Source organism: Aquabacterium olei, assembly GCF_003100395.1.
Classification (GTDB): Bacteria; Pseudomonadota; Gammaproteobacteria; order Burkholderiales; family Burkholderiaceae_C; genus Aquabacterium; species Aquabacterium olei.
Window position 1 is genome coordinate 1 of record NZ_CP029211.1, and the last position, 55,135, is coordinate 55,135.

Annotated in this window: 54 protein-coding genes, 1 pseudogene and 2 other annotated features; of the genes and pseudogenes, 33 read left to right on the forward strand and 22 right to left on the reverse strand. The window is 65.3% G+C overall.

Translation table 11 applies throughout. The annotated features are described in order from the left end of the window. The 6 genes from DEH84_RS17390 to DEH84_RS17410 are packed head-to-tail and all read left to right on the forward strand — an operon-like array spanning nucleotide 1 to nucleotide 5,767. Entirely contained in the window at nucleotides 1-1,119 is a 1,119-nt protein-coding gene (locus DEH84_RS17390; protein WP_109038486.1) for an aminomethyl transferase family protein, read from the forward strand. Nucleotides 1,120-1,151: 32 nt separating this feature from the next. Beyond that, on the forward strand, nucleotides 1,152-1,718 hold the full coding sequence (locus DEH84_RS17395) for a dimethylamine monooxygenase subunit DmmA family protein (RefSeq protein WP_109038487.1): 567 nt from the start codon (nucleotides 1,152-1,154) through the stop codon (nucleotides 1,716-1,718). After that, nucleotides 1,715-2,320 carry a ferredoxin reductase gene (locus DEH84_RS19715; RefSeq protein WP_342755642.1) on the forward strand — a complete coding sequence of 202 codons (606 nt, stop codon included), beginning with the start codon at nucleotides 1,715-1,717 and terminating at the stop codon, nucleotides 2,318-2,320. Before DEH84_RS17395 ends, DEH84_RS19715 begins: the two co-directional genes overlap by 4 nt. After that, nucleotides 2,314-2,676, forward strand: coding sequence for a 2Fe-2S iron-sulfur cluster-binding protein (locus DEH84_RS19720; protein ID WP_342755643.1), 363 nt, complete (start codon nucleotides 2,314-2,316; stop codon nucleotides 2,674-2,676). The genes DEH84_RS19715 and DEH84_RS19720 overlap by 7 nt, the downstream gene beginning before the upstream one ends. 19 nt (nucleotides 2,677-2,695) lie before the next feature. Further along, on the forward strand, nucleotides 2,696-3,736 hold the full coding sequence (locus DEH84_RS17405; RefSeq protein ID WP_109038488.1) for a heme-dependent oxidative N-demethylase family protein: 1,041 nt from the start codon (nucleotides 2,696-2,698) through the stop codon (nucleotides 3,734-3,736). 3 nt (nucleotides 3,737-3,739) lie between these two features. Continuing rightward, a complete protein-coding gene (locus DEH84_RS17410; RefSeq protein WP_109038489.1) occupies nucleotides 3,740-5,767 on the forward strand; it encodes a sigma-54-dependent Fis family transcriptional regulator in 2,028 nt (675 codons plus the stop codon). Between the two features lie 170 nt (nucleotides 5,768-5,937). On the opposite strand, the gene DEH84_RS17415 is transcribed toward DEH84_RS17410, so the two are convergent. The 6 genes from DEH84_RS17415 to DEH84_RS17440 form a co-directional block, all read right to left on the reverse strand. Then, nucleotides 5,938-7,263 carry an ammonium transporter gene (locus DEH84_RS17415; protein ID WP_109038490.1) on the reverse strand — a complete coding sequence of 442 codons (1,326 nt, stop codon included), beginning with the start codon at nucleotides 7,261-7,263 and terminating at the stop codon, nucleotides 5,938-5,940. Nucleotides 7,264-7,432: 169 nt separating this feature from the next. Next, a complete protein-coding gene (locus DEH84_RS17420; protein WP_109038775.1) occupies nucleotides 7,433-8,191 on the reverse strand; it encodes a TorF family putative porin in 759 nt (252 codons plus the stop codon). A 77-nt stretch (nucleotides 8,192-8,268) separates the two neighbouring features. Further along, complete coding sequence (purU, locus tag DEH84_RS17425; protein WP_109038491.1) at nucleotides 8,269-9,129, reverse strand: formyltetrahydrofolate deformylase; 861 nt, start codon at nucleotides 9,127-9,129, stop codon at nucleotides 8,269-8,271. 51 nt (nucleotides 9,130-9,180) lie between these two features. Next, complete coding sequence (locus DEH84_RS17430) at nucleotides 9,181-11,538, reverse strand: trimethylamine N-oxide demethylase (protein WP_109038492.1); 2,358 nt, start codon at nucleotides 11,536-11,538, stop codon at nucleotides 9,181-9,183. Beyond that, on the reverse strand, nucleotides 11,531-12,898 hold the full coding sequence (locus DEH84_RS17435) for a trimethylamine monooxygenase (RefSeq protein ID WP_109038493.1): 1,368 nt from the start codon (nucleotides 12,896-12,898) through the stop codon (nucleotides 11,531-11,533). Before DEH84_RS17435 ends, DEH84_RS17430 begins: the two co-directional genes overlap by 8 nt. A gap of 152 nt (nucleotides 12,899-13,050) precedes the next feature. Further along, on the reverse strand, nucleotides 13,051-14,682 hold the full coding sequence (locus DEH84_RS17440; protein ID WP_159099041.1) for a sensor domain-containing diguanylate cyclase: 1,632 nt from the start codon (nucleotides 14,680-14,682) through the stop codon (nucleotides 13,051-13,053). Between the two features lie 16 nt (nucleotides 14,683-14,698). Between DEH84_RS17440 and DEH84_RS17445 the strand changes: the two genes are divergently transcribed. Together DEH84_RS17445 and narL are read left to right on the forward strand one after the other, a co-directional pair. Beyond that, nucleotides 14,699-16,063 carry an ATP-binding protein gene (locus tag DEH84_RS17445; RefSeq protein ID WP_159099042.1) on the forward strand — a complete coding sequence of 455 codons (1,365 nt, stop codon included), beginning with the start codon at nucleotides 14,699-14,701 and terminating at the stop codon, nucleotides 16,061-16,063. Then, nucleotides 16,060-16,710, forward strand: a complete 651-nt coding sequence (gene narL / locus DEH84_RS17450) for a two-component system response regulator NarL (protein ID WP_109038496.1) — start codon at nucleotides 16,060-16,062, stop codon at nucleotides 16,708-16,710. The genes DEH84_RS17445 and narL overlap by 4 nt, the downstream gene beginning before the upstream one ends. Here narL and DEH84_RS17455 read toward each other — a convergent pair whose 3' ends face one another. Beyond that, a complete protein-coding gene (locus tag DEH84_RS17455) occupies nucleotides 16,711-17,040 on the reverse strand; it encodes a DMT family transporter (protein ID WP_109038497.1) in 330 nt (109 codons plus the stop codon). 193 nt (nucleotides 17,041-17,233) lie between these two features. On the opposite strand from DEH84_RS17455, the gene DEH84_RS17460 reads away from it, so the two are divergent. The 4 genes from DEH84_RS17460 to gmhB are packed head-to-tail and all read left to right on the forward strand — an operon-like array spanning nucleotide 17,234 to nucleotide 20,172. Continuing rightward, nucleotides 17,234-18,265 carry a GHMP family kinase ATP-binding protein gene (locus DEH84_RS17460; protein ID WP_109038498.1) on the forward strand — a complete coding sequence of 344 codons (1,032 nt, stop codon included), beginning with the start codon at nucleotides 17,234-17,236 and terminating at the stop codon, nucleotides 18,263-18,265. Between the two features lie 20 nt (nucleotides 18,266-18,285). Continuing rightward, nucleotides 18,286-18,843: a D-sedoheptulose 7-phosphate isomerase gene (locus tag DEH84_RS17465; protein ID WP_245932814.1), complete on the forward strand. Its 558-nt coding sequence runs from the start codon at nucleotides 18,286-18,288 to the stop codon at nucleotides 18,841-18,843. Nucleotides 18,844-18,845: 2 nt separating this feature from the next. Further along, nucleotides 18,846-19,553, forward strand: coding sequence for a nucleotidyltransferase family protein (locus DEH84_RS17470; protein ID WP_159099043.1), 708 nt, complete (start codon nucleotides 18,846-18,848; stop codon nucleotides 19,551-19,553). A gap of 1 nt (nucleotide 19,554) precedes the next feature. Then, a complete protein-coding gene (gene gmhB, locus DEH84_RS17475) occupies nucleotides 19,555-20,172 on the forward strand; it encodes a D-glycero-beta-D-manno-heptose 1,7-bisphosphate 7-phosphatase (RefSeq protein ID WP_159099044.1) in 618 nt (205 codons plus the stop codon). Here gmhB and DEH84_RS17480 read toward each other — a convergent pair. Beyond that, on the reverse strand, nucleotides 20,138-20,929 hold the full coding sequence (locus DEH84_RS17480; protein ID WP_159099045.1) for a MipA/OmpV family protein: 792 nt from the start codon (nucleotides 20,927-20,929) through the stop codon (nucleotides 20,138-20,140). The genes gmhB and DEH84_RS17480 overlap by 35 nt on opposite strands. Nucleotides 20,930-21,150: 221 nt before the next feature. Here DEH84_RS17480 and DEH84_RS17485 point away from each other — a divergent pair, with 221 nt between their 5' ends. The 3 genes from DEH84_RS17485 (at nucleotide 21,151) to DEH84_RS17495 (ending at nucleotide 23,067) form a co-directional block, all read left to right on the forward strand. Next, complete coding sequence (locus DEH84_RS17485; protein ID WP_109038776.1) at nucleotides 21,151-21,609, forward strand: bacteriohemerythrin; 459 nt, start codon at nucleotides 21,151-21,153, stop codon at nucleotides 21,607-21,609. A gap of 122 nt (nucleotides 21,610-21,731) precedes the next feature. After that, nucleotides 21,732-22,190: a MarR family winged helix-turn-helix transcriptional regulator gene (locus tag DEH84_RS17490; protein WP_245932815.1), complete on the forward strand. Its 459-nt coding sequence runs from the start codon at nucleotides 21,732-21,734 to the stop codon at nucleotides 22,188-22,190. Nucleotide 22,191: 1 nt separating this feature from the next. Beyond that, complete coding sequence (locus tag DEH84_RS17495; RefSeq protein WP_109038504.1) at nucleotides 22,192-23,067, forward strand: alpha/beta hydrolase family protein; 876 nt, start codon at nucleotides 22,192-22,194, stop codon at nucleotides 23,065-23,067. A gap of 4 nt (nucleotides 23,068-23,071) precedes the next feature. On the opposite strand, the gene DEH84_RS17500 is transcribed toward DEH84_RS17495, so the two are convergent. Next, entirely contained in the window at nucleotides 23,072-25,228 is a 2,157-nt protein-coding gene (locus DEH84_RS17500) for a VIT and vWA domain-containing protein (protein WP_109038505.1), read from the reverse strand. Continuing rightward, nucleotides 25,218-25,631 carry a helix-turn-helix domain-containing protein gene (locus DEH84_RS17505; RefSeq protein ID WP_245932816.1) on the reverse strand — a complete coding sequence of 138 codons (414 nt, stop codon included), beginning with the start codon at nucleotides 25,629-25,631 and terminating at the stop codon, nucleotides 25,218-25,220. The genes DEH84_RS17500 and DEH84_RS17505 overlap by 11 nt, the downstream gene beginning before the upstream one ends. Nucleotides 25,632-25,827: 196 nt before the next feature. Between DEH84_RS17505 and DEH84_RS17510 the strand changes: the two genes are divergently transcribed. The 4 genes from DEH84_RS17510 to DEH84_RS17525 all read left to right on the forward strand — a co-directional run bounded on the left by DEH84_RS17510 (nucleotide 25,828) and on the right by DEH84_RS17525 (nucleotide 29,351). Continuing rightward, nucleotides 25,828-26,202: a hypothetical protein gene (locus tag DEH84_RS17510; RefSeq protein ID WP_159099046.1), complete on the forward strand. Its 375-nt coding sequence runs from the start codon at nucleotides 25,828-25,830 to the stop codon at nucleotides 26,200-26,202. 91 nt (nucleotides 26,203-26,293) lie between these two features. After that, nucleotides 26,294-28,039 (forward strand): type I restriction-modification system subunit M, encoded by a 1,746-nt coding sequence (locus DEH84_RS17515; protein WP_109038508.1) that lies wholly within the window; start codon nucleotides 26,294-26,296, stop codon nucleotides 28,037-28,039. 60 nt (nucleotides 28,040-28,099) lie between these two features. Then, on the forward strand, nucleotides 28,100-28,639 hold the full coding sequence (locus DEH84_RS17520; protein ID WP_109038509.1) for a hypothetical protein: 540 nt from the start codon (nucleotides 28,100-28,102) through the stop codon (nucleotides 28,637-28,639). After that, nucleotides 28,620-29,351 (forward strand): nucleotidyl transferase AbiEii/AbiGii toxin family protein, encoded by a 732-nt coding sequence (locus DEH84_RS17525; RefSeq protein WP_245932817.1) that lies wholly within the window; start codon nucleotides 28,620-28,622, stop codon nucleotides 29,349-29,351. The genes DEH84_RS17520 and DEH84_RS17525 overlap by 20 nt, the downstream gene beginning before the upstream one ends. Nucleotides 29,352-29,475: 124 nt before the next feature. Here DEH84_RS17525 and DEH84_RS17530 read toward each other — a convergent pair. Then, nucleotides 29,476-30,701, reverse strand: a protein-coding gene (locus DEH84_RS17530; RefSeq protein WP_109034349.1) for an IS3 family transposase whose coding sequence is annotated in 2 segments (ribosomal slippage) — nucleotides 29,476-30,416 and nucleotides 30,416-30,701 — 1,227 coding nt in all. Because the reading frame shifts where the segments join, the coding sequence is not laid out codon by codon here. Next, nucleotides 30,310-30,426, reverse strand: a sequence feature (AL1L pseudoknot). (Overlaps the previous gene by 117 nt.) A gap of 224 nt (nucleotides 30,702-30,925) precedes the next feature. On the opposite strand from DEH84_RS17530, the gene DEH84_RS17535 reads away from it, so the two are divergent. Next, a complete protein-coding gene (locus DEH84_RS17535; RefSeq protein ID WP_109038511.1) occupies nucleotides 30,926-31,918 on the forward strand; it encodes an integron integrase in 993 nt (330 codons plus the stop codon). A 42-nt stretch (nucleotides 31,919-31,960) separates the two neighbouring features. On the opposite strand, the gene DEH84_RS17540 is transcribed toward DEH84_RS17535, so the two are convergent. Then, nucleotides 31,961-32,440, reverse strand: a complete 480-nt coding sequence (locus tag DEH84_RS17540) for a DUF1697 domain-containing protein (RefSeq protein WP_245932818.1) — start codon at nucleotides 32,438-32,440, stop codon at nucleotides 31,961-31,963. Between the two features lie 7 nt (nucleotides 32,441-32,447). Beyond that, a complete protein-coding gene (gene nhaA / locus DEH84_RS17545) occupies nucleotides 32,448-33,812 on the reverse strand; it encodes a Na+/H+ antiporter NhaA (protein ID WP_109038512.1) in 1,365 nt (454 codons plus the stop codon). Nucleotides 33,813-33,992: 180 nt separating this feature from the next. Here nhaA and DEH84_RS17550 point away from each other — a divergent pair, with 180 nt between their 5' ends. Continuing rightward, nucleotides 33,993-34,562, forward strand: a complete 570-nt coding sequence (locus DEH84_RS17550) for a TetR/AcrR family transcriptional regulator (RefSeq protein ID WP_109038777.1) — start codon at nucleotides 33,993-33,995, stop codon at nucleotides 34,560-34,562. After that, a complete protein-coding gene (locus DEH84_RS17555; protein WP_109038513.1) occupies nucleotides 34,559-34,876 on the forward strand; it encodes a DMT family transporter in 318 nt (105 codons plus the stop codon). Before DEH84_RS17550 ends, DEH84_RS17555 begins: the two co-directional genes overlap by 4 nt. Nucleotides 34,877-34,945: 69 nt before the next feature. Here the strand turns inward: DEH84_RS17555 and DEH84_RS17560 are convergent, their stop codons facing one another. From DEH84_RS17560 to DEH84_RS17570, 3 genes are all read right to left on the reverse strand, one after another. Further along, nucleotides 34,946-35,551, reverse strand: a complete 606-nt coding sequence (locus DEH84_RS17560; RefSeq protein ID WP_109038514.1) for a DUF4142 domain-containing protein — start codon at nucleotides 35,549-35,551, stop codon at nucleotides 34,946-34,948. Between the two features lie 98 nt (nucleotides 35,552-35,649). Beyond that, entirely contained in the window at nucleotides 35,650-36,261 is a 612-nt protein-coding gene (locus tag DEH84_RS17565; protein WP_109038515.1) for a PEP-CTERM sorting domain-containing protein, read from the reverse strand. A 147-nt stretch (nucleotides 36,262-36,408) separates the two neighbouring features. After that, nucleotides 36,409-36,777 (reverse strand): hypothetical protein, encoded by a 369-nt coding sequence (locus DEH84_RS17570; protein ID WP_245932819.1) that lies wholly within the window; start codon nucleotides 36,775-36,777, stop codon nucleotides 36,409-36,411. Between the two features lie 256 nt (nucleotides 36,778-37,033). Here DEH84_RS17570 and DEH84_RS17575 point away from each other — a divergent pair, with 256 nt between their 5' ends. From DEH84_RS17575 to DEH84_RS17590, 4 genes are read left to right on the forward strand one after another with little or no spacing between them, the layout of a single operon-like run. Beyond that, nucleotides 37,034-37,804, forward strand: coding sequence for a DUF3348 family protein (locus DEH84_RS17575; protein WP_159099047.1), 771 nt, complete (start codon nucleotides 37,034-37,036; stop codon nucleotides 37,802-37,804). After that, nucleotides 37,801-39,960, forward strand: coding sequence for a DUF802 domain-containing protein (locus tag DEH84_RS17580; RefSeq protein ID WP_109038518.1), 2,160 nt, complete (start codon nucleotides 37,801-37,803; stop codon nucleotides 39,958-39,960). Before DEH84_RS17575 ends, DEH84_RS17580 begins: the two co-directional genes overlap by 4 nt. Next, nucleotides 39,960-40,610 carry an OmpA family protein gene (locus DEH84_RS17585; RefSeq protein WP_109038519.1) on the forward strand — a complete coding sequence of 217 codons (651 nt, stop codon included), beginning with the start codon at nucleotides 39,960-39,962 and terminating at the stop codon, nucleotides 40,608-40,610. The genes DEH84_RS17580 and DEH84_RS17585 overlap by 1 nt, the downstream gene beginning before the upstream one ends. Continuing rightward, nucleotides 40,603-41,193, forward strand: a complete 591-nt coding sequence (locus tag DEH84_RS17590; RefSeq protein ID WP_109038520.1) for a DUF2894 domain-containing protein — start codon at nucleotides 40,603-40,605, stop codon at nucleotides 41,191-41,193. The genes DEH84_RS17585 and DEH84_RS17590 overlap by 8 nt, the downstream gene beginning before the upstream one ends. A gap of 18 nt (nucleotides 41,194-41,211) precedes the next feature. On the opposite strand, the gene DEH84_RS17595 is transcribed toward DEH84_RS17590, so the two are convergent. The 4 genes from DEH84_RS17595 to DEH84_RS17610 are packed head-to-tail and all read right to left on the reverse strand — an operon-like array spanning nucleotide 41,212 to nucleotide 45,482. Beyond that, a complete protein-coding gene (locus DEH84_RS17595; RefSeq protein WP_109038521.1) occupies nucleotides 41,212-41,790 on the reverse strand; it encodes a nucleotidyltransferase family protein in 579 nt (192 codons plus the stop codon). Between the two features lie 4 nt (nucleotides 41,791-41,794). After that, on the reverse strand, nucleotides 41,795-42,799 hold the full coding sequence (locus DEH84_RS17600; protein WP_109038522.1) for an XdhC family protein: 1,005 nt from the start codon (nucleotides 42,797-42,799) through the stop codon (nucleotides 41,795-41,797). Continuing rightward, the gene (locus tag DEH84_RS17605) at nucleotides 42,799-45,027 is read right to left on the reverse strand and encodes a xanthine dehydrogenase family protein molybdopterin-binding subunit (RefSeq protein WP_245932820.1); all 2,229 of its coding nucleotides are present in this window, start codon (nucleotides 45,025-45,027) and stop codon (nucleotides 42,799-42,801) included. The genes DEH84_RS17600 and DEH84_RS17605 overlap by 1 nt, the downstream gene beginning before the upstream one ends. Continuing rightward, nucleotides 45,024-45,482: a (2Fe-2S)-binding protein gene (locus DEH84_RS17610; protein WP_109038524.1), complete on the reverse strand. Its 459-nt coding sequence runs from the start codon at nucleotides 45,480-45,482 to the stop codon at nucleotides 45,024-45,026. The genes DEH84_RS17605 and DEH84_RS17610 overlap by 4 nt, the downstream gene beginning before the upstream one ends. Nucleotides 45,483-45,651: 169 nt before the next feature. Between DEH84_RS17610 and DEH84_RS17615 the strand changes: the two genes are divergently transcribed. Then, nucleotides 45,652-46,635 carry an AraC family transcriptional regulator gene (locus DEH84_RS17615; protein ID WP_109038525.1) on the forward strand — a complete coding sequence of 328 codons (984 nt, stop codon included), beginning with the start codon at nucleotides 45,652-45,654 and terminating at the stop codon, nucleotides 46,633-46,635. Here DEH84_RS17615 and gdhA read toward each other — a convergent pair. Beyond that, entirely contained in the window at nucleotides 46,628-47,971 is a 1,344-nt protein-coding gene (gdhA, locus tag DEH84_RS17620) for an NADP-specific glutamate dehydrogenase (RefSeq protein WP_109038526.1), read from the reverse strand. The two genes, DEH84_RS17615 and gdhA, sit on opposite strands and share 8 nt — an antisense overlap. Before the next feature lie 382 nt (nucleotides 47,972-48,353). Here gdhA and DEH84_RS17625 point away from each other — a divergent pair, with 382 nt between their 5' ends. Beyond that, entirely contained in the window at nucleotides 48,354-48,563 is a 210-nt protein-coding gene (locus tag DEH84_RS17625; RefSeq protein ID WP_109038527.1) for a hypothetical protein, read from the forward strand. Nucleotides 48,564-48,613: 50 nt separating this feature from the next. Next, nucleotides 48,614-49,837, forward strand: a pseudogene (locus tag DEH84_RS17630) (IS3 family transposase); the annotation flags it as partial. Continuing rightward, nucleotides 48,889-49,005, forward strand: a sequence feature (AL1L pseudoknot). (Overlaps the previous pseudogene by 117 nt.) A gap of 340 nt (nucleotides 49,838-50,177) precedes the next feature. Here the strand turns inward: DEH84_RS17630 and DEH84_RS17635 are convergent. After that, nucleotides 50,178-51,194, reverse strand: a complete 1,017-nt coding sequence (locus tag DEH84_RS17635; RefSeq protein ID WP_109038528.1) for an IS110 family RNA-guided transposase — start codon at nucleotides 51,192-51,194, stop codon at nucleotides 50,178-50,180. 125 nt (nucleotides 51,195-51,319) lie between these two features. Here DEH84_RS17635 and DEH84_RS17640 point away from each other — a divergent pair, with 125 nt between their 5' ends. The 4 genes from DEH84_RS17640 to DEH84_RS19210 all read left to right on the forward strand — a co-directional run bounded on the left by DEH84_RS17640 (nucleotide 51,320) and on the right by DEH84_RS19210 (nucleotide 55,011). Further along, nucleotides 51,320-51,910 (forward strand): hypothetical protein, encoded by a 591-nt coding sequence (locus DEH84_RS17640; protein ID WP_109038529.1) that lies wholly within the window; start codon nucleotides 51,320-51,322, stop codon nucleotides 51,908-51,910. 134 nt (nucleotides 51,911-52,044) lie between these two features. Beyond that, complete coding sequence (locus DEH84_RS19200) at nucleotides 52,045-53,028, forward strand: hypothetical protein (protein WP_159099048.1); 984 nt, start codon at nucleotides 52,045-52,047, stop codon at nucleotides 53,026-53,028. A 681-nt stretch (nucleotides 53,029-53,709) separates the two neighbouring features. Then, complete coding sequence (locus tag DEH84_RS19205) at nucleotides 53,710-54,384, forward strand: 4-fold beta flower protein (protein WP_159099049.1); 675 nt, start codon at nucleotides 53,710-53,712, stop codon at nucleotides 54,382-54,384. Between the two features lie 306 nt (nucleotides 54,385-54,690). Continuing rightward, nucleotides 54,691-55,011: a hypothetical protein gene (locus tag DEH84_RS19210; RefSeq protein WP_159099050.1), complete on the forward strand. Its 321-nt coding sequence runs from the start codon at nucleotides 54,691-54,693 to the stop codon at nucleotides 55,009-55,011. Nucleotides 55,012-55,135: the final 124 nt, after the last annotated feature.

Below are 55,135 nucleotides of genomic sequence, written 5' to 3' on the forward strand. Positions count from 1 at the left end.
ATGCAACGGAACTCCGTGCTCAATGAGCGCCATCGTCAACTTGGCTCGAAGCTGGACGGCGACACCTGGAACAACATGCCGATCCCATGGAGCTACAACCGCGACGCCCATGAGGAAGTGATCGCCACCCGCACGCGCGCTGCGCTGTACGACGTGTCCGCCCTGAACATCGTTCAGGTCAGCGGCCCGGATGCCGAAGCGGTGCTGGACCAGATGCTGGCCATCGACATCACCCGCCTGAAGCCGGGCACGGCGCGTCTGTCGGCCGAGGTCAATGAAAGCGGCGCGCTGGTCGACGACATCATGGTGATGCGCGATGCTGCCGATCGCTTCCGCGTGTCGCATGGCAGCGGCGCCACACCGCAGACCCTGGCTCGCCTGGCCGAAGGCAAGCAGGTGGAGATCGTGTCCGATCAGGACGTTCACATCCTGTCGCTGCAAGGCCCGCTGTCGCGTGATGTGCTGGCCCCCCATGTGGCCGGCGACCTGGCCGGGCTGCCCTACTTCAACCACTTCCCCACGACCATCTTCGGCAAGCAGGTGATCATCGGCCGCGGCGGCTACTCGGGCGAGCTGGGCTACGAGGTGTACTGCAGCCGCGCCGACGCCGTCTTCCTGTGGGACAGCATCCTGGAAGCAGGCAAGCCCTTCGGCGTGATCCCGGCGTCGTGGAACGCCCTGGAGCTGACCCGCGTGGAAGGCGGCCTGCTGTTCTTCCCGTTCGAGATGCCGGAAGGCGACACCACGCCGTGGGAAGTCAACATGGACTGGGCCGTCGACCTCGACAAGAAGGCCGACTTCATCGGCAAGCAGGCCCTGGCTCACCTCAAGGGCCGTGAGCGTGTGAAGCAGGCCGGTCTGCATGTGGACCACCACGCCGCTGTGGAAGCGGGCGCGCCCATCTTCGACGGGTCGCAGCAGGTCGGTGTCGTGACCACCGCCAGCTACAGCCGCCTGCTGATGCAGTCGCTGGCCATGGTGCACCTCAAGCCCACCCACCTGAAGCTGGGCACCAGCCTGACCGTGCGCAGCCAGTCGGGCGACTTCAAGGCCACCGTGGTCCGCACGCCGTTCTACGACCCCCGTCGCCTGCGCACCCATCCCGAAAAGCTGGCCTGATCTCCAACCTTCTGCCCTTACCGGGTCACAGCATGTACAGCACCCCCGTCTACAAGCCCTTGCAGTGGGACCCATCCGGTCTCCGGCACATCCTGCTGGTCGAAGCCGCGCACGCGGGCCAGATCTCCCGGCTGCTGGACGATCTGCCTTCGGCCCTGTCGGTGATCGTCGTCGGACGTTCGCCGGAAGGCGCAGAGCTCGACCTTCGTGTCAGCGTGCCCTGCGCCGTGGCCTCGGACCTGGAGGCGGGCCTGGACGTGCTGTCGGCCGAGCTGGAGCGCGCCAGCATGGGTTGTCGCCTGTACCTGCTGGGCAACGAACACCTGGTCTGGGAGGCCTCGCGCCGTGCCGCCAAGGCCGGACTGGGCGAGGCCGAGATCCAGCGTGAGCGTGCGGGGGCGCCGGCTCGGCCCATGTTCTGCGTGCACTGCCGCACTACCACGCCGGACGTCACGGCGACCGTTGCCCCTTGCAGCGGATGCGGCCGCACGCTGTTCGTGCGTGATCACTTCTCCCGTCAGCTGGGCGCCTACATGGCCTTCCAGATCGATGCCGAGGAACCCGGGCTCATCCCCGAAGCGGAGCCATTTCAGTCATGAACGAGTCGTCCTTTCACGTGGTCATCGATGCCGTCCGGGATGTGGCATCGGGCATTCGCGAGTTCACCTTCCGCCGTGCGGACGGGCAGCCATTCCCGCTGTACTCGGCTGGCAGCCATGTGGTCGTCAGCGTGCCGGCAGGCGAGCGTCCGCGCCGCAATCCCTACTCCCTGCTGGGCGACCCCAACGAGCGCATGAGCTGGCGCATCGCCGTGCGCCGGCAGGAGCCCTCGCGGGGTGGGTCGGCCTGGCTGCATGAACAGGCTCGCGTGGGGGATCGCCTCGACATCACCGCGCCGATGAACCTGTTCCCGCTGATCAGCACGGCCCGCAGCCACCTGCTCGTGGCCGGTGGCATCGGGGTCACACCGATCCTGTCCCAGGCCCGCGAGCTGGCCCGACGCGGGGCCGATTTCGAGGTGCATTACGCCTGGCGCTCGCCGGCGCACGCGGCTTACGTCGCCGAGCTGGAGGCCCTGGCACCGGGGCCAAGGTGCATCACTACGATGAAAGCCAGGGCGTGCGCATCGATTTCAAGACGCTGTTTGCCGGTCGCCGCCTGGGCACGCATTTCTACATCTGTGGCCCGACCCCCATGGTGAGCGCCGCGATGGAGGGCGGGGCCGCCATGGGTTGGCCCGCCACCCACCTCCACAGCGAACGTTTCGCATCGGCCGAGCCGGGCGAGCCCTTCGATGTGCTGCTGGCCCGCAGCGGCCAGCGCATCACCGTGCCGGCCGACCTGTCCCTGCTCGAGGCGCTCGAGCAATGCGGTGCACCGGTCAACGCCTTGTGCCGCGGCGGTGCTTGCGGGCAGTGCGAGACCCCGGTGCTCTCGGCCGATGGCGAGCTGCTGCACCACGACGTTTACCTGAGCGATGCCGACAAACAGGCCGGCAAGCTCGTCATGCCCTGTGTGTCGCGCTTCAAGGGCGCCTGCCTGACCCTGGACCTCTGAACTCAACCAAGGCCTCATCATGACCCTCGCCTTCGCCCAGGAATCGTTTCGGGACGACTACACGTTCAAGAACTCACCGGAGGCCATCCGGCGCTTCCCGCTGCCCTTCCCGCAGGACAGCTACATGTACTCGGTCAACATGGAGCCCCATGTGCCGGGCCCGGTGGGATCGGTGTACGAGCACGCGTTCGACATCGACGAGCACTATGTGGCCGAATGCCGGGACCGGGCGATCACCCTGGCGCGGGATCCGGGCCGCTGTGCCAGCCTGCCGCACATGATCGAGGCTGAGTGGGACACGCTGGAGCTGCTGATGACCTCGCTGGCGGCCGACTACCCGGAGCACTTCGCCCTGCTGCGCGACGGCAACCGCTGGGTGTGGACCAACCGGCCGCTCGGGCTGCGCCAGGACTTCATCTTCGGTGATGCCAGCACGCTGCCCCAGGGGCCGCTGGAGTACATCACCCGCCAGGTTCAGGGCGACTTCGTGGTGCTGGATCAGCGCGAAGGCACCCTCTTCGCCGATGCCGCGATGGTGACGTCCCAGGCCGACTGGTCGCTGACCTTCGACGTCGGCATGAGCTTCCACCAATGGCATGCGCCCGTACCGCTGGCGCACGACATGGGCGTGTTCGACCGCGCGCTGAAGTACCTGATGATGCTGCAACAGGGACGTCCGGTACGGCGTCTGAACTGGACGATGACGGTCAACCCGCGGCTGGACACCTCGCCCGAGACCTATCCGGAATGGGGGACCGACCGGGCCTCCGTCACACCGGACAACGTCGGCAAGAAGGTGCACCTGCGCGTGGAGCTGCAGACCATGTTCCGCCTGCCCCGCAGCAACGGCATGCTGTTCAGCATCCGCTGCTACCTGGCCAGCCTGGAAGAGCTGTGCACCCAGCCGCGCTGGGGCGCCCGCCTGCACCGGGTGCTGGGCTCGCTGCCTGCACCCCTGGCCGAGTACAAGGGGCTCACCCGCTACCTGCCCACGGCGGTGACGTGGCTCTCGCAGTTCGATGACGGACGGGATCTGGGTCCGGGCACCCAACCGGAGTGAGCCATGAGCGCCGTCCTCTCGCCCCGGGCTGACACGGTGATGGCCCGAGGCGCGCAGGCCTTGAGCATGAGCGATGTGGCGAGCCAGTCCTGGGCGCGCTGCATCGAAGCACACGGCCTGCGCCCGGACGGACGGCCGCGCCCGCTGTGCTATGACGGGGCCTTGCTGGCCGAGCGTCAGGCGCGACTGTCCGACCTCGTCGCCTGCGCACGCCATGAGATGACCACGCTGTTCCAGCAGCTGGCCGACCCGTTTTCCACCGTGGTGCTGACCGACACCGACGGAATGATCGTGCACATGGTGGCCTCGCCCGAGTTCGGGCGGGACCTCGACGACATGGGCTTTCGCGTGGGAGCCGTCTGGAGCGAGGCGCAGGCCGGTACCAACGGCATGGGCACCTGCCTGGCGGCCAACCGGGCCGTGACCATCCACCGCGAAGAGCACTTCTTTCCCCCTTTCCGATCGCTGACCTGCGCCGCCGTGCCCCTGGTCAATGCCGAGGGCCGACCCGCCGGCGTGCTGGATGTGACGAGCCGTTCGCTCATGCCCCAGCAGCATGTGCTGGTCCTGCTGGACATGACGGCCCGCATGATCGAGAACCGCCTGCTGGACCGGTCCTTTCCGCACGCCTGCCCGGTTCACTTCCATACCCGGCCGGAGTTCATCCACACCCTGCATGAAGGCCGGCTGGCCGTGGCGCCGGACGGCCAGATCCTGGCGGTCAACCGCAGCGCGCTCTTCCAGCTCGGACGAACGGCCGCCATGGACCTGATCGGCATGCGGTTGGACGAGGTGTTCGAGACGTCGCTGGACGACCTCATCGAGCGCAGCGCCCAGGCGTCCTTCCATCCGGTCGTCACCTTCAAGGTGAGCGGCTCGAACCGGTACTTCGCCCTGGCCCGGCGGCCGGCGGGTGTGGAGCCGTCGTCGGCGACATCCCGGCGAGCCCTGGCTCCACGCGACGACTCCTCCGCTGCGTCGGCGTCGCACCCGCACGCCACCGTGGGGCAGAAGCTGGGCGATCCCCGGCTGATGGGCCATTGGCAGACCGCCTGCAAGGTGATCAAGAAGGGCATTCCCGTGCTGCTGCACGGCGAAACCGGATCCGGCAAGGAGGTGTTTGCCCGGTTGGTGCACGAGCACAGCCCGCATGCGTCCGGCGAGTTCGTGGCCGTGAACTGCGCCAGCATCCCCGAGAGCCTCATCGAGGCCGAGCTGTTCGGCTACCGCGCCGGGGCCTTCACGGGTGCGCAGCGCAGTGGCCGGCGTGGCAAGGTGCTGCAGGCCGACAAGGGCACCTTGTTCCTGGATGAGATTGGCGACATGCCGTTGGACTTGCAGGCACGCCTGCTTCGGGTGCTGGATGAGCGGCGGGTCACGCCCCTGGGATCGGAGGAGGCTCAGGACGTGAGCTTTCAGCTTCTGAGTGCCAGTCACCGGGATCTTGCCGAGCTGGTGGCCCAAGGCCGCTTCCGGGAAGACCTCTACTATCGCCTCAACGGCATCGAGCTGAGCCTGCCCGCACTGCGGGAGCGCAGCGACCGGCGCGCCCTGATCCTGGGCATCCTGGCCGAAGAGGCCGGGGCCGAGGTGCGCCTGAGCGCCGAAGCGGATGCCCTGCTGATGGGCTACGCCTGGCCCGGCAACGTGCGGCAGTTGCGGCACGTGCTTCGCACGGCGGTCGCCCTGATGGACGGTGTGACGGTGTTGCCCGAGCACCTGCCGTCCCTGCAGCGCCAGATGCCGGCCACATGCCAGCCTGGTGGCCTGGTGTGGGCCGCTCCCGCAGAGGCCATGCCGGCTGGCGGGGCGACGCAGGAAGACGCAGCAGGTGCCATGGACGTGGATGCCGATGCCGACGAGGACATCATGGCGACACTCAATCCCGTTCAGCTGGGCGAGCGAGAGGCGCTGCTCAAGCTCATCGAGCAGCACCGCTGGAACGTCAGCCGCGTGGCCAAGGTGCTGGGAATCAGCCGCAACACGCTGTACCGCAAGCTGCACCGCCTCGGCATCCCGGTCGCTTCCTGAGCAGCGTTCTCTTTTCTCCGATCTGAACCCGGCCTCGCAACCGATGTTGCGGGGCCTTTGTCTTTGGCGCGTTCCCCTTGGGCCCGCTCCGGCGATGCGCTGGCAAAGAAAAAGGCCGATGCCGCAGTGTGCGGCATCGGCCCGGTTGAACGAGACTGGGCGGTGCTGGCTCAGTTGCTCAGCTTGTAGCCCACCTCGCCGTGCGAGGAGACGTCCAGGCCGTCCACCTCCTGCTCTTCGTCGATGCGCAGGCCACCGCACACCACCTTGGCCACCATGAAGGCGACCAGGCTGGTGACGGCCGAGTACAGGATGCTGAAGCCCAGCGCACCCGTTTGGTAGGCCAGTTGCGTGCCCAGGTCGCGCCCTTCGGCGAAGCCCACACCACCCAGGGCCGGCAAGGCAAAGATCGGGGTCAGCAGGCCGCCGACGATGCCACCGACGCCGTGCACGCCGAACACGTCCAGCGAGTCATCGAGCTTCATCAGCGGCTTGAGCACGTCGACCGCCCACACGCAGATCGGAGAGACGATGATGCCCAGCACGATGGCACCCATTGGGCCCACGAAGCCGCAGGCCGGGGTGATGGCCACCAGGCCAGCGATCGAGCCGGACAGCAGACCGAGCAGGCTGGGCCTGCCACGGTGCACCCATTCCACGGCCATCCAGGAGAGGGCGCCGGCGCACGATGCGAGGAAAGTGTTCACCACGACCAACATGGCAAAGCCGTTGGCCGCCAGGGCGCAACCGCCACAGAAGCCCAGCCAGCCCACCCACAGCAGCGACGCACCGGTCATGGTCATCGTCATGTTGTGCGGTGCCATGCTGGTGCTGCCCCAGCCGAGGCGAGGGCCGACCATCCAGGCCGCGACCAGCGAGGCGATGCCCACGTTCACGTGAACCACGTTGCCGCCTGCAAAGTCCTGCGGGATCAGGCCGGCAACCCAGCCGCCGCCCCAGGCCATGTGCGCCATAGGAACGTAGTTGATGGTGAGCCACACCACCATGAACACCATCACCGCCGAGAACTTCACGCGTTCTGCGAAGGCCCCGCAGATGATGGCCGGCGTGATGGCGGCAAACAGCGTGAGGAACAGGAAGTACAGCAGCTCGGGCACGGTGCCTTGCAGCGAGTCCACGGTGATGCCGTTCATGAAGAACTTGCTGGTGCCGCCGATGAAGGCCTGCAGACTGCCTCCGTCGACGAACGTCAGGCTGTAGCCATAGATCGCGTACAGCAGCGCCATCAGGCTGGAGACGGCAAAGACCTGCATCAGCATGGACAGCACGTTCTTGACGCGGGTGAGGCCTGCGTAAAAGAGCGCCAGGCCCGGTAGCGTCATGAGCAGAACGACCAGGCTGCACACGAAGACAAAGGCCGTGTCGCCGGTGTTGAGCGTGGGTGTGGGTGCCGGAGCCTGGGCCAGGACGGCCGTGCTGCAGGCAGCAAGCGCGACGGCGGTGATGCCGCGCCGGACGAGAGAGGGTGTGGACATCGGATGCTCCATATTGGGCAACTTGAGGGGAGCGAGGGGCAAGCCGGTGCACCGGTCATGCCCCACGGGTGTCGAATGCGGACCCCGCTGGTGCGTTCTGCGGGAGCGCCAGTCGGTCTGTCGCAAGAAGCGCGCCGAGCGGCGCACCGCAAGGATCCGGAGCGGCGCCTCAGAAGGTGCGCTTGATCGAAGCCACCCACTTGGCTGCAGCCACGTTCACGCCAGAAGGGTAGGTGTAGAGGACGGTGTCGCCCGTCGTGTCGATCCAGGCGAGCGAGGCGAGCCAGCCCGCACCCAGGTCGCGCGACACGCCCACCTTGTAGTCGGAGAAGTTGTACTCGCTGCTGCCCTTCACCGATTGCCGGCCCGCATGCAGATTGGCCGTCCAGCCTGGCAGGAACTCGTAGTTGATGTTGGCTTCGATGTAGTCCGAGCCCTTCGAGTCGGCGCGGTAGCCGGACTTCTCGTTCACGCCGAAGTAGTCACCGATCGTGCGAGAGTACTTCAGGTTCAGCATCTTCCAGGTGATGCTGCCATACGCCTCCAGCGTGTTGAGGCTGACGTTGTTGGTCAGCTTGCCGCGGGGAAAGGTGAACTGAAGCAGGCCGACGTCGTAGGTGAAGTCGCCCGCCGACGCGGTGTAGCCACCGTAGTAGTCCACTTCGGACACGGCGCCCCCCAGCGGCTCGCTGCTGACGCTGCTGGCCCAGACCCCGAGATACAGGCCGCTCTGGTGCGCAAAGTCAGCGCCGCCCTGTACGGCTGCGCGACCTTGCGAGTACGTCATGCCGCGGAACACGTATTCGCTCACCAGGGCCACATTGGTGGTCAAGGTGTAGGGTGCGGTTTCGGCACCGGCCAGGAGGGGCAGTGCCAGTGCACAGGCGGCGGCAACTCGCGTCAAGCGAGGGGTAGAGGACAAGGCCATGAACATCTCCAAACTCAAGCCAGAACAGAGGGAAGGGACTCAGCGGGGCGTGGCGCGACCGTGCGCGGTGCACGGTTTCAGCGGAACACGATGGTCTTGTTCTTGTGAACGATCACGCGGTCTTCCAGATGGAAGCGCAGGCCCCGTGCGAGCACGGCCTTTTCGATGTCCTTGCCATAGCGGACCAGATCGCTGATCAGGTCGCTGTGGTCGATGCGGATGACGTCCTGCTCGATGATGGGACCCTGGTCCAGGTCGGCCGTGACGTAGTGGCAGGTTGCGCCGATCAGTTTCACGCCGCGGTCGTGCGCCTGGTGGTACGGCTTGGCGCCCACAAAGCTCGGCAGGAAGGAGTGGTGGATGTTGATGATGCGACCGGCATAGCGCTCGCACATCTCGGGCGACAGCACCTGCATGTAGCGCGCGAGCACCATGAGGTCGGCCTGCGCGGTGTCGAAGATGTCCATCACCTGGCGGTAGGCCTGCGGCTTGTTCTCCGGCGTGACGGGCACGTGGTGGAATGGGATCCCGTGCCACTCGACGAGACCGCGGAAGGTCTCGTGGTTCGAGATCACGCACGGGATGTCGACCGGCAGCTCGCCGGCATGCCAGCGGCCGAGCAGGTCATAGATGCAGTGCTCCTGCTTGGAGACCATGACCACCATGCGCTTCTTCACGGCGGAGTCCGAGATGGACCACGTCATGCCGAAGGACTTGGCCAGCGGCTCGAAGGCAGCCCGCAACTGCGCCACGCTGCAGTTGAGCGAATCGGCCAGGATCACCTGTCGCATGAAGAAGACGTTGTCTTCCTGCTCGGCGTGGTGATTGGCTTCGATGATCCAGCCTCCGCGCGCCGTGACGAACTGGCTCACGGCGGCGACGATGCCCAGGCGATCCGGGCAGGATAGGGTGAGGGTATAGGTACGGGGATCAGACATGGTTCGGTTGGCCGGATGCACCGGTCTGCAAGGGGAGGGATAGGTCGGGCTTCAGGACTTCACGCGCAGCTTGTCCGGGTCGTAATGCGGGAAGCGCACGACCTGGGCAGGCAGGCGCTTCTGCTGTCCATCGAGCTTGCCGACTTCCAGTGCGGTGCCGAGCTCGGCGTAGTGCGCATCGACCCGCGCCAGCGCGATCGAGCGCTGCAGAGTCGGGGAGTACATGCCGCTGGTGACGACACCGACCTGAGCGCGACCGACGTAGACGCCATCACCGTGGGCGGCCACTTCGTTGGCCTCGAGAGCCAGGCCCACCAGCACACCACGGGGCGCGGCCTTGCGGCGCACCAGGGCGTCGCGACCGACGAAATCGCAGGCCTTGGTCTTGAGCGGCACGGTGAAGCCGATGCCGGCTTCGAAGGGATCGGTCTGGTCGCAGAACTCGTAGCCCGCGAACACCAGGCCGGCTTCGATGCGCAGCATGTCCAGCGCGTCCAGGCCCAGGGGCTTCAGTCCCAGCGGTTGGCCCGCTTGCCAGATGGCGTCGAACACGCGCTGCGAGTGCCGCGGGTGGCAGAAGACCTCGAAGCCGAGCTCGCCGGTGTAGCCGGTTCGGGAGACCACAACCGGCTCACCCTCGAAACCGCCGATGCGGGCCGGCGCAAAGCGGAACCATTGCAGTTGCTCGATCGTGGGTTGGGCCGGTGCGGTCCACAGGATCTGGCTGAGCAGCTCGCGCGACTTGGGGCCCTGAACGGCCAGGTTGCACAGCTGGTCCGTGGACGAGCGAACCCAGGCCCGGTAGCCCATTTTCTGAGCCTGTTCCCGCAGCCAGATGCCGGTCACGTCTTCGCCGCAGACCAGGCGGAAGCTGTCGGGTCCCATGCGGAACACCGTGCCGTCGTCCATCATCCCGCCGTGGGGATGGCAGATGGCGGTGTAGACGATCTGGCCGACGGACAGCTTGCCGATGTCCCGCGTCATGCACCACTGCAGCAGGGGCTCGGCGTCAGGGCCGGTGATCTCGAACTTGCGCAGCGCGCTCAGGTCCATGACGGCCACGCCTTCGCGGCACGCCCAGTACTCGGCGACCGGCCCCTCGTTGAGGAAGCGCGTGGGCAGCCACTGGCCCCGGTAGTCCGTGTAGTGCGTCGTGAGGGCCGACGTGGCGGGATGGAAGGGGGTTTCTCGGGTCATGCGAGGCTCGGCATCGGGTGTCATGCGGTGCGCTATGGCGCGAGGGAACTGCAACGCGGCGTCGTAGGTCCGGATGTGGATGTCGGTCGGCTCCCAGCCGTTGGCGGGATCGATGTCATCCGGGCAGGACGAGCTCACGCACAGCAGGTCGGTGAGCGCGCGCATCAGCACGTAGTCGCCAGGGCGTGACCAGGGCTCGTCCAGGTGCAGCTGCTCGTGCTCGTCCAGCGCCGTGTTGTAGAAGAAGTTCATCGCCTCCCACGCAGGGCGCGGGGCGACACCGTATGGGGCCAGGGCCAGGTTGAAGTTCTCGCTGCAGTTGACATGGCCGGGGTAGCCCATGTCGTCGTAGTAGCGGGGCCCGCAGGCCGTGGCAAAGGCATCGTGGCGACCCACGGTGTCCTGCACGAATTCGATCAACGGTGTGCAGTCGCGGTCGAAGGCCTTGGAGGGCAGGCCTGGCGTGGGGTAGCTGCGCCCCAGCAAGGTGCGGGTCACGGTGGCATCCAGGCCCCGGTCCAGCCCACGTTGCACCTTGTCGAGTGCAAAGGCCTGAAAGTCGGAACACTGCCGGCCTTCCACGTCGATGACCTGGATGTACTGCCCCGCCTTGACCACATAGGCCTGGGCTGTGCCCGCGGCAATGCGGATGTCCTGCAGCGGGACTGCGAGGGGCTCGGGCAGCGGGGTTGGCCCGGCGTCTGCAGCGGCGCGTGTGATGCGAACGTCGATCGGCGTGGCCGTGTCGGTCAGGTCCACCGCCATGTCCGGAGCCGGCGCGCCAACCAGAAGCAGTCCGTCGTGCTGAACGGTGAACTCGATCTGTTCACCCGCCGGCGAGGTTGGCGAAAAGCAGGCGTGGCCTTCGATGGATGCGAGCGCCACGCCGCGGCGTGTCAGTGCATCCCGCACGCGGCGCACATCGGCATGCGCGGCATCGGTGAGCATGCCGAGCACGCAGCGCGCTGCTTCAGTCGAGAGCCCCGGGCCGGCGGGGGCGAACCGCCCCTGCAGGTCGACCAGGGTCACCTCGCATCGCTGCCCACCTTCGCGGTTGGTCAGCACCACGGTGTCGCCGGCCTGAACCGGCGCCATCGTGACGCCCTGACCCGCCACCACGAGGCGCCGGCTGCCAGGAGCGTCAGCCGGCAGGCCGGGTTGCCGCAGGATGCTGGCCCGCGGCGGGGCCAGAGGGATGGCCGCGTCAGCCATGGGTGCCCGTGCTGGCTTCGCCGTTGGCCAGGTAGGCCTCCAGCGAGTCATCGAGCGCATCCTTCCACGGTGTATGGTGCAGCGGCGACTGCTTGCCCGTCATCAGCGAGCGGTAAGAGTGGTCGCGGAAGGTCATGATGCTTTCCTTCTTGTGCTGTTCCCACACCAGGAAGGTCTGGATCACGCCTTCGATGTTGAAGCTCGGGTAGTCCGTCGCATTGATCAGCTGCTGCACGTAGTCGGCCTGGAACCGGATCATCGATTCGTCGGTCGTCAGGGCCTCTTCACGCTTGCGCCATGCCTGGCTGTCGGCGGTCATCTCGGCGGTGGTGGCCGGCAGGGACAGGCGGCCCAGGATCAGGTCGCGCACATACCAGGCCTGCGCGTCGAACATGTTGAAGGTGAAGAACTGATCCTGCATGCCCAGGTAGAACAGCTTGGGGTTCTTTTCCCAGGCCACGCCCTTGTACAGACCCAGTGGCCACAGGCGGTTGTCGGTCTTCAGGCGCAGGTCGTCCGGCAGGAAGGGCAGGTAGTGGAGGTAGCCGGTGCACAGGATGATGGCGTCGATCTCCTTGGACGTACCGTCCTTGAAGTAGGCCGTCTTGTTCTCGACGTGGGTCAGCAGCGGCTTCTGTTCCCAGTTCTCCGGGAAGTTGAAGGGCATGGGCTTGCTGCGGTACGAGGTGGTGATGGTCTTGGCGCCGTACTTCCAGCACTGCGAGCCGATGTCTTCCGCCGAATAACTGCGGCCGATCAGCAGCACGTTCTTGTCCTTGAACTCCAGCGCGTCGCGGAAGTCGTGGGCATGCAGCACGCGGCCGTTGAAGGTGTCCAAACCGGGGAAGAAGGGCACGTGGGGGGTCGAGAAGTGGCCGGATGCCACCACCACGTAGTCGAACAGCTCCGACGTCATGGTGTCGGTCTTCAGGTCATGCGCGGTGACCGTGAACTTCTCGGTCTTCGCGTCGAAGGTCACCATGCGCACGGGCGTTTCGAAGCGCACCCAGGGGCGGACGTTGGCCTTCTCGACGCGGCCCTTGATGTAGTCCCACAGCACGGCCCGCGGAGGGTAGGAGCCGATGCCCTTGCCGAAGTGCTCGTCGAAGGTGTAGTCGGCGAACTCCAGGCATTCCTTCGGGCCGTTCGACCACAGGTAGCGATACATGCTGCAGTGAACGGGCTCGCCGTTCTCGTCCAGACCAGTGCGCCAGGTGTAGTTCCACAGGCCGCCCCACTCCGAGGCCTTCTCGAAACAGACGATCTCGGGGATCTCGGTGCCTTTGCTCGCGGCCGACTGAAAGGCGCGCATCTGGGCCATGCCGGACGGGCCGGCACCAATCACTGCAACTCGTGTCATCTCTCTTCCTTTCCACATGATTCCAGTTGGATTCGAGGCTGCACTGGGTCGGTGTGCAGGCCTCTCAAACTGGGTTCATGGTCGCAAGGAGAGGGGGCGCGTCGCAATTCCCTCGTGGTGCTACGCCAAAGGTGGTAAGGGTGGCCCGGCGCTCATTCCTCGGCGAATTCGCAGTGGCCGTTGCCCAGTTTTGCGGCGGCCCTGGCCGCCTTCTGTGCAGATGCAAGCAGGGCATCCGGATCGTTGTAGCGAGGCGATGTGAGGGTGATGCCCACCACCACATCGATGCGCTCGTTCTGCCCGTCCAGCCTCACGGGCTCCATCAGGGCGTCGAGCAGGCCTTGCGCCATGCGCGACACGAGGGGCAGCAGCTCCCTCGCATCCGCGGCCGCGCGAGCCTGTCCCAGATGACGGAAGTCGCTGGTGAGCACCGCGAACTGGTGATGCCCCAGGTAGGCACACACAGCGCCGGGCCCGGCCGCCGGCACCAGGCGACGGGCCTGGAGTGTCAGGGCCTGTTCGAACCGTTCCAGGCCCAGGCGCTCGATCTCGGCGGTCGCCTGCGGAAGCTCGACGAGCAGCACGGCGGCCACGGGCCCGCCCATGCGCGTGAGATGCAGGCTCCAGCTCAGCAGGGCATCGAAGATGGCCTTGCTGGTCAGCCCCGTGCGGGCCTCGAACCACATCTTTCGCTTTGCCCGCTCTTCGGCCCCCTTGCGCTCCGAGACGTCGGTGATGAAGCCTTCGACGGCGAGCAACTCACCATGCGAAGAGTAAACACCCCGGCCCTGCTCCCACACCCATCGCACGCGCCCGGTGGCGTCGGTGATGCGGTAGGAGACCTGGTAGGCCGCCCGCTTCTCGACATGCACCTGCACCTGCGTCCAGACGAAGGCGCGGTCCTCCGGGTGGATCAGGCTGGCGTAGGCGAGTCGACGGTTCTCGATCAGGTCGTCCGGCTCGTAGCCGGTCAACTCCATGCATCCGTCGCTGATGAACTCCATCGTGTAGGACGGGTCGTATCGGCAGCGGTACACCATGCCTGGCACATTGGACAGCAGCGTGTTGACGTAGTGGCGTGTCGAGCGCAGCTGCTCGTCGAGTCGCTTGCGGCGGGTGATCTCTTCGAGTGTCACGGCGAGCTTGCCGGATTCCGGCGTCACGAGCGCGCAAGGGCGTGCCCGAAGCATCACCCACACCGGCCTGCGTCGCGCGTCAAGCACGCGCACCTCCTGACAGAACTCCGGCACTTCGCCCTGTGCGACCCGGCGGCAGTCCCAGCTCACGCCCACGGCGTCCTCGGGGTGCAGAAAGGTCCACAGCGACTGCCCGACCGTCTCGGTGCGTGCGCGACCCGTGAGCGTCTCCCAACTCTCGTTGGTGTACTCGATGTGGCCGCCTGCGTCCGCGATCAACAGGCTCAGGCGCAGTTGGTCCAGGACGGTGCCCGACCACGATTCACCCGGCTGCATGCAGCGCTGGCAATGTGCCTGGTTCTGGCCCGCACCTTGCTTGTCCTGCTCGGGCGCCGTGCTGGTGGGCTGCATAGCGGGTTGCCGTGCTCCGGCCCATGCCAGTCCGGCCAAGGCCAGCCCCGCCGTCAGCCATGAGGCCATCGGATGCCACGAAGTCAGCCAACCCGTTGAGATGAAGGTCAGCAGTCCTGCCAGCCCGACGTAGAGCATGATGATGATGCGAACCTTCACTGAGAGGTGGTCCTCCCCGGGCGAGCGGCCCCGCGTGCCGGTGGCCGTCGTGTCCGCGTGCGCGGTGTGCGTGCTCATCCTGTGGATGCTTGGCATGGCGATGTGGTGGGATCACGCCCGCACGTCGCAGGCGCTGGAGGCTGTTTGCAAGAAGCAGGCCGCGCCCGTTGTGGACGCGTGTGAACTTGCGCCCACGCTGCATGCGCCTTCTGCGCTGCCTGCCTGGCTGCTCAGTGCGGCATTGGCGCTGGTCGGCGCCGGCCTGTGGGCGATGTGGCGGGGTCAGGCGTCGCAGGGTCGCGGGCAGCGCGCTGGTGCCGGGCCGTCGAACCCGCCAGGCACGCCGGGCGATGTGCTCAAGGCCAGGACCCTGTTGCTGATGCAGGAGTCGGGGCGCCTGTTCTGCCGCACGGAGTTGAACGAGTCGACGTTGATCCGGGCAATGCAGTGGCTGCAGGAAGCGCTGGGTGCGGGCACCGTGGCCCTGCGCCTCAGCACGGACGTGCAGCGGCTTCTGGGATGGCGCGCAACGCTCGTCACCCGGCATCTGCCCGAGTGTGCCGGCACGTGGGCGGACGGCGTCTTGCGCAGCGAAGGGCTGGCGCGTGTGCTGCCCGGCCATGACGGTGGCCCGCCCACTGTCGTGGTTGCTGTGCAGGGCGAGCGGGGTGCCGTGGGCGTGCTCGCCGTCGAGTTCGCGGCGGGGTGCGATGTGAGCTCGGCGCACCTCCAGGCAGCAGACAGCTTCGCCAACCTCTGTGCCATGGCGATTGCGGGGGTTTGGCGCAGTCACGAGGACCGGCGCATCGCGCTGATGGAAGAGCGTGGCGCCATTGCGGCCGAGCTCCACGACTCGCTGGCACAGGCCCTCGCGTTCATGAAGATCCAGGTGGCGCAACTGCAGCGGGCCATGCAGTCCGAGGAGACATCGCCTCAGGTGAAAGGTGCCGCCGATGACCTGCGCAAGGGCCTGTCGAATGCTTACCAGACGGTGCGCCAGCTGATTGCCGCGTTTCGTGTGCGCATGGGCCCGGGCGGCCTGCGTGAAGCGGTGCAGGAGACGATCGATGAATTGTCCGAACGCAGCGGCATGGACATCGCTTTCGAAGAAGCGCTCGACCTGTGTCCTCTGGAAGTAAACGAAGAGTTCCACGTGATGCAGGTCATCCGCGAGGCCCTGTCCAACACCGTGCGGCATTCGGGTGCCGGCCGCGCATGGGTGACGATCCGGCCTGACCCCAGTCACCACATCACGGTGACGGTGGAGGACGACGGGCAGGGCTTTGGTTCTCCGTCGACGGATGGGCAGCACCACGGCCTGTCCATCATGAAGGAGCGCGCCCGTTCTCTGGGCGGTGAGGTGGAGTTTGGTGAACGCCCGGGAGGCGGTTCGCGCATCAGGCTGGTCTTTTCGCCCGAGCGCCTGCCGTCCCTCACGCACGCGGGAAATGACCGATGACGTCCAGTGTCCTGTTGATTGACGACCATCCGCTGTTTCGAAGCGGCGTGGCCCAGCTGGTTCAGGGGGACCCTGACCTGACCCTCGCGGGCCAGGCGGGCGATGGCCCCGCGGGCATCGCGCTGGCCCTGAGTCTGAAGCCCGATCTGGTGCTCATCGACCTCAACATGAAACAGATGAATGGCATTGAGGTGTTGCGTGCCCTGAAGGCGGCGGGCTGCGCGGCGCGGTGTGTGATGCTCACCGTTTCCGACGATGGCAAGGACGTGCTGGAGGCGATGCGGGCCGGTGCTGACGGCTACCTTCTCAAGGACCTCGAGCCGGAGGAGCTGTGCCTCAACATCAAGCGCGCCGTCCTAGGCAGCACGGTGATCGAGAGCTGCCTTGCCGGCCTGCTGGTGGATGCCTTGAAGGCCCCGCCACAGGTCGATGTGGGAAGCCTGACGGAGCGCGAGCGCGAGATCCTGGGGCTTCTGGTTGACGGCATGAGCAACAAGCAGATCGCCAGGGTGCTGGGCATCGCCGACACCACCGTGAAGGTGCACATCAAGCATCTGCTGCGCAAGCTGAATGTGCGCAGCCGGCTCGAAGCGGCGGTCTGGGGCTTTCAGAACCCGCAGTTCCGACTCGCGCAGGCCCCGGGGTGATCAGGCGGGCGATGTCTGCGCCTTGAGGCCCATCACGCCGATCAGAATGAGGGCAATGAACGCCCCCCTGCTCCATGAAAAGGGTTGGCCGAGCACCACGATGTCGAGCAGGGCCGTTCCCGCCACGCCGATGCCTGCCCACACGGCATAGGCGGTTCCCGCGGGCAGGGTGCGCATGGCCAGCCCGAGCAGTCCCACGCTGGCGATGATCGCCGCTGCCGTCCACACCGAGGGCCAGAGTCGTGAGAAGCCCTGCGATCGTTGAAGACCGACCGGCCAGGCGGTCTCCAGCAAACCGGCGAGGACGAGCAGGATCCAGTCAGTGGACATGAGGGGGCGCAAATGATGTGAGGGAAGCGTCTCGCCGCAAGATGCAGGCCAGCGCAATGTGCGTGTTTCAGAGGGCTACAGGCGGCCTTCAGGCCGCAACAACCGCAAAAGACTCCCAGGATGGCCAGAGTGCGGGGGCCGACTGGTGACACTGTGTCCCATCGCACCTTTGCGAGGACACCGCCCGCCCATCATGAAAGTCATCCGGTCACGCGCGCCCCTTCGGCTCGGCCTCGCAGGAGGCGGCACCGATGTGAGCCCGTTCAGCGATCTTCACGGGGGTCACGTCCTCAACGCCACCATCGATCTCTATGCCCACACCATCCTGGAGCCGCGGGATGACGGCAAGCTGGTCCTCATCGCCTGTGATCGGGAGGAACAGGTGGTGCTGGATGCCCACGCTCCCATCGTGGACGACGACCCGCTGCGCCTGCATCGGGGCATTCACCGGCGGGTGGTACAGGACTTCAACGACGGCAAGCCCCTGGCCTGCACGGTCACGACGTTTGCGGATGCGCCCGCGGGATCGGGCCTGGGGACGTCCTCGACGATGGTGGTGTCCGTGCTGCAGGCCTATGCGGAATGGCTCAAGCTCGATCTGGGCGAGTACGAGCTCGCCCATCTGGCCTATCAGATCGAACGTGAAGACCTCGCCCTGGCCGGGGGCAAGCAGGATCAGTACGCCGCGGCCTTCGGCGGCTTCAACTTCATCGAGTTCGGGGCAGACGGCCGGGTGCTCGTCAACCCCTTGCGCGTGAAGGCCTGGATCATCAACGAACTGGAAGCAAGCACACTGCTTTACTACACAGGGCAGTCGCGCGAGTCGGCTCGCATCATCCAGCAGCAGATCGACAACACGCGGGAGGCGAAGTCGGACTCCATCGACGCGATGCTGGCCCTGAAGGAGGACGCTTCCAACATGAAGGAGGTCATTCTTCGCGGCGACCTCGAGCGCTATCCGGGCATCCTGGGCCGTTCCTGGCAGGCAAAGAAGAAGATGGCGGTGGGGATCACCACCCCGCTGATCGAGCAGGTGTACGACAGCGCCATCGAAGCCGGCGCGCACGCCGGCAAGATCTCTGGCGCGGGCGGCGGCGGCTTCATGATGTTCTTCGTCTCGCCAGCCCGGCGTCTGGACGTGGTGCGTGCGCTGTCGCCCCTTCCGGGCGAATTGATGAACTTCCATTTCACCCCTTATGGAGCGCAATCATGGGCGATAGGCTGAGGGAGATGGCCGGTCGATGGATGGCCGAGTCCATTGTGGTCAAGCAGCGGTTGGTGGAAGACCCCCGGATCCTCGATCAGGCACTGGACGTCGCGCAACGCTGTGCGCAGGCCTGTCGCGAGGGCAACAAGGTGCTCTTCATGGGCAATGGCGGCAGTGCGGCCGATGCGCAGCACCTGGCAGGCGAGTTCGTCAGCCGCTTCAATTACGACCGGCCCGGTCTGGCCTCGTTTGCGTTGACGGTCGACACGTCGGTGCTCACGGCCATCGGCAACGACTACGGGTACGACAAGCTCTTTGAGCGACAGGTTCAGGCCTGCGCCAGATCAGGGGATGTGGTGGTCGGCCTGTCAACGTCCGGCAATTCGGTGAACGTCATCAAGGGGCTGGACATGGCCCGTGTCATGGGGGCGTACACGGTCGGTATGACGGGTGAGAGCGGGGGGCAGATGAAGGACAAGGTGGACGCCTGCCTGTGCATGCCCTCGCGCCAGACACCGCGCATCCAGGAATGCCACATCCTGATCGGCCACGTGATCTGCGGGTTGGTCGAGCAGATCATGTTTCCCAAGGACTGAACATGGCTGCCGCGTTCGAAGCCATCGTGCTGGCGGGCGGGTTGGGCACCCGCCTCAGGTCGGCGGTGCCCGATCTGCCCAAGCCGCTCGCACCCGTGGCGGGCCGTCCGTTTCTGGATTACCTGCTCGGGCATCTGGAGCATGTTGGCGCGCGGCACGTCATCCTGTCCGTGGGGTACCTGGGCGAACAGATCGAGGCCCGCTACGGTGGGTGCTTCGGCAGCGTCGAAATCTCGTACAGCCGCGAATCGGCTCCGCTGGGCACAGGTGGGGCGCTGCGGCAGGCGCTCTCCTTCAGCGCCGGCGCGTACACCCTGGCGCTCAATGGGGACACGTTGCTGGAATGCGATCCGTGGCCTTTCATCGTCGCCACGGCGCGCACCCACAAGCAGCTTGGCATTCTGACCCGCGACGTCGAGGACACGGGGCGGTATGGCCGTTGTGAGCTGTCGAACGACGTGGTGGTCGGTTTCGGGCAGAAAGAGGCGACGGGCCCCGGCCTGATCAACGCGGGGGTCTACTGCCTGCGACATGACCTCTTCGAGGGGCATGCGCTGCCCGATCGTTTTTCGTTCGAGCACGACTTCATCGAACCCCAGCTTGCCCGCCTGAAGCCCTATGGCGCGCGCGTCCGTGGCTACTTCATCGACATCGGTGTGCCAGAAGACTTCGAGCGTGCCCAGCGGGAACTGCCGCTGCTTCGCTGGTGACATGGCACGCCCCCTGATCATCCTGGACCGTGATGGCGTGGTGAACCACGACAGCCCGCTGTACGTGCGCAGCGCCGAGGCCTGGACGCCGATCGATGGCGCCATCGAGGCCATCGCGACCATGTGCCGTGCGGGGTACGACGTCGTCATCGCCACCAACCAGGCCGGCGTGGCGAAGGGCCTCATTCCGGTCGCGGAGCTCGACCAGATGCACCGCAAGCTGGAAGCCCTGGTGGATGCGGCCGGAGGACAGATCGCCCGCATCTACGACTGCCGCCACCATCCGGATCATGGATGCGGATGTCGAAAGCCCCAGCCTGGCATGTTGCTGAAGGCCTGCCTCGACTTTGATCAGCGCCCCGAGGCGGTCTGTTTCGTGGGCGATGCGCTCACCGACATGGTGGCGGCCGCGCGTGCGGGTTGCCAGCCTGTGCTGGTTCTGACCGGGAAAGGACAGGCGACACAGGCGCTGGCCGAGTTCGACCCGACGATACCGGTTCTCGGCTCGTTGGCAGAGGTACCGGGATGGCTGGCGAGGCGTGGTGACGCAACGCAGCGCTGTCCTGACATCCGAACGGACGGCCTCAGAAGCTGTACCCCACCGCCAGCACCCCAGTGACCGTGCCCTTTTCGCGAACAATGGGGCTGTGTCGCGCGTCGCCGACCAGTTCGGAGTGCGACACTGCCCCGGTGAGGCTCCACTCGGGTGTCAGCCGGTAGAAGAGGGAAACGCCCAGGCGAACGTCCTTCAACCCGCCGCTCGGTGAATAGGCGGCCAGACCGCTGCGAGTCGACTGGGCGGCGGTGATGCCGAAGTACTCCTGCAGATGTTCGCCATTGGCCCACGTCGTGGCCAGCGTGGTCGCAACGCGCAGGGCCGGCGTCACAGTGGTGCTCCAGCTCGCGCCGACATCCACCAGCAGCCCCTTGTGGCTGTTGCCGCTGCCGTACCGCAGCGACGAACTGAAGGTCACCTGGCGCGCGGGGCTGAAGTTGTAGAAGGCGCCGATCTCCGGGCGAGGGTCGATGTCACCGAGCCCCTCCAGCACGGCGCTGCGCCGCTCCTTGCGGCCGAAGTCCGGCGTGATGCGCACCCCATATGCCTTGTCAGGGCTGGACGACGCGTTGTAGCCCACGCCATTGAGCCCGCCCGCAAAGAAACCGTTTGCCCACTGGTACTCGATGCTCGGCAACAGGCGCACGCGCACCTCGTCGGAACCCTGGTACTCGCGGCCCACCAGCACCGCCGCGCCCGCGATGCCGCCCTCCGCTGCACCGGGTGGGGTGACACGCCGATAAAACTCCGACTGCGCATGCGCCAGGTTGCCCAGGCCAACGAGGAGAAGGGCGGAAAGGAGGTGGCCAGTGACTTTCATGATCTTGTCTTTCCGGGTGGCAGACGGCCAGTGGCCCAGCATGCGGGCGTGAATGAATGGTCGCATCGCGACCGACGGGTCATATTAACCTGATTGCCGTGAGAAGGAGGGATTCGACACAGCCCGGCATTCTCCGCAAGGGCCGCCCCGGTTTCGTGAGCGACCCCTTCGCCGTATGATCAAAAACGCCGGCCCTTCCCGCCCTCGCCATCCCGATGCCCATGACGCCACCTGAATCGACCGACGCCCCGGAAGCCCTTGCCTGGAGCGACGCCTTCGTCCTGGGCTTCGACCCGATGGACCACCTCCACGAGGAGTTTGTCGACATCGCGGGACGACTGCAAGCTGCCGAGGACGAGGCCTTGCCCGCACTGCTGGACGAGATGGCCCGCCACCTCGAGCAGCACTTCCAGATGGAAGACAAGTGGATGGAGGAGACCGACTTTCCGCCCCGAGGCTGCCACATGGACGAGCACGCCGCCGTGCTGAAGTCCGTGCGCGAAGTGCAGGCCGAGTTGGCCGAGGGGAATGTCGAACTCTGCCGTGATCTGGTCGATCACCTGGCCGCGTGGTTCCCCGGTCACGCCGATCACCTGGACTCGGCCCTGGCGCACTGGATGTCCAAGCGCCGCTTCGGCGGCAAGCCTGTGGTGCTGCGTCGCGGCCTGACCTTGCGCTGACACCTCGCGCCAACGGGCGCAGCGCGCACATTTTTCATCCCGCGACAGTGCTTCCTGGCGACATCGAACCGGCATATACTTCGCATGCGAAATAAATGCGAGACCTGTCCGGAGTGCACCTCGTGGCCCAGAAGCCCCGTCTGATCTTCCTGCTCAACACCGCCCAGCGCCACCTGCAACAGTGGATGGCAGGGCGTCAGGCGCAACTCGCCGAGCAACTGGGCGCGACCGTGCCGACGCCCGCGCAGGCGGGCGCGCTGTTCATGCTGGCGATAAGCGACGGTGCCACCATGGGCGAACTGGCGCAGGCGCTCGACCTCGAGCCGCCCGCCGTGTCCGGTCTGGTGCAGCGCATCGAGGCGATGGGGTGGGCCGAGCGCCGTCCCTGCCCGGACGACCGCCGCACGCAGCGCGTCTGGCTGCGCCCGTTGGGGCAGGCCCTGTTGCCCGCGCTGCGCGAAGGCACGGCACGCACCAACCAGGCACTGGCCACCGGCTTCACCGACGACGAACTCGCCACCGTGGCGCGCTGGCTGGAGCACGTCCGGCGGTTGCCCGCCCCTCACGAACAGGAACCCTGAGATGTCCACCCCTCTTCAAGCCCCTGAACGGGTCAAGATCATCTGTGCGGACGCCACTGTGCTGGCCGGCCACTTCGTGACGGCAGCGCCCACCGCGGACACCCGCCGCGCGCCGGTGCTGGTCTGCCCGGCCACCGGTGTGCGCCAGCAGTTCTACCTGCGCTTTGCTGCCTGGCTGGCCGAGCACGGTCACGACGTGCTCGTGTTCGACTACCGCGGCGTCGGTCTGTCGCTGCAAGGGCCGCTGAAGGCCTGCCAGGCCACGCTGGCGGAATGGGGGCAGCAGGACCAGGTGGCCGCCCTCGACTGGCTGCTGGCGCGCACCGGTCAGCCCAAGGTGCTGTTGGTGGGGCACAGTGCGGGAGGCCAGATGATCGGGCTGCTGCCCAACCACGACCGCATCGCACGGGCGGTGGGCGTGGCGGCCTCGACAGGCTGGTTCAAGGGGATGCGACCGGGCTTCCGATTGCAGGCCAATCTTGCCTTCAAGGCGCTCATCCCGCTCGGCATCCGGCTCAAGGGCTATGCGCCCTGTTCGCGGCTGGGCCTGGGTGAAGACCTGCCGGCTGCGGTAGCCACGCAGTGGGGACAGTGGTGTGCGGCAGGCGGCTATGCCACCAATGCGGTCAAGCGCCACCCCGATCGGGACTTCCATGCGGCGGTTCGCGCGCCTGTGACGGTGTTCCACGCCACCGACGACGACATTGCCACACCGGCCACGGTGGCCGACCTGATGCGCACCTGGCCCCAGGCCGACAAGCGGGTCGTGCGTGTCTCCCCGCGCGAGCATGGGCTGAAGGCCATCGGCCACATCAACTGGTTCCGCTCGTCGCACCAGGCGCTGTGGCCGCTGATCGGGCAGGCGCTGCGGGGCTGAGCCCTCACGTCACGATCGCCACCGTGCTGGCGAACACCGGCTCGAGTGCAGCCCGCGCTGCCACATCGAAGCCCAGGGCTTGGCCTTGCACCATGGCCAGCGCCTCCGCCGACAGACGCAGCGATGGCGAGCCCGTCTCGTGCAGCCAGAGCAGGTAGCTCGCCCAGGCCTTGATGGTGCTGCCCAGCCGCACGGTGGCCTCGTCCAGGGCGCGCTGCACGTCGTCGCTCAGGTCGAGGGCCGTCAGGGCACGAAGCGTCTGGCGCAGGCCTTGTCCGTGCACGGCGGCGGCGTTGAAGCCGGACACCAGTTCCTCGGGGGTAGGGGTGTGCGGCACGAAGGATGCAACGTCCAGGCAGTCGTACATCACCTGCGACGCAACCCGCACCGGCGCCCGGGAGGCACAGAAGCGAAGATCTGGCGCCGCGTCGGCATACACCATGCCTGTTCCGCCCCATCCGGCCGCCACCATGGGCCGCACGGTGTGCAGGGCCGGCATGCCGTCGGTCTTGTCTGCCTCGGCGCGCTCGATCACCAGCAGCAGGTTGGTCTCGTCCGTCACCAGTTGGTAGCGCTCGGCCAGGCCGCGGGCGGCGTCGCGGTCGGGCGTCAGGCCGATCTCGCGCGCGGCCACCAGGCGCGCCACCAGGTCGTCCTGGCGCACCGACAGCGCGGCGTGCATCGCAGGCAATTCGGTCACCTTCAGCGCGGGGGCCTGGGCGGGTGGCGCGGGCAAGCGCAGGAAAACATGCAGGGTCTCGCCAGCCACCACGCGACTCGGCACCGGGCTGCACCACAGCGGCGTGGCATCGGCCAGGACGCGCGGCTGCACCGGCCAGGCCAGTCGGATGCGGGCAAGCAGGCGCTGCACGGCCGCGGCCATGTCCTCGTGGGGTGTGGCGAACTCGCAGGCGCCGCCGGTGGCTTCGGCCATCTCGCGCAGCAGGCTCTCCGCCGGGGCGCTGCCCACGCCCAGGGCATAGACGCGGTGGCCGCTGCGGCGCGCGTCGTCCACGATGCGCTGCGCATCCCACACCTCGCCATCGGTGATCAACAGCACGTCGGCCTCGGCCGCGCCATGCACGGGCTCCATCGGCAGGGCAAAGGTGTCCTGCAGTGCCTCGGCCAGCTCGGTGCCGCCCAGGTCGGCCTCCAGCGCGTCGATGTGTTTGCGCAGGGTGGCCACATGGCGCGGCGTGCCCGCCACGGGCCGCAGCCCCCGCTCGGTGTGGCTGCCGAAGCGGCTGAACGACACCTGGTCGTCGGGCGTGAGCTGCGCGGCGAGCGGGCGCAGGGCCGCACGCGCCTGGTCCATGCTGTCGCCGGCCATCGAGCCCGAGCAGTCCACCAGCATCTTCAGCCGCAGCGGTGTGGGGGCCTGGGCCGGCAGTGTGGGGCAATAGCTGGCAATCAACGCGGTGTGGCCCGCGCCGCTGCGGGCATCGGGCCCGGCCAGCGCGAACGAGTGGCCCGCCAGCCCCTCCAGCAGCAGCACGAAATCGCGGTCGAGCCAGGCCCGGCCCCGCAGCGACACCGTCACGGCGTGGCCGTCGTGTTGCTGGGTGATTGCGTGCGTGGGGCTGCCGATGCGGGCGCGTGCCACCGCACCGCGCAGCGTGACCGAGAGGCGGAACCCATGCTCGGCCATGAGATCGGAGGAGGGCACCTGATCGGGTTTGAGTCCGCCCTGGCGGACGGCGTCACCGTAGCGGGGCGCGATGGTGGTCGGCACCACCAGGCGGATGCGGTCCTGCTCGAAGGCCAGCATCTGCGCATAGCGCAGCTCGACGACGGCCTCCTCACCTGGCTTCAGGCTGCCCAGCGCCGCGCTGAACAGGTTGCCCTCGACCTTTTCAACCATCACGGGCGCGTCACCGCTTTCCACGGCGTCCTCGTAACGGTCGCGGGCGTCCTGGCGCGCCATGACCTGACCGCTCATGCGCTGGCCACCGAGCGTGGCCTCCAGGCCCGTCAGCACGGCACCCCACGCCAGCGGGAAGGTGTAGACCACCTCCATGTTCTCGGCCGTGGTGTTGCGGAAGGCCTGCCGCAGCGTCATCGTCAGCAGCAGCCCGTCGAGCTCGCCCTGGGCCTGCACCGATTGCAGCACCGGCGCCGCAAACCCGCCGCGGGTGGTCAGGGTGGGGTGTTCAGTCTTCATGGTCTTCCTCCTGAATGTCTTGCCATGCGGCCAGCACGGCCCTGGCCAGCGCGCGCAGTTGCTCGGGGGTGGCCTGCGCGGCGTCGGGCGACACCTGCAGCTCGATGCCCGGCGCGATGCGGATGTGGCTGCGCACCTCGACGGCGCCAAAGGCCTGCGGGCGCGGGGGCACCGCAGGCGGCTCGCCCGACAGCACCTCGCGGATCCGCTCCAGCGAGATGCCCGCCTCGGTGAGCTGGCGGATGCGCAGCAGCGTGTCGAGGTGCGAGGGCAGGTAGTGCGCGCCGCGCTTTTCCCCCTCCGGGCGGGCCAGCAGGCCCTTCTGGATGTAGTAGCGCACCGTGCGCCGGGGGCAGCCGGACAGGGTGCTGAGCTCGTCGAGGGTGAAGGTTTGTGTCGTCACGTCACCAATATATGACACCATGACTGACATTTGCAAGTGTCTTAAAACGCAGGTGAGCGCAGCGCATATCCACCGTATGGACGATGAGTCACGCATCCGGAGGCTCATCGCATGAGCCTATCGGCCGGCATGATCGCGCTTCGGCAAGCCGGCCATGAACGGCGGCTGTCTCACGTCACTGCCCTCGTTCCACTCCATGAAGAACTCGATCGACAACCACGTCCTGCGCGAAGAACTGATCCGCCACGGTTTTCAAGACATCACGAGCGTGAACCGCAGCACCAAGTCGTGGCGGCTGAAGCATCCGGCGATGACGCACTGGGTTTCCGTCAAGCTCGCGGCAGACCCGTCTCGTGCGATGACGTCCGATCCGCTCGTCCTTCACCCGGATGATGCGGATCGACTCAAGTCGGCCATGCCGTTGCCCGGTGTGTCCGTAGGGGACAAGCCCTACAAAGGCAGCAGCACCAAGTACGACGGTGTGCCGGGCTGGGCATTTTCCGTTGAGAGCGTCGACGCCCTGGGCCGTGCCTTGGGCGTGCTGATGCCAGGCGGCAGCGCCTCGGCGTGAGCCTCACGGCGCCCATGTCGTCACCAGGATGAGGATCACCTCCACTGGCATACTTGATCGGTTTTGCCTGTGAAAGACGTCCGGTTTCCGTATGAATCAACAAGCCCTGTCCGCCTTCATCTGGTCGGTCGCCGACCTCCTGCGTGGGGACTACAAGCAGTCCGATTACGGCAAGGTGATCCTTCCTTTCACGGTCCTGCGGCGCCTCGACTGCGTGCTCGAAGCCACCAAGCCCGCCGTGCTGGCCGAGCTGGAGGCGAAGTCCCGACTGGGCGTGAACCCCGAGCCGTTTCTGCTGCGCAAATCGGGCCACAGGTTCTACAACCAGTCGCCGCTCGACATGCCCAAGCTGCTGGGTGACCCCGACAACATCGCCTACAACCTGTTCACCTACGTGCAGGGCTTTTCGGCCGATGTTCGGGACATCTTCGACCACTTCGAATTCCAGGCGCAGACCGAGCGCCTGGCCAAGGCCGGCCTGCTCTACCAGGTGGCCGAGAAGTTTGCTCAGATCGACCTGCACCCCGACAAGGTCAGCAACGCCCAGATGGGCCTGGTCTTCGAAGAGCTGATCCGCAAGTTCGCTGAAATCTCCAACGAGACCGCCGGGGAGCACTTCACCCCGCGCGAGGTGATCCGCCTGATGGTGGACCTCATCTTCATCGAAGACAACGACGTGCTGAGCCAGCCCGGCGTGGTGCGCACCCTGTACGACCCGACGGCGGGCACGGGCGGCATGCTGAGCGTGGCCGGCGAATACCTCGCCGCCATGAACCCGAACGCCCGCCTGACGGTGTACGGCCAGGAGCTGAACCCCGAGTCGCACGCCATCTGCAAGGCCGACATGCTCATCAAGGGGCAGGACGTGGCCAACATCGCCTTTGGCAACACGCTGAGCGACGACGGCCACCCGCACATGAAGTTCGACTACATGCTGGCCAACCCGCCCTTTGGTGTGGAGTGGAAGAAGGTCGAAAAAGAAGTCCGCAAGGAACACGAGCAGCGCGGCTTTGACGGCCGCTTTGGCCCCGGCCTGCCGCGCGTGTCGGATGGCTCCATGCTGTTCCTGCTGCACCTGATCAGCAAGATGCGCCCCGCCAAAGACGGCGGCAGCCGTTTCGGCATCGTCCTCAACGGCTCGCCCCTGTTCACGGGCGGGGCCGGGAGTGGTGAAAGTGAGATCCGCCGCTACGTGCTGGAGAACGACCTGGTCGAAGCCATCGTGGGCCTGCCCAACGACATGTTCTACAACACGGGCATCGGCACCTATGTCTGGATCATCAGCAACCGCAAGCCGGCCGCCCGCCAGGGCAAGGTACAGCTGATCGACGCCAGCGGCATGTGGCAGAAGATGCGCAAGAGCCTGGGCAGCAAGCGCAAGGAACTGAGCGACGCCCACATCGAGCGCATCACCCAGCTGTTCGGTCGCTTTGAAGAAGCCAGCGACGAAGACGGCAAGCCCATCAGCCGCATCTTTGCCAACGAGGCCTTTGGCTACCACACCATCACCGTGGAGCGCCCGCTGCGCGATGCCGAGGGCAAGGTGGTTCTGTTCGAGAAGGGCAAGCAAAAAGGCAAGCCCCAGCCCGACTCCAGCCTGCGTGACACCGAGAACGTGCCCCTGACCGAAGACGTGGGCGAGTATTTTCAGCGCGAGGTGCTGCCCCATGCGCCCGACGCCTGGATCGACCCGGACAAGACCAAGGTCGGCTACGAGATCCCGTTCAACCGGCACTTCTATGTGTTCAAGCCACCGCGCCCGCTGGCCGAGATCGATGCCGACCTCAAGCGCACCACCGACCGCATCCTGGACATGATCAAGGGGTTGTCAGCCTGACATCGGCGGCGTACATTCTCCATTCGCGAATAGCGAATATCTGCCGCCGTCCTCCAGCACATGGCCCGATCCAACCCCCAAATTGCGCTGCGCCCCCAAGACCTGGTGGTGCTGCTGCGCCTGTCGCTTGAGGCCGGTGCCGCGCCTTCCTACGCCACCTTGTCGGCCGAGTTGAGCCTGACCGCCTCCGAGATCCACGCGGCGGTTGACCGCGCCGTGACCGCGCAACTGGCTCGCAAAGACGAGCGCGGTAAACCCCGCGTGGTGTTGGAAGCCTTGCGCCTGTTCGTCCAGCACGGTGCGCGCTACTGCTTTCCGGCCACCCGGGGTGAACTCACGCGGGGCATGCCCACCTTGTACGCGGCCCCACCGTTGAAGGACAAGATCGTCCAGCCCAACGAGCCGGTGCCCGTGTGGCCCAGCAAGGTGGGCACCGTGCGTGGCATGGCCTTCACCCCGCTGTACCCCACCGTGCCTGAAGCTGCACAGCGCAACCCGGCGCTGTATGCCTTGCTCGTGCTGGTGGACGCCATTCGGGGCGGCAGCCCACGCGAGCGGGCCCTGGCCATTCAGATGCTCGATGAGCAGTGGGCAGACTGAGGCCATGGCGCTCAACCCGAACGACCCCAACGTGGCCATGCTGGACGTGGTGGCGCAGCGCCTGGGCGATGCGCTGCGTCGCCAACTGGTGTTCACCGGAGGATCGGTGGTGGGCCTGTTGATCACCGACCCGGCCATGCCCAGCATCCGGCCCACCGAAGACGTGGACCTGGTGGCCCAGGTGCTGGCCCGCGCCGACTACCACCAGCTTGAGCAAGCGCTTCGGGCACAAGGCTTCCAACCCGACCTCGCCCCGCAAGCCCCGATCTGCCGCTGGCGCATCGAACACATCAGTGTGGACGTGATGCCCACGCTGGAAGACATCCTGGGCTTCAGCAACCGTTGGTACCCCTTGGCCGTGGCGACGGCCGCCACCTTGAGCTTGCCCAGTGGGGTCGATGTGCTGGTGGTGCAGGCGCCCGTGTTTGTGGCCACCAAGCTCGAGGCCTTCCATGGCCGTGGCCAGGGCGACCACCTCTTCAGCCACGACCTGGCAGACCTGATCAGCGTCATCGACGGGCGCGACAGCTTTTTAGACGAGTGCCGCCGGGCACCTGCTGAGCTACAGCGTTACCTGTCGGCCCAGTTCGGGCAACTGCTGGCTCAACGGGCGTTCAGGGATGCCTTGCCCGGCCACTTGCCCGCAGATGCGGCCAGCCAGGCCCGCTTGCCCGACCTGGAACAGGTGCTGCGCCAACTGGCGAACTTGTGAACGTGGCTGGCGAGAACCCGATATGCAGGAGACTTTTTTGATCAAGTGGGACGTGGCCGATGTGGAGGGCGGGGCATGAGCTTTCTGAACCGCCCCGGCTTCTGCGGAGGCCAGTTGCTTTGAGTCAGACGTTGATCGCGGCCTGACTAGCGCGTTGGGAATGGTATCGGTCTTCGAACTCGGCAGGTGGCCTGTAGCCCAGGGGTGCCATCAGCCGATGGTGGTTGAACCAGGCGACCCATTCCAGCGTCGCCAGCTCGACCGCCTGCTTCGTCTTCCACGGCCCGCGGCGGTGAATCACCTCGGCCTTGTAGAGCCCGTTGATCGTCTCGGCCAGCGCGTTGTCGTAACTGTCACCGCGGCTGCCGACGGAGGGTTCGATGCCAGCCTCGGCCAAGCGCTCGCTGTAGCGAATCGACAGGTATTGCGACCCCCTGTCGGAATGACAGATGAGCCCGTCCTTCTCGGTCGGCCGCCGGGCGTACAACGCTTGTTCCAGAGCGTCGAGGACGAACTCCGTGTGCATCGAGCTGCTCTGGCGCCAACCGACGATCCGACGGCTGAACACGTCGATCACGAAGGCCACGTAGACCCAGCCTTGCCACGTCGAGACGTAGGTGAAGTCGGTGACCCACAGCTGGTTCGGATGGTCGGCCTTGAACTGCCGATTCACACGATCCAACGGGCATGGCGCCTTCGGGTCAGGCACCGTCGTGCGCTGTCGCTTGCCTCGGCGAACTCCCTGCAGGCCGTGCTGGCGCATCAAGCGCTCCACGGTGCAGCGCGCGATGTCGATGCCTTCTCGACGCAGTTGGTGCCAGACCTTGTCGGCACCGTAGACCCCGAAGTTCGCCTGCCACACGCGACGAATCTGCGGCGCCAGTTCAGCGTCGCGCAAGCTGCGTCGGCACAGCAGCGCCGGGTCGCGTTGACAGGCCGCGTGCCGCCAGTACGCCGACGGGGCGATCTGCAGCACGCGGCAGATCGACTCGACCCCGAATTCTTGGCGATGCCGGTCGACGAACGCCTTCAGGACTTGATGCGGCGGTCGAGCTCCGCCTGGGCGAAAAACGCGCTGGCCAGCTTCAGAATCTCGTTGGCCTTGCGCAGTTCGCGCACCTCGCGCTCGAGATCTTTGATGCGCTGCGCTTCCGCCGTCGTCGGCCCACCGCGCAGGCCGTGGTCGCGCTCGTGCTGCTTGATCCAATTGTCCAGCGTCTGCGCCGTGCAACCGATCTTGCCGGCGATGGACTCGATGGCCGCCCACTGTGACGGGTGCTCATCTCGGTGCTCCAGCACCATGCGCACCGCGCGCTCGCGAACCTCGGGGGAATACTTCGAACTTCTCATCTTGGCTCCATCATCTCAAACGAGGGAGCCTCCTTCAAAGCCGGGGCGGTTCACTCGTTTCTCCAGGAGCCTAACTGTGTTTTAGCGGACAAAACCGTCCGGTTACACTGTCCATTAACTGGGTTTGTAACACGATCCCGGCCGCCCGGCTCCCCTCCTAAGTAGGTGCCACACAACGGCTTTCGCTGTCAAACTGTACAAACAAACAGCGTGAGTTCACCCAGATGAACCGGACATCGTTACGGCCCGGCGGGCGACTGCTCGACCAGTTACGGGAACACATTCGATATCGGCATTACAGCCTTCGCACCGAGGAGGCCTATGTCCACTGGGTGCGTGCGTTCATTCGCTGGAGCGGGCTGCGCCATCCGCGCGAATTAGGAGGTGCCGAGGTGGAGCGCTTCCTGCAGCACCTAGCGGTCGAGAAAAAACTGGCGGCAAGCAGTCATCGCCAGGCACTGAGCGCCTTGCTCTTCCTTTACCGTGAAGTACTCGGGCTGAACCTGCCGTGGATGTCCCAGATCGGCCGCCCGGCAGCCAAGCCGAGGGTGCCCACCGTGCTTTCTCAGGGTGAAGTCGGCCGTCTGCTCCATGTGATGGAGGGCGAGACGGCGTTGCTGGGACGCCTGCTCTACGGGACGGGGATGCGACTGACGGAGGGTCTTCGACTCCGCGTCAAGGATGTCGATTTCGAGCGCCGAGTCATCATCGTCCGAGCAGGAAAAGGCGACAAGGACCGCCTGGTGATGCTCCCTCAGAGTCTCTGCACGTCGCTGAAGCAGCAGATCGCTCGGGCGCACGCTTTGTGGGTGGCCGACCGGACCGGGGGCAATCACGGCGTCGAATTGCCCGACGCCCTCGGCCGAAAATACCCGCGGGCAGGCGAATCATGGGCGTGGTTCTGGATATTCCCGGCGTCCACGCTGTCGACGGACCCGCGAAGTGGCGTCATTCGCCGGCATCACATGCACGAGAAACGCATGCAGAGGGCCATGCAGACGGCGGTTCAGGCGGCGCAAATTCACAAGCAGGCATCGGTCCACACGCTGCGGCACTCGTTCGCCACCCATGCGCTTCAGAGCGGCACGGACATCCGCACGGTCCAATCTCTGCTCGGTCACGCAGACGTCGCCACCACGATGATCTACACCCACGTGCTTGCGCTGCAGAGTAGCTCGGTCGTCAGCCCGCTCGACACACTGTGCTCACTTTCATAATGTTTACGATGTTTCTTATGTCAACTGAATAAGCAAAACAGATCAGTCGCTTCTCACGCCCTCGCACAGCGCGCCACGGTATCCATCGTCCGCGTGGTCGCATCCTTGCCAAACGCCTGCTCGATGAGCCGCATGAACACCGGCCCCTCTCCAGGTAGGCGCTGAATGCCTCCCGACCCTGCACACCCGGGGCACCGCGGCCTCACGCATGAACGTGATCACGCGCTTCGCCTGAGGCGGTATGCCGTGGGTGGCGTACCAGTCGGCAGCGAGCACGTCAGCGAGATGGGCACAAGACCGGACGACCGCGTAAAACGACCGACCCAGCACACGCATCATGACCTCTTCCGCCAGCCGCTCGATCTCCCGCTCGTCGGTCCGCTCGGAGTCGAACACCACGTTCCCGCTTGCCAGCACCGTTCGCACATTGGCAAAGCCGGCAGACTCGAACGCGGCTTTCAACTCGGGCATCTTCGCGTTCATCGGGCTGACGCCCCGAAGGAAAGCGGTGAAACGCGGCATGAACTCCTCAGCTTGCAGACAGAATGTGGCTGCGCTGGCGGCCACGGACATAGAACAGCCCCCATGCCAGCCCGGCCACCGCGGCCACGAACGACCCGAGCAGCACGCCGAGCTTGGCTGCGCTGAGCATCTGCTCATCGGCAAAACCCAGCATGGCGATGAAGATGGACATCGTAAATCCGATGCCCGCCAGGATCCCGACGAGCCACACCCCGCCCCACGACACCCCTTGTGGCAAGCGGCACCAGCCCAACCGCACCAGCAGCCAGCTCACGCCCACCACGCCAAGCGGCTTGCCGGCCACCAGGGCCACTGCCACGCCCAGCATGATCCACCACGCGCCCCCGGCTTGAAGGTCGACACCACCCAGGCTCACGCCTGCATTGGCGAGGGCGAACAGCGGCATGACCCCAAACGCCACCCAGGGGTGGAGTGCGGCCTGGATGCGAACCACCGGCGGCAACAGCTCGCGCTGCGCCACGCGCAACTCGCGTACGCGCCCGGCCAAGACCTGCTCGCCTGGCGCGTCCAGTTGCCCCTGCCGCTGCAGTTCGTCGGCAATGCGGGACACGGTCTCGAGCGGCGCCTCACGCAGCCCGATGGCAGCCACCGGTGTCATGAGGCCGAGGGCCACACCAGCCAGCGTTGGGTGAGCGCCCGTCATCAGCATACCCAGCCAGGTGATGGCCCCCGGAATCACATAGGCGTGAGCCGTTCCGACGCCGATGCGATGCAGCCCGATCACCAGCAGCAGTCCGAACGCGGCCACGCCGAAGCCCACCATCTGGAGGCCATTGGAGTAGAACAACGCAATGATCAGGACGGCGATGATGTCGTCGATGATGGCCAGGGCGAGCAAGAACACCCGCACATTGCCCGGGATGGCTTTGCCCAGTAGCGCCAGAACGCCCACCGCAAAGGCGATGTCGGTGGCGGTGGGCACAGCCCAGCCATGCTGGCGCTCGGGAACGCTGTTGAAAGCAAGGTAGATCAAGGCCGGCACCATCACCCCGCCGAGCGCCGCGCCGACGGGCAATGCGGCCTGCCGCAGATCGCTCAGTGCGCCTTCATGGATCTCGCGACGGATCTCCATGCCCACGACCAGAAAGAAGATGGTCATCAAGGCATCGTTGATCCAGAAGTGCAGCGACTGAGAGAACACCCATTCACCCAGACCGATCGACAGCGGGGTGTGCCAAACGGCGTGGTAACTGGGGGCCCAAGGCGAGTTCGCCCACATCAGGGCACAAGCAGCTGCAATCAGCAGCACCACACCGCTGACGGCTTCAATGTGGAGGAATCGTTCCAGGCTGGCGAAGGCACGCTCAGCCAGCAATTGAGCGCGGGTGGGCGCACGCAGAGGAAGTGTCATGGTCGTGGCAAGTCTGCGTGGCGGCCCGACCATCGCATGAACCTGCCCGCTACCGAATGCAGCGAACACCCTCCGCTGATTCTACGGGCTCCCCTGCACCCCGGGCAGACCCAAGGGGCTTTCCAGGCAGGTTACATTACGGCCGTATTGCAATAAGCCAGTGGAACAAAGGAGGTGCCCTTGAGCCGCCCGAGATCGATCGACCGAGACAGCGTTCTTGATGTTGCGGAATCCATCGTCGTGGAGCGGGGTGTGAGCGAGCTCACGTTCGATGCGGTCGCAAAGGGCGCTGGCATCACGAAAGGGGGCGTGCAGTCCTGTTTCGGAACGAAGGAAGGCCTTGTCGCCGCCATGCTGGACCGCTGGAACCTTGCCTATGAAGCCGAGAAGGCATCGTTGGCCAGCCAGGCGGGCCAGGAAGACCTCACGGCCACCGAGCGGCACGTCAGGGTGACCGCCACCGCACATTCGCTCAATACGCGCTCCGCCAGCCTGCTGGCCGCCTTGCTCCAGTCCAGAGAACAGGTTTCGGGAATCAGAGCATGGTATGCCGCTCAGTTCGCGCAGATCGACGCCACCACCGACGACGGCCGCCGCGCGAGGCTGGCCTTTCTCGCCACAGAGGGCGCCTTCATGCTGCGCTACCTGGGCCTCGCGGACATCGGTGATGCCACGTGGCGCGAGATCTTTCAGGACATCGGGCGCTGCGCTGCGCCCCAACACACCACACCGGCGAGGCAACGATCATGAGTTGGACCTTTCTCATCCTGGCAGGGCTCTTCGAAATCGGCTGGCCCATCGGCCTGAAGATGGCACAAGAGGATTCCACACGGTGGCTCGGCGTCGCCATCGCGGTGCTGTTCATGGGCATGAGCGGATGGCTGCTCTGGATGGCACAGAAGCACATCCCGATCGGCACCGCTTACGCCGTCTGGACTGGCATTGGCGCAGCGGGTACGTTTTTCGTCGGCGTGTGGGTCTATGGCGATCCGACGTCCCTTGCGCGTTACCTCGGTGTGGCCTTGATCGTCGCAGGCGTGGTGACGCTCAAGCTCGCGCATTGAGCGTCACCACCGGCAGACCAGAGGTCTTCGTTGGCAAGGCCGTGTCCAGACACCCCTCGCCTCACGGCGTTACTTCGCGGGTGCGTTCACCTTGTTGTTGACATCGCTGTCCCGCTTGTCGGTCTGGTTCTGAAGCTTCTGCGCCATCTCCAGGTGCTGCTCCAGCTTCGGCAGGGTCTCCTGGGCGAAGGCCTTGACTTCCGGGTCACGCCCGTTGGCCACCTCTTCACGGAAGAGCTCGATCACCTTGCGGTGGGCGTCCACGCCCATGTCCTCGGTAAAGCGCTTGTCGAAGTCGACGCCATCCGCCCGCTTCAGCAGTTGCAGCTTGCCCTTCTGCATCAGCGAGGGCTCCTTGGGCAGCGACACGTTCTTGGACTTGGCGATCTGCGCGAGCTTGGCGTTCGCCTTGGTGTGATCGTCGATCAGCATCTGGGCGTACTTCTTGATCTCGGCATTCGTGGACTTGGCCACCGCCATGCGGGCCGCTTGCACCTCGGCATGGCCCGACTCGGCCGCGGCCTTGATGAAATCGCGATCGGCTTCCGGCACGGTCGCACGCGTGCTCGTGTTCTGCGAGGTGTCTGCCGGGGCCGTGGTGGTTTGTGCTTGTGCACCCGAGGCAAGGCCCAGGGCGAGCAGCGTGGCAAGGGCGATGGGTTGAAGCTTGTTCATGTGGAGGTCCTTTCTGGTTTGTGAGTGAAAGCCTCCGTCTCCAGCAATCGCTGTTCCGCCAGACGCGTGCAGGCACGTATCCGATGTGCGAAATCGTTTCAGGCGGCCAGCCGAGGCGTCTTCGGCGACACGCACGCGATGCCAGTCAGCCCCAGACAAGCAAGGAGCAACGTGCTGGGCTCGGGCACCGGGGTGATCGTGCCGACCACAATGCCGCCTTCACCGTAAGCCACCGCGCTGCCAAGGAGCCTCAGCCCTGCGGCGTCGTTTCGAAAATGCGCCCAGCCCCACACGTTGCGTGTCTGGTACTCGCTGGCATACACATAGTCGGTGGTGGCCAGCCCGAGGTAGAAATCGCCCGGCAAGGGAACGTCCACAAACGCCAACGCGCCCAGTTCCTTCAAGACGGGATAGCGTCCCTCCGCCAAGGCGGCGCTGGAGATGACATCCCCCGCCCGCACCAGAAACAGGTCGACGCCCTGGTCGACGGTGGAGGTCACCACGCCCAGGCGTGAAGAACCCGCCGCATTCTGCTTGTTGAAGAACACCGCGGTCAGATCCTCCCGTTCTGGGGCCTGATTCACGAGGAGCTCATAGTCCGCGCCGTGGCTCGCGCCGGATTCCAGGATCACCTGGGTGTCCGACAGCACCACGGCGTGGGCCATGGCATGGCTTGCAAGCCACGCCGCAACCACCACAAGTTTGCGCATGTTGATTCCTTCCTGTTGAGTTGTGTGCGCTCAGCTTTCCACAGAGCGCAGAGGGAAGGAATGGCCCATATCCCGACGGCATTTGGCGACGCAGGGATGGACAAGAAGCGCGTGAGGTGACAGGTCAGCCCTTGGCGGGGCGAGGCCTCACTTCCCTGATCGGAACACCGACTCCAGCTTCTTCTGATCCAGATGGCGCACATAGCCGCCGACGGACGCGGCCACCTCGGGGCTGCCCATCAACTCGCGCATGGCCACTTCGCCCAGCGCGCGGAAGGCGTTGTACATGCCCATATTGCCTTCGAGTGAGACGACTTCCCGGGTCTGCTTCTCGCAGTTGGCGGTCAGCAGCCGGGTGACCAGTGCCGCCATGGTCTTGTCGGCCTGATCACGCGTTTCCGGCGAGACGGACGACAGGCTGCGGATCTCCGGGTGCACCGACATCGCCACGAAAATCCAGCGAGCCAGGTCCTTGCGGTCCTTGCCGCTGGTGTTGTCGGTCAGGCAGGTGCTCAAGCGATCGGTGGCCGGGCTTGCGAAGGCGGCTGGACCGGCAAGAACGGAAACGCAGAGGAGGAGGCGCGCAAAGATCTTCATGGCAGGACGGAGTGTGGGCCGGGTGCTGGTTGTAACACGCCCCTCCGGTCGCCCCCGCCCCTCCGAAGCAGGGGCGAGTGTCCGACCTGACCGACAATAGCGGGTTTCGCCTGCCTCAGCCGGCATGGCGATGGCTTCCTCCCGCATCCCTCATCAGCTCCAAGGACCCAGCGCCGTGACCGGCACCGACAGCACGCCGCTGCGCCAACATGTTGGCCAATCGCGACTCCTCCGCCTGCTCCAGGAATGGGCCAGGGTGGAGGCGGAATCGAGCCGCCTGGACGTGGCCGAGCGCTTGAGCGGCTGGCTGGGCGCCATGGACACCGTGACGCTGGACGGCGCGCTGCAGTCGATCGAGGCCTACCCGGCGCAGACGCGCAAGGCAGGCGAGCCCCTTGATGCGGGGGCGCTGTCGCAGCGCCTTCACCGCGTGACCCTGGAAATGAGCGCCGGCCTGACGCCCGCCGTGCCGGCCTCCTCACCCCTTCCGCCCCGGGGGGCGCGCGCGGCGGAGCCCCCCGCGCCAGCGCCGGATGAGGTGAAGGTGACGTACGCGCCGTACTATCAACGCTACCTCGACCTGCAAAAGCGCATGGACCAGCAGGTGGCGGCCCTGCGAGCCGAGTTGCGGCAGGCGCTTACGCGGGGCTCGCCCGGTCTGCGCCAGCTGGTGGCCCTGGATTCGGTCATGGAACAGATGCTCGGACCACGGGCGCAGAAGCTGCTGGCATCGGTGCCGGTGTTTCTGGAGCGGCGGTTTGCCTACTGGCGGCAGGCGCAGGAACGTGCGCCTCAGCCCCCGGAGCGCTGGCATCAGCCCGGCGGGTGGATCCATGCCTTTGAACACGACATGAAAGAGATGCTGCTCGCCGAGCTGCATCTCCGGCTTCGACCGCTGCAGGGCCTGGTGGAAGCCGCACAGAACGAACAACAGAAACGCACATGAGCAAGAACATCATCGCGGTGGTTTTCGCCCTCGGCCTGCTGGCCGCGGGGTGGGTGGGCTACGGTTTCATCGGCACGAACGCCATTGCCCTGGCCATGACCGTGCTGATCACGGGCACCTACCTGCTGGGCAGCTGGGAGCTGAGGCAGTTCCGCGTGGCCACGGCCTCGCTGGACAGCGCGCTGGCTCGGGCCAGCGAGGCCCAAGACGACCTGCCCACCTGGCTCGGCACCCTGCACCCCAGTCTGCAGAACCCCGTTCGCGCACGCATCGAGGGGGATCGCATCGCCCTGCCCGCCCCGGCGCTCACGCCCTACCTGATCGGGCTGCTGGTGATGCTAGGCATGCTGGGCACGTTCCTGGGGATGGTGGTCACCTTCAAGGGGGCGGTGTTTGCGCTGGAGGCTTCATCTGACCTGGCCGCTATCCGGGCCGCGCTGGCAGAGCCCATTCGGGGCCTCGGGATGTCGTTCGGCACGTCGGTGGCGGGCGTGGCCACGTCGGCCATGCTCGGGCTGATGTCGGCCATCAGCCGGCGGGAGCGGCTGGATGTGGCCCGTCGACTGGATGGCTGCATTGCCAACGAACTGCGCCCCCTGTCGAAGGCGCAACAGCGCGAGGACACACTCAAAGCCCTGCAGGACCAGGCCCAGGCCATGCCCCAGGTGGTTGATCGCCTGCAGGCCCTGCTGGAGGGCGTCGAGCAACGCCATGCGCAGCTGAACGCCCAGTTGGTCGAGCAGCAGCAGCAGTTTCACCGGGAGGCGAGCGGCGCGTACACAGCCCTGGCAGAGACGGTGGGCCAGGCCCTGAAGCACAGCCTCGCCGAGAGTGCGCGCCTGGCGGGCGAGGCGATTCGCCCGGTGGTGGAGTCGGCCATGAGCGGCGTGACGGCGTCGGCCCAGGCCACGCATGAGCGGCTGCTGAGCACCACACAAGCCCAGCTTGCCAGCCTGGCAGCGGACTGGTCCGGAACGGCTGAGCGGACGGCCCAATCGTGGCAGGCGGCGCTGCAGCACCACGAGGCCACCACCGAGCGCATGACTGCCGCGCTGGACCGCAACCTGCAAGGCATCGTGCAAGGGTTCGATCAGCGCGCGTCCGGACTGGTTCAGGCGCTCCAACACTCGGCTGAGCAGACCCACGCACATCAGGTGGCGGCCGACGCCGAGCGGCTGGCCGCCTGGCACCAGGCCCTGGAGGGGACCGCGAGCCAGCTGGCGGATGCATGGCAGCGTGCCGGCACGCATACCCTCGCGCAACAGAAAGCGACGTGCGAGGCCCTGGAAGCCGCAGCCGGCCAGATCACCCGCCGCGCCAGCGAGCACGTGAGCCAGACGCTCGCCGGTGTCACGCAACTGCTGAATCAATCGGAGGAGCTGGTGCGCACGCGCATGGCATCGGAGGCCGAATGGACCACGCAGCAACGTCAGCACATGAACCAGCTGGCCACCGTCTGGCGCACCGAGCTGGCCGCCCTGCGTGACGACGAGGCACAGCGCGGTCAGGCCGCGGTGGCGCGCCTGGGTGAATTGCAGACGGCCGTGGCGGGCCACCTCGCCACGCTGGGCGCGGCGCTGGAGGCGCCTCTCACCCGGCTGCTGCAAACGGCCTCCGACGTGCCGCAGGCGGCCGCCGAAGTGATCGCGCAGCTGCGGCAGGAAATGGCCGCCCTCAGCGAGCGCGACAACGCTGCACTGACCGAACGCGCCGCGTTGATGGGTCAGCTGGCCGGGCTGGTTCAACGCCTCGATGTGGCGGCCAGCCAGCAGCAAACCGCCATCGACAACCTGGTGGGCTCGGCAGCGGGTGTGCTCGAGCAGGCCGGCGTCCGCTTTGCCGACGCACTGGGCGCGCAGGCCGGCAAGGTCGACGACGTGGCCGCGCATGTGGCCGCCAGCGCGGTGGAGCTCGGCAGCCTGGGCGAAGCGTTCAACGAGGGCGTGACGCGCTTCAACACCGGCAGCGACAAGCTGGTCGACAGCCTGCAGCGCATTGAAGCGGCACTGGCTCAATCCCTGAGCCGCAGCGACGAGCAGCTGGCCTACTATGTGGCCCAGGCCCGTGAAGTGATCGACCTGAGCATCGTCTCGCAACAAGGCATTCTGGAGGACCTGCGCCGTCTGCAGGCCCAGGCCCCTGCTGGAGCCGCATGATGGTGGGCACCGAGGACGAAGACGGCCTGGAGCAGAGCGGACCGGTCTGGGCCGTGTTCGGCGACCTGATGGCGGGCCTGCTGGGTGCGTTCGTGCTTGTGCTGGTCGGGATGCTGGTGGTGCACATGGAGCTGGCGACCAACCTGCAGAAGGAAGTGGCCAAGCGCCAGCAGGAAGAACAGCGGCGCATGGCCCTCGAGCAGGCTCTGGCCGGCCCGCTCGCGAGCGGCCGGGTCACCGTGTACAACGGTCGGATCGGCATCAGTGGCAGCGTGTTGTTTCCCCCTGGTTCGGACGAGTTGCGCCCGGACGGTCGGCAGCTGCTCAAGAGCCTGATTCAACCCCTGCGCGTGTACCTGGGCGAGCGCAACGAGATGCTGATGGTCAGCGGTTTCACCGACGACAAGCTGGTGCGCAACGACAACCAGCGCTTCTCGGACAATCTGGAGCTGTCCGCGCAGCGGGCACTGACGGTGACCCGCGCACTCATCGCCGATGGCATGCCCTCTTCGCAGGTGTTTGCCGCGGCCTTCGGTGCGGAGCAGCCCGTCGCGCCGAACGTGGACGAAGCCGGCCGCGCGAAGAACCGACGCGTCGAGATGGCGCCAGTGCCCCGATCCAGCCCCGTCAAGCCGGCCGGCCATGAGTGACATCCGGCTCGAGGCCCTGCGCGCTCAAGGCGCCCACCTCATCGACCCGATTCGCTTCCGTTACCTGGAGGCCCTGGCGCGGCGCACGCAATCACAGCCTGCGGCGGTACAGCGTGTGCTGAGGCCAAGGCTGGATTCGGCCATTGCAGACTACGTCTGCCGGGTAGATCAGTCGGTGAGCCTGCCGGCCGTCACGGCGCGCAGCGCACCCCGGCCCTCGGCCCTGATCGAACTGAACCGGTATCTGCACGAGCGCTCGCGCGACGAACCGCAGGACGCACTGCCGGGGGACGCGCCGCGGGCATCCGAGATGAAGAGCGTGCGCCGCTTCAGCGAAGTGTGGTCGAGGATCGCGGCGGAGCAGCAGGTCTCGCAGGCCGTGGCGCGCGGTCCGGAAAACGCCGGCCCGCTCAACTCGCACCGGCTGATGCTGCGGGCGCTGCATCTGATGAAGGGCCTGTCGCCAGACTATCTGCAGCGCTTCCTTTCACAGATGGACACCTTGCTGTGGCTGGAACAGGCTAACCGCAAGACGGCGGCGCCCGAAGGCAAGAGCGGGAAGCGCGCGACGAAGAAGGGCTGAACGCAGCCCTGCAGCACCTCAGCGGCCGAGGCGCCGCAGGTCGTCCGGCGTGTCGACGTCCAGCACACAGCCGGGGTCGTCCACGTCGATCCGGGTGAGGTGTCCGCTGTGGGTGCGGAGCAAGTCTCGGGCACCGGCATCGCCCGCCAGGGCCGTCAGGGCCTCGAACCACGTTCGGCTGAACCCGACGGGATGCCCGCGCTGCCCCCCGTGATACGGCGCAACGATGGACGCACCGTCGCGCAGGGCCTGCACCACGGCGGCCAGCGTGCCGGGGTGGATCGCCGGCATGTCGCCCAGGGCAATCACCCAGCCCCCGGCCTGGGATGTGCTCCGGACGCCAGCCGCCAGGGTGACGCCCATGCCGGCTTCTGCGCCGTCCACCTCGTGCACCGTCACGCCGGTGTCAGCCAGTGCCGTATGCAAGGCCGGGCGACCCGATCGGATCAGGGCCACGCAGGTGTCGGTGGCATCGGCCAGGGCGCGTGCACTGCAGGCCACCATCGGTTCGCCTGAAGGAAGCGGGTGTGTGAGCTTGTCGCTGCCGAAGCGTGAACTCGCCCCCGCAGCCAGCAGCAATCCGGCAATGGGCTCCATGGGATCAGGCCACCGCACAGGACGAGGGTGCGTGCGGCTGCGGCACCACGCCGAGTCCCTGCATCTGCACGCCATTGCGCACCGCCACCATCTCGGCCGCAATGGCCACGGCGATCTCGGGCGGCGTGTGGCTGCCGATGGGCAGGCCCACGGGGCCATGCAAGCGCGCGGCCTCCTCGACGGTCAGGTCGAAGTGCTGGGTCAGCCGCTGGCGCCGCCGGTTGTTGTTGAGCCGCGAGCCCACTGCCCCCACGTAGAAGGCGTCCGACTTCAGCGCCTCGAGCAGCACCAGGTCATCCAGCTTCGGATCGTGCGTCAGGGCCACCACGGCACAGCGAGGGTCGGGCACCATCGCCAGGAAGGCATCGTCGGGCATGCTGCTGACCAGCGTCGTGCCGGGCACGTCCCAGCCCGCGCTGTGCTCCTCGCGCGGGTCGCACACCGTCACTTCGTAATCCAGGGCCAGCGCCATTTGCGCCAGGTAGCGCGAGATCTGTCCGGCGCCCACAATCAACAGGCGCCACTGCGGCCCGTGCACGGTGTGCAATTGCTGGCCATCCCAGCGCCAGGTGGCGCCCCGCGGCGCATCGGCCAGCGTGGTGAGCCCGCTCTGCAAGTCCACCCGCTTGGTCGTCAGCTGCCGCCGGGCCAGCCGTGCAGCCAGTTCATCGAGCAAGGCTGCGGACGCGGAGGGTTCGATCACCACCTCCAGCGTGCCGCCACAGGGCAGCCCGATGCGCGCGGCTTCTTCCTGCGTGACACCGTAGGTGAGCGTGAACGGCTGCGTGCCGCCCATCTCGCCCGCCCGCATGCGCGCCACCAGGTCGTCTTCGATGCAGCCGCCAGACACGGAGCCTTCGATCAGCCCGTCGTCTCGCACAACGAGCCAGGAGCCTGGCGGGCGAGGAGCCGAGCCCCACGTGCGGGCGACGGTCACCCACGCCACACGCCGGCCCTGCGCGGCCCATTGCCGCGCCGTGGCCAGCACTTGCAGGTCGACGCTGTCCATCAGGCCTTTAGCTCGTCGGTGCGGATCGGCAGGCTGCGCACGCGCTTGCCCGTCGCGGCCGCAATGGCATTGGCCACGGCCGGCGCCAGCGGCGGCACGCCGGGCTCACCGATGCCGGTCGGCTTCTCCGCCGAAGCCACGATGTGCACCTCGACCACGGGCATCTCGTTGATGCGCAGCTGCGGGTAGTCGTGGAAGTTCGACTGTTGCACCACGCCATCCTTCAAGGTGATGGCGCCATACAGCGCGGCCGACAACGCGAAGCCCACGCCGCCTTCCACCTGCGCCCGCACGACATCCGGATTGATCACGGTGCCACAGTCGACCGCGCAGACCACACGGTCGACGCGCAGCGCGCCATTCGCCTGGATGGACACCTCGGCCACCTCGGCGACATACGACCCGAAGGACTCGTGCACCGCAACGCCACGACCACGTCGCACACCAGCCGGCCCCTTCTTCAGCGGCGTTCCCCACTGGGCCTTCTCGGCCGCCAGCTTCAGCACCGCCGCATGCCGCGGATGCTTGCCGAGCAGCCCGAGGCGGAAGGCCACCGGATCCTGTCCGGCCGCGGCCGCCAGTTCGTCGATGAAGGTCTCCGTCGAGTAGGCCGTGTGCGTGGAGCCCACCGAGCGCCACCAGTGCACGGGCACGGGAATGTCGGTCGGCGTGTGAAGGTCCACCAGCATGGCCGGGATGCCGTACGGCAGGTTGGACGCGCCTTCCACCGACACCGGGTCGATGCCGTCCTTGATCATCCCGCTGAAGAGCGTGCCCGCCATGATGGACTGCCCCACCAGGCGGTGTCGCCAGCCGGTGATGCGCCGCTGATCGTCCAGCGCGGCTTCCAGCGTATGGTGGAAGGCCGGGCGGTAGTAGCCAGCCTTCATGTCGTCCTCGCGCAGCCACACCATCTTCACGGGCGCGCGCCCCTGAATGGCCTTCGCAATGTGGACGGCCTCGAGCACATAGTCGGCATCCTTGCTGGCGCGCCGCCCGAAGCTGCCGCCGGCATACAGCATGTGGATGGTGACCCGCTCGGGCGGGAGGCCCAGCAGGGCCGCCACCGCCGTCTGGTCGATGGTCTGGAATTGCTCGCCGTTCCAGATCTCGCACTCGTCCTTGCCCAGGCGCACCACGCAGTTCAGGGGCTCCATGGCCGCGTGCGCGAGATAGGGGAAGTCGTAGCTCGCGCGCAGCGTCTGCCGGGCCTGGCGAAACGCGTCGTCCACGTCACCCTGCTTGCGCGCCACCGCCCCCGGCTGCTGGGCAAGCTGGTGGAAGCGCTGGAAGATCTCGTCACTGCCCAGCCGGAAAGCCGACGTCTCGTCCCATTCAATCGACAGCGCGTCACGTCCCTTCTTCGCCGACCAGGTGTCCCGCGCGAGCACGGCCACGCCGTTCGGGATCGGCACCACATCCTCGACGCCCTGGATGGCCTTGGCCCGGCTCGCATCGAAAGACTTGACCCTGGCGCCGAAGCGCGGCGGATGCGCGACCACGGCAGTCAGCATGCCGGGCAGGTGCACATCCTGCGTGAAACGGGCCTTGCCGTTGATCTTCTCGGACGTGTCCTTGCGCGGTGCACGCTTGCCGATCAGCTTGAAGTCCTTCGGATCCTTGAGCTTGACCTCGGTGGGCACCGGCAACCGCGCCGCCGCCTCGGCCAGCTCACCGAAGCCGGCCTTGCGGCCACTGGCCGGGTGGGACACCACGCCGTCCGACACGCGGATTTCACCCGCGGGCACGGACCAGGTCTGTGCAGCGGCCGCCACCAGCATGGCCCGCGCCGTGGCGCCCGCCTGTCGCATCTGCTCCCAGGCATTGGCCATGGCCGTGCTGCCGCCTGTGCCCTGCACCTGCCCGAACAGCAGGTTGTTGTAGCGCTTCGAGTCGGCCGGCGCGCCTTCGACCTTCACCTGAGCCCAGGCCGCATCCAGCTCTTCGGCCACCAGCGTGGCAATGCCCGTGTAGGCGCCCTGCCCCATCTCGATGTGCTTGGAGATCACCGTCACGGTGCCGTCGGTGCCGATGCGCACGAACGCGTTCGGCTCGAAAGCCGGGGCTGCACTGGCGGTGACGAGCGCCTGCCCACCCCTGGCCGCCGCAGCCACTGCACCAGGCAGGTAGATGCCCAGCGTCAACCCCGCCGTGCCATGCAGAAAGCGGCGGCGGCTGTCGTTCTCGATGCGGGGTTGCGCCGCCGTGTTCATCGTGAAGTTCCTCATGCCAGGCTCCTTGCCGCTTCATGGATGGCCGCCCGGATGCGCACATAGGTGGCGCAGCGGCAGACGTTGCCGGACATCGCGGTGTCGATGTCGGTGTCGGTCGGCTTGCGGTTCTTTTCCAGCAGCGCCACCGCGCTCATGATCTGACCGGACTGGCAGTAACCGCACTGCACCACGTCGAGCTTCTTCCACGCATCCTGCACCGCACGGGCCACACGCCCGCGGTCCACGCCCTCGATGGTGACAACCTTCTTGCCAGCCACCGTGGACACCGGCGTCACGCACGAGCGAACGGGCTGACCATCGACGTGCACGGTGCACGCGCCGCACATCGCCATGCCGCAGCCGAACTTGGTGCCCGTCATCTGGAGCGTGTCCCGCAACACCCACAACAGGGGCGTGTCGGGCGCCACGTCCACGCGCTGGGGCGTCCCGTTCACAACTAGATTGACCATCCGAGTCTCCTTGGCATCCTGCAACAGCCTGCCATTCTGCGCAGCCCCGCCTTGTCTGGATAGTCCGATCCTGCGGCGTTCTTGCCTGATCCTCTTGCGGAGCGGACGAACTGGCCCACGTGCGCTGACGGCGCCCTATCATCGCTGTCCCGATTCCCCGGAGGTGTGCATGCAAGGTGACGGACTGGAGCAAGAAGCGCTCGCACTCGGTGCGCTGCACGCCCGCCTCTCGGCGCTGGTCGAGCGGTGGACTGCCGGCGTGGAAGACTGCCAGACACCGCGCGAGAACCTGCTGCTCTTCCGGCGTGAAGCGCCGACCGGCCCCTGCAGCTGCCTGGTCGAGCCCAGCATCGTCCTGGTCGTGCAGGGGGCCAAGCAGCTGCTGATCGGCGACCACGCCTATGCCTACGACCAGCAGCGCTTCCTCATCACGGCGCTGGATCTGCCCGGCACATCGCAGGTGCTTGAAGCCAGCCCGGAACACCCGTGCCTGGGCCTGGTGCTGCGGCTGGACCTGCGCATCGTGGCCGAGCTCATCGCGCAGACGGGGGCGGCACCGACCCGCGACCGTGCGGCCGAGGGGAGCGCCGCCCTGGGCACGGTGACAGCGAGCTTGCTGGAGCCCTTTCACCGCCTCGTGACCTTGCTGGACGAGCCCGAAGCCCTGAACGTGCTGGCCCCGCTCATCGAGCGCGAGATTCACTACCGGCTGCTCACCAGCGACATGGCGGCCCGACTGTGGCAGATCGCATCGGCTGGCAGCCAGAGCCAGCGCATCGCCCGCGCCATTGAATGGCTCAAAGCGCACTACGCGCAACCGCTGCGTGTCGAGGAACTCGCCGCGCAAGCGCAGATGAGCCAGTCGACGCTGCACCACCACTTCCGCCAGCTCACCGCGATGAGCCCGCTGCAGTACCAGAAATGGTTGCGGCTGAGCGAGGCACGCCGCCTGATGCTCAACGAGCGGCTGGATGCGGCCAGTGCGGCATTCCAGGTGGGCTATGAGAGCCCGTCGCAGTTCAGCCGCGAGTACAGCCGCCTGTTTGGCTCGCCGCCCAGGCGCGACATCGAGGGGCTGCGCGGACGCCCCACAGGGGCGGAGTCTGCGCCCGTCGGCGCCCCCTCCCGCCCCCCGCGTTCGGGCCTCAGATGACGCCCTGCGCCAGCATGGCGTCGGCCACTTTCACGAAGCCGGCCACGTTGGCGCCGTCCACATAGCTCACCGAGCCATCGGCGCGGCGGCCGTAGTTCAGGCAGGCCTGGTGGATGCCCGTCATGATGGTCTTCAGGCGGGCGTCCACCTCTTCGCGCGGCCACGACAGGCGCATCGCGTTCTGGCTCATCTCCAGACCCGAGGTGGCCACCCCGCCCGCGTTGCTGGCCTTGCCCGGCGCGTACAGCACACGGCTTTCCTCGAAGACCTTCACGGCCTCCAGCGTCGACGGCATGTTCGCGCCTTCGGCCACGCACTTCACGCCGTTGCGCACCAGGATCTGGGCGTCGCCCCCATCCAGCTCGTTCTGGGTGGCGCACGGCAGGGCCACGTCCATCGGCACCCGCCAGGGGCGCACGCCGGCGTGGAAGGTGGCGCCCACACGCTTGGCGTAGTCGTCCACGCGGCCGTACAGGTGGTTCTTCACCTCCATCAGTTCCGCCAGCTTCTGCGGCGTGAAACCGTCTTCGTCCACCACCGTGCCGCTCGAGTCCGACACCGTGATGACCTTGGCCCCCATGGCCATGGCCTTTTCCACCGCGTACTGGGCCACGTTGCCCGAGCCCGACACGCCCACGCGCAGGCCCTGCAGGTCCATGCCTTTCTGCTTGAGCATCTCGGCGGCGAAGTACACCGTGCCGTAGCCCGTGGCCTCGGGGCGGATGAGCGAGCCGCCATACGAGAGGCCCTTGCCCGTGAAGACGCAATCGGCCCGGTTGGTCAGCTTCTTCATCATGCCGGCCATGAAGCCGACCTCGCGCGCGCCCACGCCAATGTCGCCCGCCGGCACGTCGGTGTCCGCGCCCACGTGGCGGTACAGCTCACTCACGAAGGCCTGGCAGAAGCGCATGATCTCGCCGGGGCTCTTGCCCTTAGGGTCGAAGTCGGAGCCGCCCTTGCCGCCGCCCATGGGCAGCGTGGTCAGCGCGTTCTTGAAGGTCTGCTCGAAAGCCAGGAACTTCAGGATCGAGAGGTTGACCGACGGGTGAAAGCGCAGGCCGCCCTTGTACGGGCCGATGGCCATGCTGTGCTGGATGCGGTAGCCGCGGTTGACCTGCACCTCGCCGTGGTCGTTGACCCAGGAGACGCGGAACATCACCACGCGCTCCGGCTCGACCAACCGCTCCAGCAGACCCTGCTCGGCATACTTCGGGTGGCGCTCGATGTAGGGCCACAGGCTGTCCATGACTTCGGTGACCGCCTGCATGAATTCCGGCTGGCCGGGGTTGCGGCTGGCGACATGGGCAAGGAAGTCGTGGCTCGACGCGTATTTCATGGGGGCATGGCTCCGAATGGCGCTGCGAAGGGCAGCAATCGAAACATTTTGCCGCAATGCGCACCATCTCGATGCGACGAGCACTGATGCGGTGCGGTGATCGCACAGACAGAGTGCGCAGCGCACCGACTGAGTGCCATTTGCGGCACCACCCCCGCAGAAGAACGCCACGGCACGGGCGGTCCGCCCTCATGTGCGGTCCCTGTCGCGGGCCGCCACGAAGGGTCGCGCGCTCTTTCGGTCAACGAAGCGACACACCAAGACGAAGTCGTTTTCAACCGAGTCATACGTATGAGGTGGATCAAGTGGGGACAGATGAAGACGCCTAGGCTTCAAACATGTATTTGAAGAGCGGGGGCTCGCTCACCGATCGGAGCCAAATATGAACCTGAGCAAAAACGCCATTGCCTGCCTCCTGAGTCTGTTTGTCGCCGGAGGTGCTTGCGCCACGGGCGCCGACGCGCCCCAGGCACCCGCACAGGACAGCGCAGCCGCGCAAAGCACCACGGCGCCCAAGGCCGGCAAGCGTCTCAAACAAGAAGTGAACTGGTACACCACGCCCGGCTGGAAGTTCATGACCCGCGAGGAGTGAACCGCCCCGGCTTTGAAGGAGGCTCCCTCGTTTGAGATGATGGAGCCAAGATGAGAAGTTCGAAGTATTCCCCCGAGGTTCGCGAGCGCGCGGTGCGCATGGTGCTGGAGCACCGAGATGAGCACCCGTCACAGTGGGCGGCCATCGAGTCCATCGCCGGCAAGATCGGTTGCACGGCGCAGACGCTGGACAATTGGATCAAGCAGCACGAGCGCGACCACGGCCTGCGCGGTGGGCCGACGACGGCGGAAGCGCAGCGCATCAAAGATCTCGAGCGCGAGGTGCGCGAACTGCGCAAGGCCAACGAGATTCTGAAGCTGGCCAGCGCGTTTTTCGCCCAGGCGGAGCTCGACCGCCGCATCAAGTCCTGAAGGCGTTCGTCGACCGGCATCGCCAAGAATTCGGGGTCGAGTCGATCTGCCGCGTGCTGCAGATCGCCCCGTCGGCGTACTGGCGGCACGCGGCCTGTCAACGCGACCCGGCGCTGCTGTGCCGACGCAGCTTGCGCGACGCTGAACTGGCGCCGCAGATTCGTCGCGTGTGGCAGGCGAACTTCGGGGTCTACGGTGCCGACAAGGTCTGGCACCAACTGCGTCGAGAAGGCATCGACATCGCGCGCTGCACCGTGGAGCGCTTGATGCGCCAGCACGGGCCTGCAGGGAGTTCGCCGAGGCAAGCGACAGCGCACGACGGTGCCTGACCCGAAGGCGCCATGCCCGTTGGATCGTGTGAATCGGCAGTTCAAGGCCGACCATCCGAACCAGCTGTGGGTCACCGACTTCACCTACGTCTCGACGTGGCAAGGCTGGGTCTACGTGGCCTTCGTGATCGACGTGTTCAGCCGTCGGATCGTCGGTTGGCGCCAGAGCAGCTCGATGCACACGGAGTTCGTCCTCGACGCTCTGGAACAAGCGTTGTACGCCCGGCGGCCGACCGAGAAGGACGGGCTCATCTGTCATTCCGACAGGGGGTCGCAATACCTGTCGATTCGCTACAGCGAGCGCTTGGCCGAGGCTGGCATCGAACCCTCCGTCGGCAGCCGCGGTGACAGTTACGACAACGCGCTGGCCGAGACGATCAACGGGCTCTACAAGGCCGAGGTGATTCACCGCCGCGGGCCGTGGAAGACGAAGCAGGCGGTCGAGCTGGCGACGCTGGAATGGGTCGCCTGGTTCAACCACCATCGGCTGATGGCACCCCTGGGCTACAGGCCACCTGCCGAGTTCGAAGACCGATACCATTCCCAACGCGCTAGTCAGGCCGCGATCAACGTCTGACTCAAAGCAACTGGCCTCCGCAGAAGCCGGGGCGGTTCAGGTGATTCGCCGAAGGCGATTCACCTGGAACCTGCAAACCATCAAAACACCAACCCAGGGATCAGTCGCGCAAAGGTCAACCAAGGGATAAGGACGGCAACACTACAACCGGTCTTCAAAGCAGCATCACTGTGCTGCGGACCCTGATGAAAGACGCACGCGGGGGCTCCATTCGTTAGTCAAGGTCGCCACGTGGCGCCTTCACAAGTTAACCGAGCCTTCCCCGCGCAGGTCCAACCTTGGTTCATCAACGCGGCATCACGCCATGAATCGGTACACGGGCACTCTCAGGCAGTCGTCAGGTCAATGGCTTGAACGCTTCGCCTTTGCTGAGCATCGCCCAGGCCATGCGCGCATTCTTGGCCGCCACCGCCACCACCGCTTTCCAGTACCCACGTCGCTCAGCCAGGTCTGCCACCCAGCGACTGAGCCGGTCGTCCTTCTTATTCGCATTGGCCACCACCGCTCGCGCGCCCAATATCAGCAGCATGCGCAGGTAACCGTCACCGGCTTTGGTGATTCGCCCCAGACGCTGTTTGCCCCCAGAGCTGTACTGGCTGGGGACCAGGCCCAACCACGCCGCCAGCTGCTTGCCGCACTTGAAGTCATGCGCGCTGCCGATGCTGGCCATCAGGGCGGTGGCCGTCTTGTCGCCCACACCGGGTATGGACATCAGCCTGCGGCAGCGGTCGTCGGCCTTGGCCATCGTCTCGATGTGCCGGTCGTACTCGGCAATGCGTTCATCCAGCCGGTGCAGCTCGCTGAGCAAATCGCCAATCGCCGTGTTCGCCCAGCCCGGCAGGTCTTCCAGGCATTGGCCTGCTTCGCGCCGAACCACCTCGGCGCGCTGCGGAAGTACGTGACCGTACTCGCTGAGCAAACCTCGGATGCGGTTGATCGTGGCGGTGCGCTGTTCGATGAACCCTTGGCGCACGCGGTGGATGCTCAAGCGGCCTTGCGCGTCTTCGCTCTTGATCGGCACGAACCGAATCTGCGGGCGCTGCACCGCTTCGCAGATCGCCTGCGCGTCTGCCGCGTCGTTCTTGCCTCGCCGCCCGCTGAGCCGATACGGCGCCACAAACTTTGCCGCCATGATGCGCACCTGGTGCCCGAACTGCTGAAACTGCCTCGCCCAGTGGTGCGCCCCCGAGCACGCCTCCATGCCGATCAGGCACGGCGGCAGTTTGGCCATCAGCTCCAGCAGCGCATCTCGCCGCACCGCCGGACGCACCAGCACCGCCTTGCCCGCTGCATCCACCCCGTGCACCGCAAACACGTTCTTGGCGAGATCGATCCCAATCGCAATAATGGCCATGGACTTCCCCTTCCGAGTGAGTTGATGAGATTCGCAACCCCATCGTGGCACTTCGATGCCGTTCGCCGCAATACGCGGCTAGCTCGGGACGGGGAAGTCCCTTTCATTCGTTAGGCAACATCACCATGCCGATGAAGCACGACCTGTCGCATATGTACGCGCTCAAGTCCGCAATCGAGGACTTGCTCGGGGAAGCCGCTTGGCGCGACTTGAAGGAATGCACGTCTCTCGCAACATGGCGCCGATACGTTCTGAAGGTCATTGATGCCATCGAACTGAGCGTCAAAACAAACATTCAAATCTGCGATGAAGACTGGATGAACCAAGTCACCAACAACTTGGCTCACGGAAGAGACCTCGCGCGAATCGCGAGAAATACAGACGACCTCGTGGCCGCACTGACGGCAACCTTGTTAGAGCAGGTCTTCTTACAACTAGGCCATGCACCGCATAGAAAAACATCACGGGCCGTAACGCTCAAGGCGGAGAACTGGCGGCTCGATGGCTTCAGGACCGTTCAAATTGTGCAAACGCCTGCTCAACGCGAAGCACTCTTCATGTCCAAGCAACGTAGAGAGATCGGCTTCGACGCGCAGTTCGATTTGGAAGCAGAGTACAGGCGCAGCAGGTCCAAGATCCCCTACTCTGTTTGGTGCGCGCAGCGAGAAAGCGAACAGAAAGAGGTCAGTCGAAATGGGCCAGAAAATGTCGCCTAACTGGGTGGTCAAGCGGACGCCAACACTGGCCATGGCTTCGCCATTTTCATGGCCAGCGTTGGTGCCCTACGCACCTCCGGTGCTCCGGCGCCGCTTACCTTGGTAGTTAGGCCTTACTACTTGCGAGTACCAACATGAACGACGGCACCATGCCTACTGAAGACGAAATCCAACAGGAGTTTGGTCATTCAATAGAGATTAAAAATCCACACCGGTTCCTCATCCAAGAGGACGGAACGACCCACTTTGGCCTCCTAGATAAGGACGGGAAGAACCACTACTTCATGGCATCCCCTGAGGTCATGGGACGGATTGCGCTTGAGATCCTTAATCTTACGGCAGCTGCGCAAAGGATAAAAGAAGGCGACCCAGAAAAGCGCGTCACACTCCCGTTCTCAACCAATGCAGTATTTACCTTAATCCCTAAAGGAAATGGAACCAATGGGGCCATAGAATTTCAATTTCTAACCGACAACAATACCTGCTTAAGCACATTAATCGGGCCAGAGCTTTCCGCCCAAATGGCCTCATCACTGCTTCATGTTTTGTCAACAATGCCGTCCCCACCAAAAATACACGAAATGCATGGATTGCATTCAAAGCTCAAGGGGAAGGAGCACTCGGGACAAAACACAGAGATATTTTTTGGGCAATCCTATGATGTGAGAATATTGAAGATATTAGGTATTCTTGTCATTCGCGCCAATTTGCTAGAAGGTGCCTTGGCTCACCTGTTGGCATCACTCATGGAAATATCTCGCGAGCGAGCCGAGGCTATTTTCTACTCAACCCAGAACATGAAAGCTCGTTCGGATTTAATAAGAGCGGCGGCAGCAACTGCAGGCTTAAGTGACAAAATTCGCAACCAAGCAATCGAGCACATCGACAAGATTGACAAGATATCCAGGCGTCGCAATCAATTAGTACACGGCGAATGGTCCTTCTTTAAAGACAAATTCAGCGTCAAGGAGAGAAAACCTCTGGCAAACACAAAGACGCAGGACGCAATCGAAAGTTACAAATCGATTGAAGAAATCTGCGCAGGCTTTCACGACGAAACGGTAATGCTCAACCTGTTATGCAATCAAATCACAGAATACCGAGCAACCCAAACTTAAAAAGGCCATTGCCGAGTTTTGTGGACACTTGAACCTAACGCAATTTCTGGCAAAGTCACCGTATCGAAAACACTGGAAGGAATTTGCTTTGCAAACACTGTTGTTCAAGCATTCAAGTCACTTGGGTTGGCCTAACTGGTTGGTCAAGCTGACGCAAAAAGGCTTCGCCTTTTTGTTCCCTACGCTTCGCTTCGGCGCAGCTTACCGTGGGCGTTAGGCTTCTTGAATAAACTCCCACTGGTACTTCGAAGATAGGTCCAGCATGACTTTGCTTCCAAACACAGAACAGCAGGCGGCCGCAGAGCCAAAGCAGGCTGCGGCAGCCAGGGATCGACAAATACTTGGTTTGTCAACGGACGAGCTGGCCGGCTTGTCTGTCGACGAACTAACGGGAAACAAGACGGCCATTACCATGGTCATGCACTACTACAAGATTCTCCAAGAGGAGAACGTTTCCCTCCGCAATGATCTAAATACAGCGCGTAGCTACGTTGGATGGGTACACCACAAAGAAAACGAACGCGACAATAGGCGCGGTACTTCTGCTCGTTGCAAACGTCTCCATTGGCTTTGGAGTCAACCTCTTGACTTCAGATCAAACATGGCCAGGGCTTGCTACGTTACTTCCCGGTCTGGCAATGGCAGCAGCGGGCACCTACTTCTCCACAAAGGAGAGTTAAGTTGTCCGTCCGTTATCTATTCAATACCGTTGGCAACTATGTAGCCTTTCAGCAAGGCAGCAACGTATTCGCGCCCAATGCTGAATGGCTAGGCTTCATTGTTGGCGGAAATCAACTATATGCCCCTGATGGAGAGTTCCTTGGCTACATCCTTGGTGATGATCGTGTCGCACGCGACAAAACTGAACAGCGTCGACCGAAGCTCGGCCCCCTTCAGCGCCCACAAAAGCCACTGCGACCATTAAAGCCATTGAAGCCTCTGAAGCGACTTCGGAAGCCCAAATTGCCGCACCCGTACGAAGATGTATTTGAAGATGGAATCATCGGAGCAGAACCCACCTCCCTCGCTTCCGACGTCGCGCTCGACGCACTACTCGGCTCTGCACTATACGCGGCAGATAATGTCCTTCTCGGCAAAATAAATCGCGACCCCTATGATTCAGGGTCAATAACCAATCAGTATGGCGAGTATGGCAATCCGTATAGCGGAAAATCCATATTCAACGAGTATTCCACCTATGGCAATCCTTACAGCGCCTTATCTCCATTCAACGAATTCTCGCGAACCCCTCCTCGGTTCGTTAAGGATGGAAAAATTCTTGCCTACCTAACGGTAAATCAGTTCATCACGCCCAGGGTGGATCCCAAACAATTTCGCGCGTGGCTAGGCCGCTAAACAATCGATCTAGGCAAGAATCTCCGCGCTTGACTTATGACCATTGATATATGGTTGATCTCAGCAGGTACACCGTGCCTACGCTCCCCAGCCTAACTGGTGGTTCAACGCGGACGCCAACATCGGCCAATTGCTTCGCAATTTTATTGGCCGCTGTTGGTGCCCTCCGCACTTCGTGCTCCGGCGCCGGTTAACCTAGGCGTTAGGCCGAACCAATATTAAACTCTGGAAACTCCAAACGCATTTTTGAAGTTCGTTAGGAATTCCATCTAGTCCACCTGCTCCATCACCATAAAAACAAAAGCCATGAACCCACTTGAAACTATCATTTCATTTTTTGAACGCCTAGGTGTCTGTGTCGCAGTCTTTGCCGGCAGCGCAGCAATCATTCATTTTAAAGATAAAGTTTTACCGTTTTTTCCGACAGGCGCGGTGATAATGGCAAGCGCACTACTGCTGTTTTCTTTTTTCTTATGCGTCTGGGTTGCCGCCGATTTTTACGCAAACATCTCAAATATCACAAATAAAAAGTATGCACGTTTCATCCTTGCGGCATTTGCAGTAGTGACAAGCCTGTTCTTCCTCGTTGCGGGTGGTTATGCATCTATCTCATCGCTAAATACATAGGTAAAGCTTGTCCCCTTTGGGGTAAACTCGAGCCGAACGGACGAATAGATCAATATGCAACGTTGCCCGCCCACTGGTGCACGCCATCCCTCTGGGAGTAGTAACGCCATCACCGCGCTTGGGC

Bases quoted from the DNA above. Each gene is read 5' to 3' on its own strand.
- DEH84_RS17390 (WP_109038486.1), top strand. From the start codon at position 1: ATGCAACGGAACTCCGTGCTCAATGAGCGCCATCGTCAACTTGGCTCG.
- DEH84_RS17605 (WP_245932820.1), bottom strand. From the start codon at position 45,027: ATGAGGAACTTCACGATGAACACGGCGGCGCAACCCCGCATCGAGAAC.
- DEH84_RS17540 (WP_245932818.1), bottom strand. From the start codon at position 32,440: ATGCCGCGTTTCACCGCTTTCCTTCGGGGCGTCAGCCCGATGAACGCG.
- DEH84_RS17555 (WP_109038513.1), top strand. From the start codon at position 34,559: ATGAGTTGGACCTTTCTCATCCTGGCAGGGCTCTTCGAAATCGGCTGG.
- DEH84_RS17525 (WP_245932817.1), top strand. From the start codon at position 28,620: ATGAGCAGTGGGCAGACTGAGGCCATGGCGCTCAACCCGAACGACCCC.
- DEH84_RS17520 (WP_109038509.1), top strand. From the start codon at position 28,100: ATGGCCCGATCCAACCCCCAAATTGCGCTGCGCCCCCAAGACCTGGTG.
- DEH84_RS17615 (WP_109038525.1), top strand. From the start codon at position 45,652: ATGCAAGGTGACGGACTGGAGCAAGAAGCGCTCGCACTCGGTGCGCTG.
- DEH84_RS17405 (WP_109038488.1), top strand. From the start codon at position 2,696: ATGACCCTCGCCTTCGCCCAGGAATCGTTTCGGGACGACTACACGTTC.
- DEH84_RS17465 (WP_245932814.1), top strand. From the start codon at position 18,286: ATGGCCGAGTCCATTGTGGTCAAGCAGCGGTTGGTGGAAGACCCCCGG.
- DEH84_RS17600 (WP_109038522.1), bottom strand. From the start codon at position 42,799: ATGGACAGCGTCGACCTGCAAGTGCTGGCCACGGCGCGGCAATGGGCC.
- DEH84_RS17495 (WP_109038504.1), top strand. From the start codon at position 22,192: ATGTCCACCCCTCTTCAAGCCCCTGAACGGGTCAAGATCATCTGTGCG.
- DEH84_RS19720 (WP_342755643.1), top strand. From the start codon at position 2,314: ATGGTGAGCGCCGCGATGGAGGGCGGGGCCGCCATGGGTTGGCCCGCC.
- DEH84_RS17435 (WP_109038493.1), bottom strand. From the start codon at position 12,898: ATGACACGAGTTGCAGTGATTGGTGCCGGCCCGTCCGGCATGGCCCAG.
- DEH84_RS17625 (WP_109038527.1), top strand. From the start codon at position 48,354: ATGAACCTGAGCAAAAACGCCATTGCCTGCCTCCTGAGTCTGTTTGTC.
- purU (WP_109038491.1), bottom strand. From the start codon at position 9,129: ATGTCTGATCCCCGTACCTATACCCTCACCCTATCCTGCCCGGATCGC.
- DEH84_RS17470 (WP_159099043.1), top strand. From the start codon at position 18,846: ATGGCTGCCGCGTTCGAAGCCATCGTGCTGGCGGGCGGGTTGGGCACC.
- DEH84_RS17595 (WP_109038521.1), bottom strand. From the start codon at position 41,790: ATGGAGCCCATTGCCGGATTGCTGCTGGCTGCGGGGGCGAGTTCACGC.
- DEH84_RS19200 (WP_159099048.1), top strand. From the start codon at position 52,045: ATGAACGACGGCACCATGCCTACTGAAGACGAAATCCAACAGGAGTTT.
- narL (WP_109038496.1), top strand. From the start codon at position 16,060: ATGACGTCCAGTGTCCTGTTGATTGACGACCATCCGCTGTTTCGAAGC.
- DEH84_RS17460 (WP_109038498.1), top strand. From the start codon at position 17,234: ATGAAAGTCATCCGGTCACGCGCGCCCCTTCGGCTCGGCCTCGCAGGA.
- DEH84_RS17535 (WP_109038511.1), top strand. From the start codon at position 30,926: ATGAACCGGACATCGTTACGGCCCGGCGGGCGACTGCTCGACCAGTTA.
- DEH84_RS17445 (WP_159099042.1), top strand. From the start codon at position 14,699: ATGGCGATGTGGTGGGATCACGCCCGCACGTCGCAGGCGCTGGAGGCT.
- DEH84_RS17480 (WP_159099045.1), bottom strand. From the start codon at position 20,929: ATGAAAGTCACTGGCCACCTCCTTTCCGCCCTTCTCCTCGTTGGCCTG.
- DEH84_RS17515 (WP_109038508.1), top strand. From the start codon at position 26,294: ATGAATCAACAAGCCCTGTCCGCCTTCATCTGGTCGGTCGCCGACCTC.
- DEH84_RS17635 (WP_109038528.1), bottom strand. From the start codon at position 51,194: ATGGCCATTATTGCGATTGGGATCGATCTCGCCAAGAACGTGTTTGCG.
- DEH84_RS17430 (WP_109038492.1), bottom strand. From the start codon at position 11,538: ATGGCTGACGCGGCCATCCCTCTGGCCCCGCCGCGGGCCAGCATCCTG.
- DEH84_RS17420 (WP_109038775.1), bottom strand. From the start codon at position 8,191: ATGGCCTTGTCCTCTACCCCTCGCTTGACGCGAGTTGCCGCCGCCTGT.
- DEH84_RS17455 (WP_109038497.1), bottom strand. From the start codon at position 17,040: ATGTCCACTGACTGGATCCTGCTCGTCCTCGCCGGTTTGCTGGAGACC.
- DEH84_RS17585 (WP_109038519.1), top strand. From the start codon at position 39,960: ATGGTGGGCACCGAGGACGAAGACGGCCTGGAGCAGAGCGGACCGGTC.
- DEH84_RS17410 (WP_109038489.1), top strand. From the start codon at position 3,740: ATGAGCGCCGTCCTCTCGCCCCGGGCTGACACGGTGATGGCCCGAGGC.
- gdhA (WP_109038526.1), bottom strand. From the start codon at position 47,971: ATGAAATACGCGTCGAGCCACGACTTCCTTGCCCATGTCGCCAGCCGC.
- DEH84_RS17510 (WP_159099046.1), top strand. From the start codon at position 25,828: ATGAAGAACTCGATCGACAACCACGTCCTGCGCGAAGAACTGATCCGC.
- DEH84_RS17590 (WP_109038520.1), top strand. From the start codon at position 40,603: ATGAGTGACATCCGGCTCGAGGCCCTGCGCGCTCAAGGCGCCCACCTC.
- DEH84_RS17640 (WP_109038529.1), top strand. From the start codon at position 51,320: ATGCCGATGAAGCACGACCTGTCGCATATGTACGCGCTCAAGTCCGCA.
- DEH84_RS17565 (WP_109038515.1), bottom strand. From the start codon at position 36,261: ATGCGCAAACTTGTGGTGGTTGCGGCGTGGCTTGCAAGCCATGCCATG.
- DEH84_RS17610 (WP_109038524.1), bottom strand. From the start codon at position 45,482: ATGGTCAATCTAGTTGTGAACGGGACGCCCCAGCGCGTGGACGTGGCG.
- DEH84_RS19210 (WP_159099050.1), top strand. From the start codon at position 54,691: ATGAACCCACTTGAAACTATCATTTCATTTTTTGAACGCCTAGGTGTC.
- DEH84_RS17560 (WP_109038514.1), bottom strand. From the start codon at position 35,551: ATGAACAAGCTTCAACCCATCGCCCTTGCCACGCTGCTCGCCCTGGGC.
- nhaA (WP_109038512.1), bottom strand. From the start codon at position 33,812: ATGACACTTCCTCTGCGTGCGCCCACCCGCGCTCAATTGCTGGCTGAG.
- DEH84_RS17440 (WP_159099041.1), bottom strand. From the start codon at position 14,682: ATGAGCACGCACACCGCGCACGCGGACACGACGGCCACCGGCACGCGG.
- gmhB (WP_159099044.1), top strand. From the start codon at position 19,555: ATGGCACGCCCCCTGATCATCCTGGACCGTGATGGCGTGGTGAACCAC.
- DEH84_RS17395 (WP_109038487.1), top strand. From the start codon at position 1,152: ATGTACAGCACCCCCGTCTACAAGCCCTTGCAGTGGGACCCATCCGGT.
- DEH84_RS17485 (WP_109038776.1), top strand. From the start codon at position 21,151: ATGACGCCACCTGAATCGACCGACGCCCCGGAAGCCCTTGCCTGGAGC.
- DEH84_RS17415 (WP_109038490.1), bottom strand. From the start codon at position 7,263: ATGTCCACACCCTCTCTCGTCCGGCGCGGCATCACCGCCGTCGCGCTT.
- DEH84_RS17500 (WP_109038505.1), bottom strand. From the start codon at position 25,228: ATGAAGACTGAACACCCCACCCTGACCACCCGCGGCGGGTTTGCGGCG.
- DEH84_RS17580 (WP_109038518.1), top strand. From the start codon at position 37,801: ATGAGCAAGAACATCATCGCGGTGGTTTTCGCCCTCGGCCTGCTGGCC.
- DEH84_RS19715 (WP_342755642.1), top strand. From the start codon at position 1,715: ATGAACGAGTCGTCCTTTCACGTGGTCATCGATGCCGTCCGGGATGTG.